Below are 56,084 nucleotides of genomic sequence, written 5' to 3'. Positions count from 1 at the left end.
GAAATCATGTCAGGGTTTTCAAGCACTTTTTTATGATTATCAGATGAACCGATTGTAGAAACGATTCCCTCACCTACACGAGCTACAATGGTTTCTTCCCCTGCTCCCCCGACGAGGCGCTCGATATTCGCTCTTACTGTGATTCTCGCTTTCGCTTTCACTTCAATCCCGTCCATTGCGACGCCGGCAATGAACGGTGTTTCAATCACCTTAGGATTAACGCTCATTTGAACAGCTTCCAACACGTCCCGGCCTGCAAGATCAATGGCAGCACAGCGCTCGAATGTGAGTTCAATGTTAGCTCGCTGAGCAGCGATAAGCGCGTTGACGACTCTGTCAACATTACCTCCAGCCAGGTAGTGGCTTTCAAGCTGGTTTGTTCCAACATTAAGTCCCGCTTTATGGGCTTTAATCAGCGGGTTAACAACCCGATTCGGAATGACACGGCGAAGCCTCATCCCAACTAGAGTGAAAATGCTGATTTTCACTCCGGCTGCCAAAGCTGAAATCCAAAGCATTGCAGGCACAAATGTAAAAAATACTGCCAAAACAATGATCGCTACTGCGACAATTGCCAGAATCATAAGTGTTGACGGATCCATATAACTTCTCCTCGTTTCTATTTAAATTTCTCTCACGACAATGCGTGAGCCTTCTACTTTTATCACTTTTACTTTTTTATCTTTTTCTGTAAACGATCCCTCCGATACAACGTCAAGGCGTTCATCATCAATAATGACGGTACCGGAAGGGCGCAGCGGTGTAAAGGTTATACCCACTTTTCCCATTAAGTCCGTGCGCGTTTGATTTGAAACGTAGCCGCTCTCCGTGTTTGTAGAATCATTTAATATCAATTTCTTAAAGAATTTCATACGCTTTCCCAACACCCTTGTCAGTAAAATAAAAGCTGTAATCGAAACAGCTGAGGCGATCAAGAGAGAAACCGCCATGACAGTGAAGCTCCCCGCGGCTAAAAACAGGCTCGCAATAATCGCTCCCAAGCCCAGTAATCCAATGATTCCTCCGGGAAGAAAAACCTCAAGCAGAATGAGAATCACCCCTGCTATAAAGAGGAGAACCGTCTCATACCCGGCAAGGCCGGCTGCAAGATGCCCGTAAAAGAACAGCAATAACGCAATGAGTCCAGCCGTTCCAGGGAGGCCGACACCCGGGGAAAAAAGCTCCACCGTCAGACCTAAAAAAGCGATTGTCAGCAGAATAGGGACAATGACCGGATTCGTCAGCCATCTTGCTGTCTTTTCCGCAAAGCTCTCCTTTGCATAGCTGATCTGCGCCTTTTCGAACCCAAGCTTCTTTACGAGCGTGGACAAATTGTCAGCAGTGCCTTCTGAATAGCCTACCTCAATTGCCTTGTCTGCGTTAAGTGTCAGCAGATCTCCCTTAGGCGCGCCGACTTCCTTGGCATCTATATCCGGATCAGCCATTGCGAGCGCATATTTTGGATCGCGGTTATTTTTCACTGCGGCATCTTCCATCTCTGCCAGCCAAAGTGATTGAGCTTTTTGGTCAGCGGCATTGCCTTGGCCATCAACAATCGCGGCGGCTCCCATTTTTCCGCCAGGCGCCATATAAATGTGATCTGCTTGAAGTGCAATATATGCACCAGCAGACAACGCGCGTTTGTTGACATATGCAGTTACGGGGATCTCGCTTTCGGTTATCAAATCGGCCATATCTATAGCAGATTTGACCAATCCCCCGGGGTATTGATATCGAGAATAATATGGTCTGCATGTGCATCCTTTGCATCTTGTAACGAACGGGACAAAAACGAGGCGAGACCCTGTTCGACATTTTTTTCAACCGGAATCACATAAACAGTTTGTTTTTCTGCTTTTGCGTTCAGTTGTACGCCTAATAAAGAAAGCAAAAATATACTCAAAAGAGCAGCACGGAATCCTTTGATTTGAAGCAAGGGCGGTGTATCCCTCCTTCCTTTTATAATAAGTGCCTTCTCTTCATACGTAACAAATGTATCAAAGGTTTCATTTTTTTATGTATAAAAAAAGACATCTCTCTTAGAAAGATGTCCTTTTCTTTGCCATTTAAGACAGTTGACTGCTCACAAGCTTATTAATTAAACTTCCGTCAGCTTTACCTTTTACTTTAGGCATAATTGCCCCCATCACTTTGCCCATGTCCGCTTTTGAGCTCGCACCGACCTCCGCGATGGTTTCATTTACGATTGTACGCAGCTCTTCTTCTGACAGCTGCTCAGGTAAATAAACTTCTAAAATGTCCAGCTCTTTTTGAACTTTATCTACTAAATCTAAACGATTAGCGTTTGAAAATTCCTGGAGGGAGTCTTTACGTTGCTTAAGTTCACGAGAAAGGACAGTGAGTTCCTCATCCTCGGTCAAACTGTCTTTCTTAAGCTTAATTGCTTCATTTTGAAGTGAAGCCTTAACCATTCGAACGACAGTCAGTTTGTCTTTCTCACGGTTTTTCATATACAGCTTCATATCCTGGTTGAGACGCTCAAGAAGACTCATAAATCCACCCTCTTTTAGAATTTGCGTTTTCTAGCAGCTTCAGACTTTTTCTTGCGCTTTACGCTAGGTTTTTCATAAAATTCACGCTTTCTTGCTTCTTGCAAAGTACCTGTCTTTGATACACTGCGTTTGAAGCGACGAAGAGCATCTTCAAGCGATTCGTTTTTTCTAACGACCGTTTTTGACATTCTCTTTCCCTCCCTCCGAATACACCAATCGACTACCTTTAAGTTACACATATAAACATGTACTTTGACATTATAATATAAGCCATCAGTCAGGTCAACTAAGTGAGTTCACTTTTCCGTCATGAGTGCGACTGCCTGTCTATATAATGAAAGAAAGGGGTTGGTGAATAGGATGTTAATTCTGATTAGCTTTACTGCTCTTATATTATTCTTTCTCGCAGGCATGAACATGCTTCGAAAGGGCTTAATTTCAATGGCGTACTCAAAAATTGAAGAACGTTTGCTTTTATTTACAGACCATCCGTTAAAAGCGTTTCTTATCAGTATTGTATTTACGGGGATACTTCAGAGCAGCTCAGCCTTTATGGTCATTGTCATCGGCTTTGTAAGTGCGGGCGTTCTTTCTTTTAAGCGGACGATCCCGATGATTCTGGGGACAAATGTTGGCTCTACTTTTACAACTGAATTTATTGCTATCAAAATGGATATTGTGATTTGGGTTCTTTTAATAGGAGGTTTATTGTTTTTTCTGACTGGCAGGTATCCTTTGAAACAGCTGGGAACAAGCTTCCTTGGACTGGGCATCATCTTCTTTTGCATCAGCGGATTCAGCCATCTTGCCGGGCCGCTGACAAAGCTGAAAACGGGCGCCGACGTTCTATACCATGTTAACGATTCAAACTGGTCCGCTTTGCTCATCGGCATGGTGTTAACTGCCATCATTCACTCCAGTTCTGTCTGTATCGGCATTTTGATGAGTTTTATGAATGAAGGGATTATCGGACTGACACAGGCGATGAGCGTCGTACTCGGATCAAATATCGGGACATGCATTACAGCTGTCATGGCTGCTGTATCCGGCGGATATGCGGCGAAACAGACAGCATATGCCCATGTGGTATTTAACGTGCTAGGGGTGGCTCTAGTATTGCCTTTTCTGACCGCAGCGACCGGCTTTGTAGAGCAGTTATCACCTGATCCCGCACAAAAGATCGCGCATTTCAGCCTTTTATTTAATGTGGTGACAGCTCTTTTATTTCTTCCGCTTACAAACTTGTTTTACCGATTGATTCACCTTCTTATCCCGGCTAAATAAAAAAATCGGTACATTTTAATGCACCGATTTTTTAGGTTAAGAAGACAAACGCATGTGTTCAGTTATTTCATCCTCAACCACACGGACAAACTGTCCTTCGTTGTAAGGATAACCTGCTTTTAGGATTTTGACTTTTACGATTTTGCCGATCATATCTTCCGTACCTTTGAAAACAACCTTCATATAATTGTCTGTGTAACCGACAAACATATTTTCTTCTTCTGTTTCCTTAAACGCTTCCTCAGGGATAATCTCAAGCACTTCATTTTCATACTGAGAAGCGTATTCTTTTGCAAGCTGGTCAGAAAGAGCAATCAGGCGGTGCACACGTTCGTTTTTCACGTTTTCATCCACTTGGTCTTCCATTCGTGCAGCTGGTGTTCCTGTACGCTTACTGTAAGGGAAAACATGCAGCTCAGAGAATTTATGTTCTTTAATAAAGTTATAGGTTTCCATAAATTCTTCTTCTGTTTCTCCAGGGAACCCGACGATGACATCAGAAGTAACAGCTAAGCCTGGCAGTGCTTTTTTCAATTTATTTAAACGGTCTGCAAAGAATTCCATTGTATATTTGCGTCTCATCCGTTTAAGCACTGTGTTTGATCCGGATTGGATAGGAATATGCAAATGATTCACTATCTTATCTGAGCGGTCTAAGACCTCGATCACTTCGTCAGTGATTTGGCTGGCTTCGATTGAAGAAATTCTGATCCGTTTCACGCCTTCCACACGGGTGTCTAATTCGCTCAAAAGCTTCGCGAAGTTGTAATCTTTCATATCTTCGCCGTAGCCGCCTGTATGAATACCCGTAAGAACAATTTCCTTATATCCGGCATCGACAAGCTGCTGCGCTTGTTTAATGACTTCTTCAGGGTCGCGGGAGCGGAGCAGGCCTCTCGCCCACGGAATGATACAGAATGTGCAGAAATTATTGCAGCCCTCCTGTATTTTCAATGACGCTCTTGTGCGGTCCGTGAAAGCAGGCACATCAAGCTCTTCATATACTCTTGCTTTCATGATGTTGCTGACGCCATTAATCGGCTGGCGTTCTTCTCGGTATTGGTCAATGTAGCCAAGCATTTTTTCACGGTCCTGTGTTCCGACTACAATGTCGACACCGGGGATCGCCATAATCTCAGCAGGTGAGGTTTGCGCGTAGCAGCCTGTGACACAGATGACACCGTCAGGATTTTGACGAATGGCGCGTCTGATCACTTGGCGGCTTTTTTTATCTCCCGTATTTGTAACCGTACATGTATTAATGACATATACATCAGCTGTTTGTTCAAAGTCTCTTCTTTCATAGCCCGCTTCTTTGAAAAGCTGCCAGATTGCTTCTGTTTCATAATGGTTGACTTTACAGCCAAGCGTATGGAAAGCAACAGTTGCCATTACTGATCACCTCTTAATAACTCTGTTTGATAAGAAATCGCACTCAACGCGTATAGCGGAGCGGTTTCTGTCCTTAAAATTCTCGGTCCAAGGCCGCACGTCACACCGTCTTGCTCTGTGAGCCGTTCAACCTCCGCTTCTGTTAAACCGCCTTCGGGACCAAATACGATCAATAGAGATGATCCTTTCGGAAGGCTGCTTACAATCGCGCTGAATGCGCTTATTTCCCCTTGCTTCGATGACTCCTCGTATGCAACGACACATTTATCGAAATCCTGCATCCTTTGAAGAAGCTGCTGAAAAGAATGGACATCCATCACTCGCGGCACTTCGTTACGGTACGATTGCTCAGCCGCTTCCTTCGCAATTTTCGTCCATCTTTCCCGCTTTTTCTTTGCCTTTTTGTCATCCAGCTTGACAACAGAACGCGCGGCTTGGAAAGGAATAAAGGCATGAGCTCCGAGCTCAGTCCCCTTTTGGATAATCCATTCAAGCTTATCTCCTTTCGGAAGGCCGCTCGCAATATAGACCTTTATCGGAAGCTCTCTGTTTTCATTCGTCCATTCTATCACAAGGCAGGACACTTTATCTTTGGAAACAGATTGAAGTTCACATTTTGCCTCGAAGCCGTCTTGAGAGCAGCAGATAATCTGATCTCCCTCATTCATTCTCATCACGTTCACAATATGATGAACTTCTTCGCCGGTAATCGAAAAAGTCGGCGCTTCCTCTATTTGCTGCTTCGTGAGCTCGATAAAATATCGTTGCATACGCTGTGACACCTACTAACTGTTATTTTTTCGCAATAATGCTGACCCAATCTTCCATTGAAAGGATTTCTACAATGGTAAAGCCAGCTTGTTCCAGTGCTTCTTTTACTTCTTGTTTTTTATGACCGATGATTCCTGACGTAATAAAGTGACCGCCTTCTTTTAACAGGCTGTACGCTTGTGAAGTAAAGCGAAGAATGACTTCAGCCAAAATGTTGGCCACAATCACATCATGTTCCCCTTCAATCCCGTCTAACAAATTGTTTTGCTTCACTTGAGCAATATCGCTGACTTTGTTCAGCTTGAGATTGAGGCGTGCACTTTCTACAGCCACGGGATCAAGATCGTAGGCATGAACCGATTCAGCCTCAAGCATTGCAGCCGCAATACTTAAAATTCCCGAACCAGTGCCGACATCAATCACCTTATCACCCTTTTGCACAAAGCGTTCAAGCGCCTGAATGCAGAGTACGGTTGTCGGATGTGTCCCTGTGCCGAAAGCCATTCCCGGGTCCATTTCAATAATCAGTTCATCAGTATGGACCGGCGTATATTCCTCCCACGTCGGCACAATTGTAAACTTTTCAGAAATTTTCACAGGATGATAATACTTTTTCCAGGCAGTCGCCCACTCTTCTTCATTTACTTCAGAAATAGTGATGTGGTTTCTGCCCAAATCAATATTGTAAAGAAGGAGATTATTAATCGTTTCTTTGATGCCGTCTACAGTTTCGCCCAGAAAACTGTTAACCGGCAGATATGCTTTGACAATGACACCCTCATCTGGGTAATCATTGGGGTCGAGCTGGTAGATTTCCCCGTACACATTCTCACGTTCTTTAATTAAATCAAGCGGGTCCTCTATCACAACCCCACTTGCACCAGCTTCATGCAATATATTTGAGATAGGTTCGACCGCTTCATGTGTTGTGTGAATGCTTAATTCGGACCATTTCAAAACTACCAACTCCTCATCCAATAATTAATCGCCTTTAAACGCGCGTTTTACCTTGTCAAAGAAACTCATTTCCTGTTCGTCAGGCAGGTTTCCGCTGACTTCGGCAAATTCGCGGATAATGTCTTTTTGTTTATCAGTCAGATTTGTCGGCGTAACGACGCGGACGACGATATGCTGGTCACCCTGTCCATAGCCTCTGACATTTTGAACGCCTTTGCCTCTTAATCTGAATTTCGTTCCTGTTTGTGTACCGGCCGGAATTTTCAATTTCACTTTTCCATGCAGCGTCGGCACTTCTACCTCATCTCCAAGAGCAGCCTGAGCAAACGTTAACGGCATTTCACAGTAAATATCATCGCCGTCACGCTCGAAGAACTCGTGTGCGCGTACATGGAACACGACAAATAAATCCCCGGCAGGGCCGCCGTTTATTCCTGGTTCACCCTGTCCCGAGAGACGAAGCTGCTGCCCGTCATCTACACCGGCTGGAATTGTCACATTGATTTTCTTGCGTTTTTTGATTTTTCCTTTGCCGCCGCAGTCCGCACATTTGTTTTTAATGATTTTGCCTGTACCTTCACAGTGGTGGCAGACCCGTCTGTTAACGACTTTTCCAAACGGTGTATTTTGCTCCACGTTTAACTGGCCGGAGCCTCCGCAGTGGGAGCATGTTTCTGGATTTGTTCCAGGTTTCGCACCTGAGCCTTTACATGTTTCGCACGTTTCCTCGCGGGGAATTTCGATGGTTGTTTCTTTACCGAAAGCCGCATCCTCAAACGACAGGGTCATCGTATACTGTAAATCAGCACCCTGGCGCGGAGCGTTTGGATCTCTTCGTCTTGTGCCTCCGCCGAATATACTTGAGAAAATATCATCGAAACCAAAACCGCCGAAATCGCCGCCGCCAAAACCTCCGCCGCCGAAGCCTTGGTTAGGGTCAGTGTGACCAAATTGATCGTAATGCGCACGTTTTTGGTCATCTGACAGCGTTTCGTATGCTTCTTTTACCTCTTTAAATTTTTCATCTGATCCGGCTTCTTTGTTAATATCAGGATGATATTTTTTTGACAGCTTCCGATAAGCTTTTTTAATTTCATCCTTTGAAGCGCTCTTACTTACTCCCAGCACTTCATAGTAATCACGCTTACTCATCTCGCTTCACTCTCCCGAATTTCTCACATAAATTAGATTGTATCATTTTGAATTATGATTTTTCAATTCCTTTTATCCCGGGCAAGAAAAAAAGTCAAAGCCAAGAGATGCCTGACTTTGACTTTCTAATCATTGAATCAGATTATGAAATGTGTTCTTTTCGGTCAGCTCCGGAAGCGGGGCTGACACTAAAAAGAACTTATTTTTTGTTTTGGTCGTCGTTTACTTCTTCGTATTCAGCGTCGACAACGTTGTCATCCGCTTTGCCTTCAGCGTTTGCTCCGCCTTGAGCTTGCTGTGCTTTAGCAGCTTCTTCATAAAGCTTCATAGAAAGCTCTTGAACGATTGTTTGAAGCTCATCTTTTTTCGCTTTGATCTCTTCAAATTCGTTTTTCTCAATCGCTGCTTTTAAAGCGTCTTTGGCATCGTTGGCTTTTTTCACTTGTTCTTCGTCCACTTTGCCTTCAAGATCTTTTAATGTTTTCTCAGTTTGGAAAACAAGCTGATCTGCTTCGTTGCGGACTTCGATTTCTTCTTTTTTCTTCGCATCAGCGTCAGCATTTTCTTCCGCTTCTTTTACCATGCGTTCGATCTCTTCATCTGAGAGACCTGAAGAAGATTTGATTGTAATGTTTTGTTCTTTTCCTGTGCCTAAGTCTTTTGCTCTTACGTTTACGATACCGTTTTTGTCAATATCGAAAGAAACTTCGATTTGAGGCACGCCGCGCGGTGCTGGCGGGATATCAGTAAGCTGGAAGCGGCCGAGTGTTTTGTTGTCGGCAGACATTGGGCGCTCACCTTGAAGAACATGGATATCAACAGCTGTTTGGTTATCAGCAGCAGTTGAGAACACTTGAGATTTGCTTGTTGGGATCGTCGTGTTGCGGTCGATCAGTTTTGTAAACACACCGCCCATTGTTTCGATACCGAGAGAAAGCGGTGTAACGTCAAGAAGAACAACATCTTTTACGTCACCTGTGATAACGCCGCCCTGAATCGCAGCACCAAGCGCTACAACTTCATCCGGGTTTACGCCTTTATGCGCTTCTTTTCCAGTTTCTTTTTTGATTGCTTCTTGTACGGCAGGGATACGAGTTGATCCGCCGACAAGGATGACTTTGTCGATTTCGCTTGCAGAAAGTCCTGCATCTTGAAGCGCTTGACGGACAGGACCCATTGTGCGCTCTACTAAATGAGAAGAAAGCTCTTCGAATTTAGCGCGAGTTAATGTAAGTTCAAGGTGAAGCGGTCCTGCTTCTCCAGCTGTGATAAACGGTAAAGAAATTTGCGTAGAAGATACGCCGGAAAGATCTTTTTTCGCTTTTTCAGCTGCGTCTTTCAAACGCTGAAGCGCCATTTTGTCTTTTGACAAATCAATGCCGTTTTCTTTTTTGAATTCAGACACCAGATGATCGATGATAACTTGGTCAAAATCGTCCCCACCCAGACGGTTGTCGCCGGCAGTTGAACGAACTTCGAATACACCGTCGCCAAGCTCAAGGATGGAAACGTCGAATGTACCGCCGCCAAGGTCGTATACTAGGATCGTTTGATCTTCATCTGTTTTATCAAGTCCGTATGCAAGCGCTGCTGCAGTCGGCTCGTTGATGATACGTTCTACTTCAAGACCTGCAATTTTACCAGCGTCTTTTGTTGCTTGACGCTCAGCATCGTTAAAGTATGCAGGAACTGTGATAACTGCTTTTGATACTGTTTCGCCAAGATAGCTTTCAGCGTATGATTTAAGGTGTTGAAGGATGATAGCAGACACTTCTTGTGGAGTGTAATCCTTTCCTTCAATTTCAACTTTATAATCAGTACCCATATGACGTTTGATAGACATAATTGTGTTAGGGTTTGTAATAGATTGGCGTTTAGCCACTTCCCCTACTTGACGTTCGCCGTTTTTAAATGCAACAACTGATGGCGTTGTGCGGTTTCCTTCAGCGTTAGCAATAACTTTAGGCTCGCCGCCTTCAAGCACTGCCACACATGAGTTTGTTGTTCCTAAGTCGATTCCGATAACTTTACTCACTTGAATAACCTCCTGCTATGTAATTATTGATTCACTTTGACCATGGAAGGGCGAATGACGCGATCCTTCAGCTTATAGCCTTTTTGCATTTCCTCAACAACAATGTTGGAGCCGTAGTTTTCGTCTTCAGCCTGCATAACAGCTTGGTGCAGATTAGGATCAAATTCCTGCCCTACAGCTTCGATGGCTTCGACGCCTTCTTTTTTCAAGGCTTCTACGAGCTGACGGTGGACCATTTCCATTCCCTGGAGCAAACTTTTCGTCTGTTCATTGTCGGCTTCAACCTGAAGCGCTCGTTCAAAGCTGTCAAGAGCCGGCAGTAAATCAGTCACGATATTTTGAGAACGGTATTTTTGGGACGCTTCCATCTCTAAACGGCTGCGTCGTTTATAGTTTTCAAAGTCTGCTTGAACACGCAAAAGTTTGTTTTCTTTTTCCTCAAGCAAACCTTGCAATTCGTTAATTTGGTTTTGAAGAAGTTCGCTTTCATTTGTTTCTTCCTGCTGTTCATCAGCGGCAGCTTGTTCTTCAATGATTTCTTGCTCTTCTGTTTCGTTTTGTTCAACGGTTTGTTTTTCTTCTGACATTGTGTTCACCTCCCTCAAAGTGTAAGGAGAAGGACAGGTGCTGCCCTTCGATAAAATTTGCCAAAATTCCCTTATTCATCATACAGACTTGTTAATGCTTTTGACAAGTCCGAAGTCACATGCTGAAGCAGGCTGACAACCCTGGAATAATTCATGCGGGTCGGGCCGATAATCGCAATTGAGCCGATCTGCTTCTGGTCTACGGAATAAGAAGCCGTAATCAGACTGCAATTTTCCATCTCTTCATAGTCGTTTTCTTTTCCGATTTTAATCGAAATTCCCGTGTGCGGGGATTGAACCAGCTTTAAAACATCCTGTTCTTTCTCAATTAATGAAAGCAGCGACCGAACTCGGGTGATATCATGGAACTCAGGCTGGTTCAGCATATTGATTTTCCCGCCAAAAAACAACTTTTCAACGTGATTTGTGGAATGAAAGGTTGAACGAAGCGCGTCGAGTATATTGTCATAGTTCTTAATGTGCTGTCTTAGGTACATGACAACTTCCTTAAATATGCGCTCATTCAGTTCATCCATTGGAACGCCGCTTAATCGGTCGTTCAGTATATTGACCAGTTTTTCAATATCAGACAGATCCATTTTGGTCGGAAAGTTAATCGTTTTGTTTTCCACATGCCCCGTATTGGTAACGAGAATCGCTACCGCCATATCAGGCTGAATCGGAATGATTTGAATCTGTTTAAGGTAATTCTCACTCAGCTTCGGCCCGAGTACGATGGATGTGTAATTCGTCAGATCGGACAAAATTTGCGCTGATTTTTGAACTGTCTTCTCCAGCTCGAAAATTTTCTCTTTGAAGATCGAGTGGATTTGGTCCAGGTCGCTTTTCGTCAGTTTGACGGGTGACAGCAAATGGTCAACATAGTACCGATACCCTTTTTCTGACGGAACACGTCCTGAGGATGAATGGGTTTTTTCAATAAAGCCCAATTCCTCCAAGTCAGCCATCTCGTTTCTTATTGTTGCAGAGCTAAATGTGATTTCATCTTTTTTCGAAAGAGTTCTTGATCCCACCGGCTGTGCCGATTTAATAAAATCGTTGATTATAACCTGTAGGATCAGCAGCTGACGATTTGTTAACATCATCATCACCTCTGTTAGCACTCTCAATAAGCGAGTGCTAATTCTATAACAAAAGTATCAAACCACAAGAAAAATGTCAATTATAACTCACCCAAAAAAGCGCCAAAAACTTCATTGCCTAATAATTTCCCTTGATGAGTCAAATAAACGGCAGACTCCGAATTGTGAATCAGCCCTTTTTCAGCGAGGTCTTTTAACACGCTTGGGAAAAGTCCATCCAGGGAGCGGCCGTATTTTTCTGCGAATCGTTTTTTGCTGACACCGGCTGTTTTTCTCAAACCTAAAAACATTTCTTCCTCAATCTGTTCTTCTGTTGTCACTTCATGTGTATCTCTGTACGGAAAACCCTTTTCAGCTATCAGGTCAATGTAATGCTTAACAGGTCCGACGTTCACTGTTCGTGTGCCGCCAATATATCCGTGAGCGCCAGCTCCGAAACCGAAATATTGTTCGTTGCTCCAATACGTTAGATTGTGCTTAGATTCCATGCCTGCCTTAGCAAAGTTGCTGATTTCATATTGATGAATGCCGTGAGCTTCCATCTTGCTCATCACTATTTCATACATTTCAGCTTCCTGCTCCTGCGGCGGAAGATGAAGCCGCCCTTTTTGCATCAAATTATAAAATACCGTTTTCGGTTCTACAATAAGGGAGTAAACGGAATAATGCTCAGCGTCCAATGATAAAGCAGTGTTTATGGAATGTTCCAGATGCTTGAGGGTTTGCCCCGGAAGCCCGAACATGAGATCAAGACTGATATTCTCAAAACCGATTTCCCGCGCTCTTTCAAAAGAGGTGAATACATCTTTTTGCTTGTGCACTCGGCCGATTTTTTCTAACAGATCGTCTTCGAACGTTTGCACACCAAAGCTAAGGCGATTTACGCCTGCTTCTTTTAATATTTTTAATTTCTCTGCGGACAAATCGTCCGGATTCGCTTCAACCGCAAATTCCGATAAGTCGCTTGAGGGCTTTAGCACGCGGTTGATCATATCCATCAGCTTTTTAAGCTGTTCCTCAGACAGGGAGGTCGGCGTGCCTCCTCCGATAAAGATTGTTTTGAGATCAGGCTGCCCGGTTTTTGCTATTGTATTTATCATTTCCTGTTCGAGTGCGTTTAAATACTCGTCGACTGGCTGACTTTGAATAAAATATTTATTGAAATCGCAGTAGTGGCAAATATGCTCACAAAATGGGATATGGATATAAGCTGATTTCAACGGATTCACCTTCTTTACAGAAAGAAGCCGCAGTACAAGACTGCGGCGGCTTCTATTGTTTTTTCGGACTGTCGTCCATTTTCAGAACTGCCATAAATGCTTCTTGCGGCACTTCAACTGAGCCGACCTGCTTCATACGGCGCTTTCCTTCTTTTTGTTTTTCAAGAAGTTTCCGTTTACGCGAGATGTCCCCTCCGTAACATTTAGCCAATACGTTTTTACGCATTGCTTTTATGGTGGAGCGGGCCACGATTTTCTGGCCGATTGCGGCTTGTACCGGAACTTCAAACTGCTGGCGCGGAATGAGTTCTTTCAGTTTTTCAACGATCACTTTTCCCCGTTCATATGCGTAATCACGATGCACGATAAAGGAAAGGGCATCGATTTTTTCACCATTCAGCATAATGTCCATTTTCACAAGCTTGGACGGTTTGTAGCCGATCAGTTCATAATCAAAGGACGCATAGCCTTTAGTGCTTGATTTCAGCTGATCAAAAAACTCATATACGATTTCCGCTAATGGCATATCATAAATGATGCTGACACGGTTTGCGTCTAAATACTGCATATCAATGAAATTGCCGCGTTTTCCTTGGCAAAGCTCCATTACAGCGCCGACATAGTCATTCGGCACCATCATCGTCGCTTTTACGTATGGCTCCTCAACCCTTTCGATCTTTTGAGGATCCGGCATGTTGGACGGGTTGTCGACAACGACCTTTTCGCCGTCTGTCATATACACGTCATAGATAACGCTTGGCGCTGTCGTAATCAGGTCGATGTTGAACTCACGCTCAATTCGCTCCTGAATGATCTCCATGTGAAGCATGCCTAAAAATCCGCAGCGGAACCCGAATCCAAGCGCTTGCGAAGTTTCCGCTTCATATTGAAGGGAGGAATCATTCAGCTCAAGCTTTTCAAGAGCTTCCCTTAAATCATTATACTTCGCTGTATCAATCGGATACAAACCACAGTACACCATCGGGTTTAGCTTGCGGTATCCCGGCAGCGCTTCTTCTGCAGGATTGGCAGCGCTCGTTATTGTATCACCGACACGTGTGTCACCAACATTTTTGATTGAGGCAGTCAGGAAGCCTACATCACCGACCGTCAGTTCATTTGTCGGAGTTGCTTTCGGCGTGAACACGCCCACCTCTGTTACTTCGAATTCTTTGCCGGTTGCCATCATTTTGATTTTTTGTCCCGGCTTTACCGTTCCTTCAACGACTCTGATATAAGCCACGACACCGCGGTAGGCGTCATAAAGCGAGTCGAAGATCAGCGCTTTGAGCGGCGCCTCCGGATCTCCGGTCGGAGCTGGCACCTTTTCTACGATTTGTTCTAAAATCTCCTCAATCCCGATACCGGCTTTTGCTGAAGCAAGCACGGCTTCTGATGCGTCAAGGCCGATAACGTCTTCTACCTCTTGGCGCACACGTTCGGGCTCGGCGCTCGGAAGGTCGATTTTATTGATGACCGGAAGGATTTCAAGATCGTTGTCAAGCGCTAAGTAGACATTGGCGAGCGTCTGCGCTTCAATCCCCTGGGCTGCATCCACGACAAGAATCGCTCCCTCGCAGGCAGCAAGGCTTCGGGATACTTCATACGTGAAGTCGACGTGTCCCGGCGTATCGATTAGATGAAAGATATATTCTTCTCCGTCTTTTGCTTTATATTTAAGCTGAACAGAGTTTAATTTAATGGTTATGCCCCGCTCACGTTCAAGATCCATAGAATCGAGCAATTGTTCTTTCATTTCTCGTTGAGTGATTGCCGACGTTTTTTCTAAAATACGATCCGCTAAGGTCGATTTTCCGTGGTCAATATGGGCAATGATAGAGAAATTCCGTATTCTCGATTGCCTCTCTAAACGCTTTTCTTTATCTGTCACAATCTATCACTCCTACTATTAAACGCAAAATACACTAGCTTAGATTATATCAATAGGATTGTAAAGATTCAATGTAAAACAAGAAAGAGAAAAGTTCCCTATCATATCTGGGTTGCTTTTCTCTTTCACGTACTTATTGATTCATATCCCGTATCCATTCATACATTGACTGGGCAGTATTGGTTACGGTGTCCGAAAGCGCTTTTCCGGCTTTTGAAAACATATTGAATGTCTCCACCTTTTCCAGCTCTTTTTGTTTTTCTACTAAATCTTTTGCCGTGACTGTTTCTCCTAGGATTGAGGCTTCTTTTTCATTATCTTTTCCGTCGGTGAGCGTAAACGCCCCCTTCAGTGAAGGGTCATGATAGCCTTTCATACTCAGCATCCCGTGGTTTGCCTGCTGCATGCCGAACAGAACGCCTAAAAACATGATCGTGACAAGCAGTAAGCACTTTCCAAAGTATGCAATCAAATCAACCACCTATTTCTTATTGTTTTTTCGTCTCCCCGCTCGCTGCGTTGACCTTTTCAGCATCCCAGTACATTTCGCTGAATACGTCCGCGGCCGCGTTAGCCGCACGCTGCAGCTCTTCGAGATTATTATCCACTCCGCCAAACTCGAGCAAAAGCGCTCTATCGGTTAAATCCTGATTGTAAACACCATTATCGCCTGGCGAGCCTTTGGAAAAGACACCTGTGCTAAGTCCGGGGTATTTTTTCTCCATCAGTTTATGAAGCTCACTCGCAATTTTATAGTTTTCTTCGAAGTTTTTGCTTTTTTTCCCGACGACAAAGGCTACCCTGGCATAGCTTTTCCCTTTAATCGTTGCGGTTGTGTCTTTTTTGCGCCGAGAGTCTCTGTGGATGTCAATGATATATTGCAGATTTTTGTTTGAAGCGAGGGCGTCTTTCACGACCGGCCTTGATTCATCATAGGACCTGGCATAGTTTAAGCCTTTTTTATTCAATTTTGACTGTATATCGGTTTTATTCACTGTGGCTCCGATTCCCTGGGATTCAAGCGCTTGTCCGAACATATCTCCTACAAGCGTGACATTGGCTTTAGAATGGCGCGCCATGTCAGGATCGGTCTCGCCTTTTAATAGAGGGAGATATGATTCCGTATTGTGCGTGTGATAGATAAACACGACCTTTTTATCACCTGTTGTTTGTTTCGGCGGATCTTTTTGCGCATTATCTGATTGCGTTTGCTGTTTTTCAATCTCTGCCAAATTCGCTTCTCTTTCTTCCTCCATCACCTTAGACGGCGGCGGCGATTCCGCAGGCATATTCGTATAATCCGTTCCTTGTCCAGCTAACAAAATCTCGGTATCAAATTGTGCAAATCCTGGCAGCTCCCGACCGAGAAAGCTCCGCGGATCTTCGAGGTTAATGCTCGTCGCCAGCTTTAAAGAAAGACGAGAAAGATGAAATGAGCTGTCTGTTTGAGAGAGGTCAGAAGCGAAATAATGGTTTTCCATCTGCAGCAAATGTGCAAATACGTCACCCGGCAATTCTTCAGCAATCCCATAAAAAGAGTCAGACGACGGCCTAAGTTCCGGCCGGAGAGACGTCAGCACACCGGATAGAACAAAAATCACGATAAGGCTTACGATAAATAGAAAGATGGCTTTTACCGCTTTCCCTCCATTTACCGCAACAACAATCTGTCTGTTTCTGCGTTTATTTCTCATTGAATCCCTCCAGCGCTTGTCTAGTAATTACTCTATGAACAAGCTAGAGGAAGTAGAACTGTTTAGTGATTGTAGGAGCCTTTGTTTTCTTGTGACACTTTTTCATGAAGCGCTGTGTTTAATCCGTTCGCTAAAACATTTGCCATATCGTCGATAAATGAATCGACTTCCTTCGGTGTAACCATTAAGTTGTGCCCTAAAGGCGAAAGCACCTCGTGAATGAGCTGCCGTTTTTCATCTTCTTGAAGGGTTCCGACAATACCTAGGAACGATTGGCGCTGCTTTTGATCGGGAAGATCGTCTTCAGTGAGCACTTTCTTTTTCCCAAACGTCATGCCTGCCGGAACAAGCGATCTTGATGGCCTGTTATCCTTCATTTCTCTGCCAAAATGTTTTAATATGTAGTCCACCGTGTCGCTGGCAATTGTCACGGCATCAACTACTGTCGGAACACCGATAGCAATCACCGGAACACCAAGCGTGTCTTTGCTTAAATCTTTTCGTTTATTCCCCACTCCAGACCCCGGGTGAATGCCTGTATCCGATATTTGAATGGTTGTGTTGACCCTTTCCACCGCCCGCGCCGCCAACGCATCAATGGCGATGACAAAATCAGGCTTCGATTGCTCAATCACACCTTTAATAATGTCACTTGTTTCGATTCCTGTTATCCCCATTACACCCGGTGCAAAAGCACTGACAGGCCTGTAACCCTCCTGTACGTTTTCCGGCTGAAGCTTAAACAAGTGCCTTGTTACCAACAGATTTTCTACTGCCATCGGTCCAAGCGCATCAGGTGTCACGTTCCAGTTGCCGAGCCCAACGATCAAACAGCTCGCATCTTTTGAGATATTAAGGTTTTCAAGAAAAGCTGAGAATTCCTCCGCAAAGACAGCAGAGACCTTCTCCTGCATTTCCGAATCATTCTCCCTGATTCCCTGTGCTTCAAGCGTTAAATAGCGCCCTTCTTTTTTTCCCGAAAGCTCTGCGCCTTCCTTTGTAACATCAACTGTGCGGATTTTAATGCCGCCGTGATCACGCTCTTTTTCAATAAAGCCTTTAATTTCTTTTGTCGGCACAGCCTGCTGATTGGCCATTGCTTCCTTCGTTTCCACTGCCAAATCGGTCCGTATCAAATACTGATTCACATCCAGCTCACTCTTTTTCATACAGGGGCCTCCTTCACATTAAGTACCTATATTGTTGCCATTTGCTGAATAAATCATGCTAAAAAGAGAACCTTCAATGAAAAATACTTTACATTTATATTGCAATCTAAAGGTGTGTTTGATAGAATACAATTTGTTCTATTGTGAAGAAGATTTAACCTTAAGACACTGTGCTACAGGTTGTATCTTAGGAGGTGAAACACATGCCAAACATTAAATCAGCGATTAAACGTACAAAAACAAACAACGAACGCCGCGTTCATAACGCGACAATCAAATCTGCTATGCGTACTGCAATCAAACAAGTTGAAGCTTCTGTTGCCAACAACGAAGCTGACAAAGCGAAAACTGCTCTTACTGAAGCAGCTAAACGTATTGATAAAGCAGTGAAAACAGGTCTTGTACACAAAAATACCGCAGCTCGATACAAATCAAGACTAGCGAAAAAAGTGAACGGACTTTCTGCATAATATAAAAACGATCCTCAATAATGGGGATCGTTTTTTTCATTTCTTTTTAACAGCTGTAAAAGGAACAGTTCGAGCAGGAGCTGCTTGTCCTTTTTCCCGGTTTTCATCTCATAGTCCATGACGGCAAGCTGTTCAATAATTAAACGGAGCTCCTCCTCTGAAAAAAGCCTTGCTTGATCCATCGCCAGCTTTACCCGAAATGGGTGAACTTTTAGATTAGAAGCGATTTGTTTTTGTCCGTATCCCTGTTCCGCGAAGTACTTCGTCTGCAGAATCAGCCGGAACTGATTCGAAATAAGCGCCATAATTTTGATCGGTTCTTCATTTTGTTTTAGCAAATCATAAAAAATTTGCAGACTCTCTGTTCGTTTTCGGTTGACGATTTTATTGATCAGCTCAAAAATATTTTGTTCAAGGCTTCTAGCAACAAGCATTTTTACATCATCCAGCGTAATTTCTTCACGATCTCCAATAAACGTGCAGAGCTTTTGAATCTCCTGAAAAATCGATGACAGATGACCGTTCACAAGCAGAACCAAATGCTCCGCCGCTTCCGTGCCGATTGTTTTCTGCTCTGTTTTTGCAAGGTTGACAGTAAAGTCTGTCGTTTCCTTTGCATTTAATTCCTTCGCCTCCATCATAAACGCGTGCTTCTTTAACGCTTTCGTCAGCTTTTTTCGCTCATCAAGCTTTTCATACGGAGCAAGCAGGACAAAGACTGTGTAAGGCGCAGGTGATTGTATATATGATTCAAGCGCACTGACGTTGTGCTCAATTTTTTCTTTTTTCTTTTCACCTGTTAAAAAATATGGATTTTTCACAATGACAAGACGCCGCTCCCCCATAAACGGAAACGTTTCAGCATCTGCAATCGCTTGATCCAGCGGGTCCTCTTCCAGATCAAAAACGGACAGATTGAAATCCTTTGTCTCCTGATCAACGACCGTCTGTCTGATCCTGCTGACGGTTTCTTGCAGCAGATATGTCTCTTTTCCGTATAAACAATAAACCGGATGGACCTCTCCTTTTTTCAGGCTTTTCCACACATCAAATACCATTGTTGTACGACTTCCTCTCTTTCATCATCCCCTTCTATCCTAAATTGAGTTTGCAAAATAGTAAAGAGGAAGCCTGACTGCTGCTTCCCCATTTATATTAAACGCCTGTTCGCAAGCCCCCGGGACAGCTTGTAAAAAGGCGATAATCACCAGAACAGAAAACGTTACCTTAGCTTCTAGATTTTTCAAAACAATTCCATTATACTTAAGTCAGTCAGGAGGGATAAAGTTGAATGATTTTGAAAAAAACGTTCAAAGCAAACGAAATGATGCTGTAGATTCAGCTGTTGGTTTTGTTGTGTCCTTCGGATTTTTCGCCTTCTTGTTTGTCATGGCAACGGTTATTCACCTAGTTGGTTCATAACAGCGACTGCCCGGGCTGCTGATTTCTCGGCAGTCTTTTTTAGTTCGTCTCTGTTATATCTGATGTATCATATGGAGGATAGACAGAAAAGGTTCCAACTCTGTTTTTGTATCTATATTGGATCGTTCCGTTTTGATCTGTTCGCAGCACGCGGATAGAATGTCTCTGTAATAGTTGCAGAACTTTTTGATGAGGATGATGGTACCGATTGTTTTTCCCGGCTGAGATAATGGCCGTTTTCGGCTGAAGCTGTTGGATGAAGTCTTCACCGGTAGAGCCTTTGCTCCCATGGTGCCCCACCTTTAAGACATCTGCTTTAATATTTGGAAACACGTCCATCACCTCCTGTTCCCCTTCTTTCTCCAGATCACCCGTCAAAATCCAGCTCAGAACGCCCGTCTCCATCCACAGAACGAGAGAGGAATTATTTTTGCTTGCCGGATCAGGTGTTTCAGGTGACAGTACATGGAACTGCAAATCCTTTATTTGCAACACATCGCCTCGCTTCACCTCTTCAATTGTCACTCCCTCTTTTCTGGCTGTCTGCAGCACTTTCTCATCTTTAGGTTCAGAAACGAACCCTTTCGGAATCACGAGGCGCTTTACTTTATGATGCTTCAGCAGAGTCTCCGCCTCTCCGATATGATCTTGGTCAGCGTGCGTCAGGATTAAAGCGTCAAGCTGTTTGATTCCCTTAGCAGTTAAAAACGGAATCAGCACCTTTTCCCCCAGTGAAAACGGATGCTGTTTTTCGCGCCAAGGCTCTGACGAGTAAGACAAAGTGCCGCCGGTATCAATTAAGACACGACCCCGCTGATGCGGAGCACCTACAAACATGCTGTCACCCTGTCCAATATCTATCATATCCACTTCTCCTTCGGAACTAAGACACGGATATATAAAGAGCAGAAACAGCACCGTGCAGCAAATGCCTCCGGTTACCATCAACTGCGACAAGGAGCGTTTTTCAATCGCCATAAGCAATAGGATGATCGCAACCGTGAATAAAAAAAGCAAAACAGGGGCAGGATGTGCGATCATAATCGTGAACACATCAACATCTGCAATGTTTGTGATTAGCCTATTGGTCCAGCTTATCAATAAATCAAACCAGCTGAAAAACAATCTCCCAAACGAAGCGGAAAGACTTAATAGAAGAACACCTGCTACAGCTCCCGGCAAAATACAGAAGGTATAAAATGGTACCATCAACATATTCATCGGTACGCTGATGATAGAAAACTGATGAAAATGATATAGAAGAATCGGAAGCGAGCCCAGCTGAGCGATGAGTGATACAATTGTCAGCTGTCCCAAGGAGGTTTTAACCTGCTGAAAAATAGAAGAGGATAGAATTAAAGAAAAACTGACGGCGAACGATAGCTGAAAACCGGCTTCAAAGAGATGATAAGGATTGAAGAGCAGAAGGACGATGTATGAAAGGCAAATTGCAGTTGCAGAGTGGACACGCCATTTGACAAGGCTTCCAGCTAAGTAAACACCCGACATGAGAGCGGCGCGTAGCACTGAAGGAGCAGCGCCGGTCAACATCACATAGAGTGGCAGAAATAACAGCAACAGAATTGACGCCTTTTCTCTAGTTATACCAAGGCGAATCATGATATAAAACAAACCTGCTGTCAAAATCCCCACGTGGAGTCCTGATATTGCCAAGAGATGGACAACACCAAGCTTTTGATACGCGGTAAGCACTTCGTCCTCCACATAAAATCTGTCACCGACTGTAAGTGCCTGTACAATTCCTGCCGAATCAGGAGGCAGAAGGCTGTTTGTGAATGATATGATATGTTTTCTCAAGCTGAGCACCTTGTACTTAAAATTTTCAGGTTCACTGCAGTTTTGGATAGACGTGACAGAGTAGTTCCAATGAATATGCTGCCGATAAAGATACTCGTTATAATCAAATGCACCCGGCACAGTTGCGTGATTCGGTTCTTCCAATGTACCAGTCAACTCACATGACATTCCTGGTTCTATGTATAACAGCTGTTCTTTTTCACCAGCAGACTGAATGCGATACGCAGCAGCCCATTTTTCCTTATCAGGTGTCTTAACCATCATAGACATACGGTCGCCGTCAATTTTGGGAATAGTGTCAATCACTGCCTTGAATTGATAGGTTCCCTGCCGATAGGAAGAGACATTCTGAGAATCTGTGACTGCATACAGTACAAAAAACAATATAAAAGAGAAGAAACAAACAATAATGAGAAAAGCGTGCCTCGTTTTGATTAAAATGATGAGGAGAAAGAGAATGAAAAGAAAAATAGCGGGGAAATAAGCGGCGGCAGTAATTCCAGCCGTTGCCGAAGCTGCCGCCATAGGCAATAACAAACGCGAATTACGCATTCATCACACGTAGCTCGTGAAAAGTGTATTCGCCTGTTCATGTATCTTTTTCAATTCTTCCTCCGCTAAACCGGCATCGGCCAATTTCCCTATTAGACCCGCTACAAATGAAAGCTTTTCTCTGTTTTTCAGATCAACGATCATTTCATCGAGTTCAACCTGTTCAACAGTTACACCCGCCTGTTCAAATAATTCCTGCGCATACGGATGTGTTTTGTAATCCTCAGCATAATAAACCGTTTTGATACCAGCTTGAATAATAGATTTGCAGCATTGAATACACGGATAATGCGTCACATAAATCTCAGCTCCATCAGTCGGCACCCCAAACTTAGAGCATTGAAGAATCGCATTCATTTCAGCGTGAATGGTTCTTGCGCAATGATCATCTATCATTAAGCATCCTTCATCTGCACAATGTACGCCGCCCGCGATTGACCCATTGTAGCCTCCTGCTATCATGCGTTTGTCTCTGACTATAGTAGCGCCGACAGATAATCTCGGACATGTGCTGCGCAGCGCCAATAAATGGCTTTGAGCCATAAAGTATTGATTCCATGAAATTCGTTCCACGTTGTTCCCTCCAAATGTTGTGTTGCCTGACCTTTAGTTTACCTATCATAATGCATGACCGTCAAATCACTTTACTGTAATGGAAGACTTTATTTTCTCAAATGACTTTTCACCTATTCCTGAAACCTTAGTGATATCTTCAATTGTTTGGAAACGCCCGTTTTCTTCCCGGTATGCAATAATAGCTTCAGCTTTGGATGGCCCCACCCCTGAGATGCCTTGTAACTCCTCTAAAGTTGCTGTATTGATATTCACCAGCGCTCCCTTCCCTCCATCGCTTTGGACAGACCCTCCGCCACCTTGCTGCACTGCTGTTTCCTCTCCCTTTTTCGGGATGTACACCACTGTCCCGTCCTGCAGAATCTCCGCCAAATTTACTTGCGCTTCGTCTGCTTGTTCTTTGGTCCCGCCTGCTTTCTCAATTGCCTGAGATACTCTGTCCCCTGTACGCATTTCATAAACGCCTGGATGCTTAACAGCACCTTTGATGTCTATCACAATTGTTTCACTTGACTCGTCGTTGTTTGCTTCCTGCTTTACCACTGTATTTTCTGTCTCTGTTGGTACAGCTTGCTTCATCGGCTCTTTATTTTTCCCTGTGGCCAGAAAGATCATAATCGCTGTGAAAACAGCCGCAGAAGCCGCTAAAATAATTGCTTTCTTATGCTGATTCAACCAATTCATCGTGCATGTTCCCCGCTTTCGTCATATTTTATTTTCATAACACATATGGTTTAGAGGATAATAGCTCAAAGGAGGGGAAACCATTGAAGATAGGCTTTATCGGCACAGGAAATATGGGTACGATCCTTATCGAATCATTTATTGAATCAAAAGCAGCCGATCCCTCAAACATGACAATCACAAACCGCACAATTGAAAAAGCGTTGCACATAAAAAACCGCTACAACAGCATAAACGTTACCGAAAGTCTCGAAAAGCTCGTTTCTGAAAACGAGATGATTTTTATTTGTGTTAAGCCGCTTGATATATATCCTTTACTGGCAAGAGCGTTACCTTATTTAAGAAAAGATCATATTCTCATCTCAATTACAAGCCCCGTTCAAACCGAACAGCTCGAACAATATGTGCCGTGTCAAGTGGCTCGAGTGATCCCAAGTATTACGAACAGAGCGCTGGCAGGTGTTTCTCTCGTCACGTTTGGCACAAGCTGCGGCGAATCTGCAAAAACGAAAATCAATGAGCTGATGCAGCATATCTCTCATCCGCTGCAAATTGAAAGTGACATCACAAGGGTTGCATCAGACATCGTAAGCTGCGGCCCCGCTTTTATGAGCTATCTGATTCAGCGGTTTATAGATGCAGCTGTCACGGAAACATCAGTATCTAAACAGGACGCGATTTTGATGTGTAAGGAAATGCTTGTCGGAATGGGAAAACTGTTAGAAACCGAATTGTATACCCTGCCTGCATTACAGGAAAAGGTTTGCGTTAAAGGCGGTGTAACAGGAGAAGGCATTAAAGCGCTGGAAAGCGGTGTGCAGGATATGTTTCACCGGGTATTTCAAAATACTCATATGAAGTACGAGGAGGATATTTCCGCAGTGAAAAAGCAGTTTCATGTGTAGACGAGTATGTCATACGTTCGTCTGTACTGCAAAAGCATAAAAAAGCATTTTAAAAAACCATCGTTTTAGGAAACGATGGTTTTTGATTTCTGCGCCTTGAAAAAGAGGCGTTCTGATTGTGCTGATGGCTCGGTATCCGTAAAATCAGCTGTCACGCGATGGAGCTGAAAGCCGCAGTTCTTAAGCATTTCTTCGTATTCTTCCACCGGGAACGTTCTTTGCTCGTGTGTCTCATCAAAACGATCATACGCTTCTCCGTTCCACACAAAAAACGACATATCATGAATGACAGAAAGCTCGCCACTTCCGGCAAAGCTCTGCCAAATATAGCTGATATCTTCGTCCTGGTCAGCAAATGTGCTATCCGGAAAGACTTCCGCAATTTTAAAAGATGAATGAACATCAAACAGCAGAATGCCTTCAGGCTTTAATACCCGAAAAACACTTTTAAAGGTTTCGATCACATCATTTTTTGTTTTTAAATAATTTAATGAGTCACAGCATATCACAACAGCGTCAAATTGACCGTCAAAGCCGGTAATCTCTCTCATATCCTGCTGAAGAAATAAAATAGGCTGGCTACTCGATACCTTTTGCTGGGCGAAAGAAAGCATCTCTTCGCTGAGATCGATGCCTGTAACCTCGAAGCCTTTTTCGGCAAGCCGGATGGAGATTTCCCCCGTGCCGCATGCCAGATCGAGAATACGGCCTTTTTCCGGGAGAGATGCTTCAATCCATTTTGTCCATTGATCGTAAGGCGCGTGTGACATTAACTCGTCATACACGCTTGCAAAGCCTTGATAAATCATTGATTCATTCCAAGATCAAGATCTGCGAGCGGAGCGTCTCCCCACAGCTTTTCAAGGTTGTAGTAGCTTCTTTCGTCCTTGTGGAAGACATGGACAATCACATCGCCTAGGTCAACGAGAACCCATCTTGCTTCATCAAAGCCTTCCATCTTTTTGACTTGAATGCCGTTTTCATCAGCTTGATCCTTGATTTCACGGGCAATCGCCTGTACCTGTTTATCTGAATTTCCGTGGCAGATCAGAAAATAATCAGCAACCAGAGAAATACCTTCCATATCCAGTGCTAAAATATCCTCTGCCCGTTTATCATCGCAAGCCGCAGCTGCGATCTTTAAAATGGACTTATGGTTCATTCACAAATTCCTCCTGTTCAGCTGCCAGACACAAGCCAGTTATACGTTAAAAATGTGTCTGGAAAAACCGGTTGATTTTTTTTCATAAGAAAAACCATTGTATTTTTAATGGACTGAATCAGCGCTTGATTCAAATCTGTCTCAGCAAGCTTACGCACCTCATCGACACCGGGAAATGCCCGGTTTGGCTCAATGTAATCGGCAACGTAAATGACTTTTTCTAAAAGTGTCATGCCGGGGCGGCCTGAGGTATGATACCTAATGGCGTCAAGAATGTCTTCATCTTGAACCCCTGCCTCTCTTTGGACCAAATAAGCGCCGACCGGAGCGTGCCAGAGCTCCGGATTATGATCCAATAAATGCGCAGGCATTTTTTCACGCGCAATAATTTGTTTCATTTCTTCTTTCGGGCGGAATTTGGCGTAATCATGAAAGATTGCCGCTGTTTCCGCTTTTTTAGAATCGGCTCCAAAACGCTCCGCAAGTTCGATCGCCGTGTTCATCACGCCAACCGTATGGATATATCGGTGTTCGGTCAATTGCTGCTTCACGCATGCAAGTGCCTCCTCACGATTCATATAAACCATTCTCCTCTACATACTTCTTCACTTTATCAGGGATTAAGTAGTCAGTGGGCTTCTTGCTTTTAAACCGTTCCCTTATCATAGTTGATGATACCTCAAATTCCGGAACGTCTGCAAAGAGAAGCGGATAAGGGGTTTCAACATGAAAACCGGGGCGCTTTACTCCAATAAATTGAATGAGGTTCAGCAGCTCGTCCAGCTTATACCATTTCGGCAAATATTCAATCATATCAGCGCCGATAATAAAGAACAGCTGATCATTTGGATAACGCTGCTTCAGTAAAGAAACGGTATCAAAGGTATATGATGGCCCTTCTCTTTCCATTTCAACAAGCTCCAGCTTAAAGGACGGATTAGATTGAATTGCAAGCTTTAGCATTTCCACGCGATGAAAGCTGTCGGTATAGTCTTCGTTCTGTTTATGCGGCGGAATTTGATTAGGCATAAACCAAATTTCATCAAGCCCCGCCTGGTACAGCACCTCATTAGCCATTAAGAGGTGACCATTATGCGGAGGGTCAAACGTGCCTCCGAAAATTCCGATTTTCTTCATTTCAACCACCTTTAAGGAAGCTCGATTTGTTTATTTTCCTTTGATTCCTTATATAACACAATCGTATTGCCGATTGTCTGCACCAATTGAGAGCGGCTTCCTTTTACAAGAGCTTCCGCTACATCGTTTTTATCCTCTTCGCAATTCTGAAGCACGCTGACTTTAATCAGCTCTCTCGCTTCAAGCGCCTCAGCAATTTGTTTAATCATGTTGTCGTTTACTCCGCCTTTACCTACTTGAAAAATCGGCGTTAAATGATGCGCTTTTGAACGCAAAAAACGTTTTTGTTTACCTGTTAACATTCTGTTCCTCCTAATTTTCCTATTACAATAGATCTCATTTTTTCAATATCAGGCTCTTGTCCAGTCCACAATTGGAAAGACAATGCTGCCTGTTCAACAAACATGCCCACACCATCGAGTGTTTTCAAGCCTTTTTGGCTTGCTTCTTTTAAAAGGGCCGTCTGTATTGGATTATACACGATATCACATACGACGGCACTGCTCGCGGCACGCTGTAATGAAAGCGGCACATCGTCCACGTTCGGATACATGCCCACAGACGTTGTATGGATGATAACATCATACTGCTCAAGACGTTCTTCTGCTTCTTTTATGCTTAATACTTCTTTATTGTGAAACGAGGGAGTAGCTTCTGTAAGCCGCTTTGCTTTTTCTAACGTCCGGTTGCAAATGTCAAATTTTTTCGGGGTATTTCGGACAATTGTTGTAAAAATGGCTCTCGCCGCTCCGCCAGCGCCGATCATTAAGAATGACAGTTCAGAGATGGGCTTGTCTAATACCTTCATTAATGACTTCACGAAGCCTTCCCCATCGGTATTGTATCCGACAAGCTTATCTCCCTCTCTTCTGACCGTGTTTACGGCACCGATCACTTTTGCACTCTCATCAATATGATCCAAATAATCCATAATGGAAACCTTGTGCGGAACAGTCACATTGATTCCTTGTACGCCTAGAGCTCTTATTCCTTTTACCGCATCCTCCAGATCATTCTCTTCTACCTTGAAGGCATGATAATGTCCGTCAAGCCCGAGGTCTTTCAATGATGCGTTATGAATATCAGGTGACATAGAATGGCCAATAGGATTTCCGATAACCCCGTACAGCTTTTTCATACACCTCTCCCCTTTTCTTAAATTAATGAACGCCGAACAAATACATGAACGCCTTTTGGCGCGTATGCAGTTACCTTTTTATCAGCGTCATGGACAGTAACCCAGCCTAACCCAGAGAAAACGATATCTGTCTTTTTGTCTTTTATCGTAAACGTATGGGCGACCAATTCAGGAAACTCATCCATTTCATCTTTACCCGGAGGTGTGAGCAATTCCCCTGCATGCTTTTCATAAAGCGCGTCTGCATTTTCAAGTTTTGTTCTATGAATCATCAGCTCATTCGGCATATAGCAAATAAAAGGAGATCTTTCCCCAGACACATAATCAAACCTTGCAAGTCCGCCAAAATACAGTGTTTGCTGATCATTAAGCTGGAATGTGCGAGGCTTCAGCTCCTTTTTAGGAGATAATATTTTCAGGTCCTTTTTATTGACATAATGCGCCATTTGATGGTTGTTGATAATTCCCGGTGTATCATAAAGCGATGAACCGTCATCCAGCGGGATTTCAATCGCATCAAGGGTTGTGCCAGGAAATTGGGATGTTGTAATAATATCTTCTTCACCTGACACTTCTTTAATAATCCGGTTAATAAAGGTTGACTTTCCTACATTTGTACATCCGACAACATAGACGTCTTTTCCGTTGCGGTAATGCTCAATCGCGTCAATTACTTCTCTGATTCCCTGGCCGCGACCCGCACTGACCAAAAATACGTCAACCGGTTTTAAGCCAAGCTCTTTCGCTTCACGCTTCATCCATTGGATCAGACGCTCTCTTTTCAGTGACTTAGGCAAAATATCCGCTTTATTGCCAACTAATAAGATAGGGTTTCCCCCCACCAAGCGCTGCAGCCCATTAATCCAGCTGCCGTTAAAATCAAAAATATCAACAATTTTTACGACCAGAGAGTCCGTTTCTCCAATACCGTGAAGAATGTTCAAAAAATCATCATCAGTTAAGGAGACATCTTGTATTTCATTATAGTTTTTCAGTCTGAAGCAACGCTGGCAAATCACATTTTCTTTCGTAAGCGATGCAGGCGGCGCGTACCCCAAACCTGTTTTGTCCTCGGTTTGGATCGTAACTCCGCACCCGATACAAACAACCTTTTCCATTTCTTACTCCTCCCACTGAATGTGCCCTTTTCGTTTGAGAGCACTCAGTATTCTGCGTTCGACCTGGCGGTTAAAGCGCGTAATGAATCCGTCAGAGGAAGCGACTGGCACGACCAAAATCGTATGGTAGCCGTTTCGGTTTCCCCCGAGTACATCGGTCAGCAGCTGGTCTCCGATGACAACGCAGTCCTCTTTTTTCAGCTCCATATTGCGCACCGCTCTATTAAAGGCTTTACCCATCGGTTTTCTTGCTTTATAGATGAATGGGATTCCAAGCGGTTCTGAGAAAAGTTTCACTCTTCTTTCGTTATTATTAGAGACAATTGTCACTTTAATGCCGTGTTCCTTCATTTCTTCAAACCACTCGATCAATCGCGGCGTCGCGTTCGGCCTGTCCCATTCAACAAGCGTATTATCCAGGTCAGTAATAATTCCTTTTACATTTCGTTCCTTTAATTTCTCAGGTGTAATATGAAAAATATTTTTTACAAACTCGTCAGGTAAAAAAAACTTTTTTAACAAAACCCGCACCCTTCCCTTTTTCTTTCTTTCAAAATGATTGTCGAAAAAAATCGAACTTGCGCCTAAAGAAAAACTGAGCAAAAAAATTTCGACAAAAATTGGGTTTCTTCACCAGGTGTGGATAAATTTACACACACTATCCACTCTTATTACATCACTCTTTAGACAAATTATAAACACGATACTCACAAGTTATCCACTTTTTGGTGTGGATAACAGAACGATTGTTCTTATATGCATTTCATGGTAGATTAAAGATAACTTCAACCTCAGATGAATGCAACTTATCATTGTATGCGTTAAAATCATGAATGATTCCAACTTTTAAGGAGGTGCCTCTCCCATTAATTGGGTTCCTAGCATGAGAAAACTGTCTGATGAATTACTAATAGAATCTTATTTCAAAGCCACCGAAATGAATTTAAACCGTGACTTTATTGAGTTAATTGAAAACGAAATAAAAAGAAGATCGCTCGGACATATTATTTCCGTATCTTCTTAATAGGAATTTGTCTATTTTTTCCGGGCGTATTTCCTTTTTTTACTCAGATGACTGATATTATATCACTTTGGCTGCGCGCTTTACTACTATTTTCAGCAAAAAACACCCCTAAAAAGAGGTGTTTTAAAGGGCCGGTTATTATGCTAACCAGTATATGCCGCCCACAACCAGGAGAACAACAACTAAAACAACAATAAAAGCGTATCCATATGCTCTGCCTGCGCCATACATGTGAAGCGCCTCCTTAATAAGGTTTTATAACAGCCTATGTAGGAGAAATAAATCGGACTAGGCGGTTGTCCGGCTCAACGCTGCAGGATCTGCCCATCTTGTATTCCTTCATATACGATCCTTGCCCCTTTAGGTGTCATATGATTTCCAGAAGGATCTATTAAACCAGATTGGATAAGCGCTTCATCAGTTGCTTTTCCGCCGTCTGCTTTTATAAAATGCTTCCAGTTATCTACAAGAGGGACATCCAGGCGCTTCGACACATCTCTTGTAATATCGTTATATGAGTTGTGCCATTTCCTTGCTCCGCCTTTTGGTTCAAAAGCAGCTGCTTGATATCTGGAATAGTAAAACAAATGATGCTTCCCATTACCTTCTATAATTGGGATACACGTCATTAAGATTGGCTTGATCCCGTGTTTTCTGCTTTCTTCAATAAAATAAACCAGATTTTCTCTAAAACGCTGCTTCGACACTCTCGGTTTCCCCTCAGTCAGTATGGCAGCGTCATTGGTGCCGAACATAATAAACAAATACTTCGGTTTTTGATCCAGCACATCTGTCTGAAATCGGAGACGGGCATCCTCTGTCGTCTGTCCGCCGATTCCCGCATTGAGTATATCAAGGTTACCGCGCTCAGCTGTTTTTAATATATTGACCCACTGCTGTGCTTTTGGATAATCGCGATAATCCCAATTAGAGCCACGCGTATTGCTGTCACCAAATGCTACAACGTCTTCGTATCCCCTTCCCTCGCATCCTGCTGTAACAAACAGCAGAAGGAAAAGGATGATAAAATGTTTCATCTTTACACCCCCAAAAGCCTCACCTTAATGTTATACCTCTGTTTCTCTTCGTTCAATGAAGAGTTTTTCGCTATCACTGTTTTTTCCTATAGTTAACGTGTCCCCCTCAGTGAATATCATTCTGCTTTCATTGCGGCGCAGCTGATGATTTTTTAAAATTCCCTTCTTTCCAATCTGAAAAACACACAAACCAAAGAAAAGAAAATAACCTGAATCTGCACTGGAAACAGGTTATCCGTTAAATCCTGCATTTACTTTAACTTCGATTTAAGCTTGGCCTTTGTTTTTGGCCCATAAATCCCGTCTGCAGTTAATCCGTTCATGAGCTGAAAACGCTTGACGGCATTCGCTGTTTTCGGTCCGTAAACTCCATCTATGCCATTGTTTTTGGCTCCCTTATCAGGGTAAAAGTGAAGTGCAGCTAAAGCCTTTTGCAGCTGGAGAATGTTTGTGCCCTTTCGATAAGGCGAAGTGAGCTTTATAACCCCAGACGGCAGAGGATATGATGGTGAAGGTTCTTTTGGAGGTGTATCCGAGGAAGAAATTCCGTTTATAAAAGAGTTCCAGTGGTTCAAGAGTTTCCGCGGACATTCTTTCCCAGACCATTTTTTGTGGGGAACAACACGATGTAACGGAATATTGTTTTCCTTCATCAGCTTTCTGATCAGCCACTGGGCATTTGATGTTGCTTTTTCAAAATCGCCATCAGCATTTTCGCAGATTTCAATCCCGATCGATTTGCGGTTTCCTGTCCCGTTTGTACCGTCTCCCGCATGCCAGCCGTTTTCATCTATCGGGAGATGCTGATAAATGACTGAATCGTCAACTGTAAAATGCCAGCTTTCGGATGTGCTCGGGTTTTTCACAAAATTGGCGTGCATTTTCGCATCAGCGCCTTTTGCTGTATTCGCTGTATTATGCACCGTAATATAAGCAGGCGTCATCGAATAGCCAGGACGATTATTATTTGATAGCGGTATAAAATCCTTTTTTATGGTTACCATTTCTATCCCTCCCTATTATTAAGAATGCAGAAAACAGAGAGATGGACAGCCTTTTTTATAAGGTTAAAAAGAATTGTGTTCTCAACCTGGTTTTCAGTTGAACCGCTGAAATGGCACCAGTTATACTAATTTAGATGACGGAGGTTTTGACTCCTGACATCACCTAAGTTGGGAGTGACCATAGACATGTTAAAAAAAGTAATAGGTATACTTGTGATTATCGCTATCATTGCAGTCGGTTTTTTTCAGAAAGAAGCTTGGCTTGATGCAATCAAAGCAGGAGGGATGTTTTCCGTTTTATTTAGTATGCTGCTGATTGCTGCCGATGTTTTTTTCCCAATAGTGCCGTTTGCTTTGGTTGCTGCTTTAAATGGCGCAGTGTTCGGGACTGCAAATGGAATTTGGATTACACTGACCGGCTCAATGCTTGGTACAATATTGCTGTTTTTTCTCGCCAGGTACAGTTTTAGAGATTGGGCCAGAAAAAAAGTTCAGGCCTATCCTGCCATACAAAGCTACGAGGCTTCCTTCAACAAAAACGCTTTTACCGCTGTTTTATTAGGAAGGCTGATACCTGTCATACCTTCACTTGTAATGAACGTGATCTGCGGGCTGAGCCAGGTTCGCTGGCATGTTTTTTTCTTTGCGTCTTTAATAGGGAAAATCCCCAATATTGTTGTTGTCACTATTGCAGGTGCCAATTTCACCAGCAATAAATTATTGTCTATCAGCATTTACGGTGCATATATTCTGATCATCATGCTGGTCATTTATAAAAAGTTCCCTCATCTTCTGAAGGTGCCAAAAAAATAAGGAGGCTTGTTGGCCCCCTTACTTTTTTTCTGTCGCATGGCCTCCAAATTCATTTCGAAGCGCAGCGACCACCTTTCCTGTAAACGTATCGTCTGTTAAAGAACGGTATCTCATCATTAGTGACATGGCGATGACCGGCGTTGCCGTCTGCAGATCAAGCGCGGTTTCCACCGTCCATTTTCCTTGACCTGATCCAGTTTCGCATCCTTAGCGAAAGCTCGCTCAGTCAGTCCCATAAGCCAAGAACGAATGACAGAACCATGATTCCACACTCTGGCAACCTTCTCGTAGTCAAAATCAAATTGGCTGTTTTCAAGCACTTCGAATCCTTCACCAATCGCGGCCATCATTCCATACTCAATTCCATTATGGATCATTTTTAAAAAATGTCCGCTTCCCGCTTCACCAGCGTATAGATAACCATTTTCGACGGCAGTATCACGAAAAAGCGGTTCCACAATCTCCCATGCTTCATGATCGCCCCCCACCATAAAACAGGCTCCATGCCGTGCGCCTTCCATTCCGCCCGACGTTCCGGCATCGAGATAATGGATACCCGCTTCTTTCATTTGATTGTAGCGGCGAATTGATTCTTTATAATGAGAGTTTCCAGCTTCGATAATCATATCGCCTTTACTTAATAAAGGTGATACATCACGCAAAACAGCATCGACAATGCCATGCGGTACCATAACCCATAGGATACGCGGCGGGTCTAATAAAGAAATGAACTCTTTAAGATTCGTTGTCCCCTCAGCCCCGTATGCTTTCAGTTCATCAACAGCCGCTTGATTTACATCATATCCAACCGCTTGATGATTGCGGTCAATGAATTGCTTTCCTATGTTTATGCCCATTTTCCCTAAGCCGATTAATCCAATTTTCATATCTGTTCCTCCTGATTGTCTAAAAAGCCTTTACTCTTTATGTTCCCTTTGGATTGTATTGTGATACGCAGAAAACAAATGGGGCTTACATCGTCTGCGCATGTAAATTTTATTTTTCATGACTGACTGTGCCTGCCAGTTCTATTACTGAATCTCTTTATATCCATAATTATCACTTTATCCTTGATTTACCATCAGTTTAAGTTAAAATATGGGAAGGTATTCGATTTTTTTAGTAAAAAGAAGGTGACATGTTGCAGAATCAATCTCATACTCTTATCGGAGTTACGAAAACCGCTGTATTCTTTTTATACGCTGCACTTGCAATCATCGGTTTTGCAATCGGGTATTTTATTCCGCAGATTGCGAAATGGGCATTATCCCTCCCCTGGATCCCTCTTGAAGGACCACTTCGGCTCATTACCTCTTTTCAGGGATCTACAGCTTCATTTATCACTGCTCTTCTCGGTATGTGTGCGGGGATTTGGTTCGCTCATTCTGTTATTGCAATGCTGCTGTCTGTCAAAATTACAGATCACACAGTGGAATTCATCAAAGGAAAAAAAGTGCAAACAATTCATTCCGATGACATCGCTCTTGTATTTATGGATCACAAACGGCTTGTCCTCCTGGGAACAGCCGGATATGAATTGGTACGGGAAGAAATTGATGAAAAACCAGTAAACGTTGAGAAGGCCTTTAGACAGCATCATTACGAATGGGCAACAGATGGTGATCCGTTTAAAGATCAATTTCGCCGATGGATTCCTGATGCACCAGACCTATCGCAAGGCGCCCATGCCTTATTAAAAGCTCGTCACAAAGCGCTGCAGGACGAAGAAAAAGACGATATTGAAGAATTCCGTCTCGAACTGGCACAGCTGGGCATCGTTGTACGGGACGAAGGCACACGCCAATATTGGCGAAAAGCAGAAACCTATCCCCCGAAAATTCAGCTCGGCGAAGGATTGTAACAACAGAGGCTCAAGAAAGAGCCTCTTCTTTATTACTGCACAATAAACAGCACTCTGGTGCCGTCAGGATAGCTGCTCATTTGATTCCCTACCCACGAGCCGGCGCCGCGATTATCAGAAGGCGTCACATATCGGACATCAGCCCCTGCGCCGCCTTCCTCGCAGACAGCCATCGGCCACTCATCCCGGTCATAGCCCGGCTTCGTCGGGATTCCCTTTAAAGATTCCTCCCGCCTTTTGTCTGCTCCATCTCTATCAATGGTACAAATATCTGGATGTCCCTCTGCAATCGCATCCCTAATATGACTGCCGGTTTCCGGATAACGAGACAGCGGAAAATATAACACTTTGTCATACGAAGATGCGCCTTGGATCTGCTGCGGAACCATTAAACAAAGAAGAACTGCTGCAGCAAGAAACAGGCCTGCCATCCATTTTTTCATTCCCATCCCCCCATACCTTTGTTCATTTCAATGTATGGGCGCTTGATAAAGATTATTTTTAACATTTGAAGTTAGTATGCTGCTTACAAAAGCCGGACTCCCCCGCGAGAAATTTCCCGGTACAGACACAGACAGCCTCCCGGTCACATACATTTACATATAGGCTTTTGCCTACATACTTTTGTGGAGGTGACGATGGTGACAGGTGTTTTCGCAGCGCTCGGCTTTGTTGTTAAAGAGCTTGTCTTTTTAGTATCTTACGTGAAAAACAATGCCTTTCCACAACCGCTCTCAAGCAGCGAGGAAAAAAAATACTTAGAGCTCATGGCTAAAGGGGATGAACATGCCAGAAACATGCTGATTGAGCATAATCTTCGCTTGGTCGCCCATATTGTGAAAAAATTTGAAAATACAGGTGAGGATGCAGAGGACTTAATCTCCATCGGAACGATCGGGCTGATAAAAGGAATTGAAAGCTATTCCGCTGGTAAAGGGACAAAGCTGGCGACGTATGCTGCGAGGTGTATTGAAAATGAGATTGTAATTACAAAAGGGGGGTGCATACACCCCTCTTTAATACGTTTCAATATATATGGTGTCAGAATCCACAATGGTAACTTCTTTCACGATAAAGTTAACAATTGTTTTTTTATCTTCAAGAGTTAAGTTATCTGCACCGATTGATTGAAAATAGTCGATGGCTCTTTTTAGAGCATTTTCACTTGAGCTCGTATCATCTAGGACTTTCATTTTTGACTGGATTTCGTTACACTTTTCAGTAAGCTGATTTTGCTTTTTTTGCAGTTCAATAATTTGTGCTTTGATTTCATCTATGTCTAAATCATCGTCATCGCTTAGGCTGATTAGCGTTAAAAGACGCTTGCGGCCTTTTTTTGTTTTCTCTATCTCTTTTTCAATAAGTTCTAATTCATCAGACAGGTGATTTGATTGTTCAGCCTCTTTAAAAGAAACATACTTTTGAGGATTTGTGATGAATTTAAAAATTTCACCCCATACATGCCGGTTCAATTTATTCTCAGACATTTCTTTTCCGCAGCCGCGGTCCTTTGCGCCAGAATAATTTTTCCGGCAAGTATATACATAGTAGTCTTTACCATGTGATTTTCTTTTCTTCCCTGTCATGGTATTTCCGCATTTTCCGCATCTAACCAAACCCGATAACAAGTAATTGTGAGGGCTGATACTCAAGTGTTTTCTTTTACTTTGACCTAAGAGTTCTTGAGCATAATCCCATTGTTCAGCTGGAACAATTGCTGGAATTGTCACAGTGATTTGTTCTTCTTCAGGCCTTATTTTAATTATAGATTTGTTCCCTGCCTGCTTTGAAACATAGGAACCCTCTGTATCATATTTATACTGTCTATGTTCACCCTTATAGGAAGAGTTCATTAATATTTGCCGAACAACCTGCCTGTGCCATACTTTGGCGCCTTTTTTTGTTTTAACCCCCATCTGAGTTAAATGTAGAGCAATACCATTTACTCTGCCGAAAAAAGGGCTTTTATGATCGGTGAAATAGTTAAAAATCATCCGAATGATTTTTGCTTCCTCTTCTAATATCTCAAGAGTTCTTTTCTCTTTAACAAATTTATAGCCATATAGTTTAGAATCTTTAATGATCATGCCTTTTTTCATTTTTTGAAGTCGGCCGCTTGATGTCCGTTCTTTGATTTTGGCTTTTTCAAATTCTGAGATTGCCCCGCGCATTGCGAAAAACAATTGACCTTCTGGAGAATTGGCGTATTCACCATTTACAAAAATCAAAGGTATGTTTCGCTTTCGCAATTCGTCATCAATGATTAGCTGATTCATTAATTTCCGAGAAAGACGGTCAGGATCGTAACAAATGACTTGACTTATAAGTCCCTTGCTTGCATCCTCCCTCAAGCGATTCAAAGCCGGACGTTCTAAAAGCTCTCCTGAAAATCCTTCATCTGCATACTTCAGCACATCTTTAGTCCCTGCTTTCTTTATACAGGCCTCGATTTGGCTGTCGATGCTCGATCCCTTGATCGCTTGTTCCTCGGTCGATACCCTTACATATATTGCTATCACCCTGAATCTCCTTCCTATAAAGTTTTATTAAATAATGATAGCAATCGTTAATGCATTTGTCAGCTTGCGGTCCCTCGATGATTATCACTTTCATAAAATGCATCACCCCTTGGGTAATGCTATGTAACAGCTGTTTGTCCAAATGAGGAGATTTTAAATTAAACTATAGTGTTATTAAACGTTTCAATGAATATGCAAAAAATTTAAAAAAAGTTGTTGTGACTTTTCTACACTCCTTTAGGTCCTCAATAGAAAAGATTTTATTTTCTATGCCTCAACATTCGCTTATTATAGTTTTCAATGATTTATTATTATTTGAGAGTACAATGGAGTAGTGTTTTTCATTGTTAGATAGTTAATGACATTTCACTGGTGTCAAGTTCGTATAGCTAGACATTAATAAAAAAAGGACACATATAAATATGCATCCTTTAACAAAAGAGTTTATTTATTTCCCTGTTTCAGCAAATTCCTTCAACCTATTCCCTATTTCATCACGAACTCTTTGGAAAAACGCCCATTTTTCTTCTTCTGTCCCTTGTGCTCTTGCCGGATCATCAAAACCCCAATGCTCACGTTTTACATGTGGAGGCGTCATCGGGCATTTATCAGCAGCATCTCCACAAAGCGTAACAACTAAATCAGCATTGTTCAGAATATCAGAATCGATTATATCTGACGTTTGATTAGAGATATCTATACCAACTTCCTTCATCGCTTTAACAGCATTCGGATTTAATCCATGTGCTTCTATCCCCGCGCTATACACTTTCCACTCATCACCTAAATATTGTTTAGCCCATCCTTCAGCCATTTGGCTCCGGCAAGAGTTCCCTGTACATAAAAAGTAAATGATTTTATTCTCCATATATTCCACCTCTACATCGAGTGACTTCCAAAGTATTTTCGTTGAAACCATAAAGCAACCTTAACAAGTGCTATCATGACTGGCACTTCTACAAGCGGACCAATTACGGCGGCAAATGCTGCACCCGAATGAATTCCAAATACACCAACAGCTACAGCAATCGCTAATTCAAAGTTATTGCTTCCTGCTGTAAAAGCTAAAGTAGTAGTTACAGCATAGTTTGCCCCGATTTTCTTCCCTAAAAAGAAGGAAACAAAGAACATTAAAACAAAGTAAATCAATAATGGAATCGCAACTCGGACAACATCTAACGGCAAGCTAACAATTACATCACCTTTTAAGGAAAACATGACGATAATTGTAAATAGCAAAGCAATTAACGTAATTGGACTAATCTTAGGAATGAACACTTTTTCATACCATTCTTTGCCCTTCACTTTTACAAAAATATAACGTGTCACCATTCCTGCAATAAAAGGAACTCCAAGGTAAATGAATACTGATTTTGCGACTTCTGCCATCGTAATATTCACTACTGCTCCTTCCATCCCTAACCATTGCGGAATAACTGTTACAAAAATGTAAGCATAAACTGAGAAAAAAAGCATTTGGAAAATTGAGTTGAAAGCAACTAATCCTGCCGCGTATTCCGTATCACCTTTTGATAAGTCATTCCAAACAATAACCATCGCAATACAGCGAGCTAATCCAATCATAATAAGCCCAATCATATACTCCGGTTTATCTGGCAAAAAGATGATAGCCAAAATAAACATGAGAGTCGGTCCGATGATCCAGTTTTGCACTAAAGATAAAATTAACACTTTAATATCTTTAAATACCCGTCCAATTTCTTCATATCGAACCTTTGCTAGTGGTGGATACATCATTAATACTAATCCAATAGCTAAAGGGATAGATGTAGTTCCTACTTGTAATTTGTTTAATCCACCAACAAAACTCGGAAATATAAAACCTAATCCTATCCCCAATGCCATCGCAAGAAAAATCCAGATGGTTAAATAACGGTCTAAAAAAGATAAACGTTTCATTACTTTATCCTCACCTTTTTTACTAACAGCAAGAGTTCGTTGTAATATCACTTGGCGGTGTTACACAACAAGAGGAGGAATCTTGTTTTTGAACCTCGCTGTTCGATTTGGTATAGAAAAATTCCCACTCGTTCCCATCTGGATCAGTAATCCAAAATTTATCTTGGACTGCATAACAACAAGTCGTATCCATTTCTTCACGTGCAAAAAACCCTTCTTTTTCAAGCCTTTTCTTGTGTTTCAAAACTTCTTCCAAACTATCTACTTGGAATCCAAAATGATTCACTTGATTTCCCTTCACCTCATCTGCGACATTTAAAGTGAAATTCAGTCCAGGAGTCTCTAATAGAAACTTTGCATAGTCTGTTTTTACTTTTACAGCCTTTACTCCAAAAACTTTTTCATAAAAATTGATCGATTTCTCTAAACTGACAACGTTAACCCCTACATGAACATATTTCATTTTAATTCCCCCTCTTATATATTAATCAAAAAAATTTGATATAATACCTAAAAAATTTTTTTAGCAGCAATCTCCTTCACCTTTTTTTCTAAATATACAACAAAGCTCTTCTGATAATAAACCATTTACTTCCTCATCATTTAGATCATAATAACTCCATGTTCCCTTTGTCTCTTTCGTTATTAAGTTGGCATCCAATAAAATTTTTAGATGATAAGAAAGTTTAGATTGCGTCACCTCAAAAATCTCAGTCAGATCACAAACACAGGTTTTTCCCCTTTGACAAAGTTCATACATGATCTCTAATCGTTTCTGATCAGCAAGAGCCTTAAATTTTTGTTCATATTTCCGTAGCAGTTCTGATTTCGTCTCATCCATTCATATCGCCTTCTTTAATCAATTTTTTTTGATGTATTTATTATACTCATGATTTTTAAATTAATGCAAGCAAATAAATCAATTTATTTTGATTAATTGTAAAACCCGCTAAAAGCTTGTGTAACCAGATAGAGGTTTTCCATTTTTATTATTTCCTCCATCGCTACTTTGCTACTACAGCAACGGAGATCATAAACGCTAATTTCTAATTTCAAGAAAAAAACATTAAATAATTTTTGTGAATATGTAGAATCGATAATAATTCGAGATAATACGTATTTAGTCAGAGCACACAGATTTATCATCAATTAAAACCTTATGTGAAGATATAAGCCATTCAATCCATCCTTCCACATAAGGTTTTAAACAATTTAATCAGACCTTTTCTTTTTGAATAAGTTCTTCATTTTCATAAAAGGGCATTGTGACACTTGATTTTCATCATCTCGCAAGAAGTACTGTTTCCACTCCAGATTGTCTTTTTTTCCATACCATCCTAAATGCGGATGGATAGGTACTTCATCATATGCCTCAAGCCTTTTTCGAATTTGCTTACTCATATTTCGTCCAAATGCAGTAGTATCATTTAGATCCTCAAAAACCCATCTAGGCTGAAACGTCAACATAAAATAAGGAAAACTTCTGCTTTTTCTTTTGCTGTGAGCCGGTGTAGCACACAGAACAAAATATGGTTCTCCATTAAAACAGTATTCCCATTGAAAGTTATCTGGATTTTCTGGTATATCATCTGGCCAATCAGCTGGATCTTCCATACTCAATGAATTGAGCAACTGCCAAAACAACGATTCGTAATCCTCAATTTTGTAATCAGTCAGTAATTCTTCTGGTGTATGAAATATTACAGTTAATGATGCATACTTTCCTGTCTCTCGTGAAATAGTTCCATACCGAGTAAGCAATGGCGCTAATTCCTTCGCAGTCTCGGGATTCCTAGGATCACCGACAAAAGCAATTCGCAGCTGGTCGCTTAAAAATGCTTGCCTTCCCGGTATACAAGGAAATTTATTTTCTTTATCACCTATTTTTTCATTCAAATAGTTAAACGAATCTAATTGCCAACCAGGTAGCGTTTCTTTAATTTTTTCAAGATCACTTTTAGCATATAACTCAGTCAATAAATCCACCTCCGAAGGCATTTATCATAATGTATTGCGGGAGCACGAAGGAGGTGAATGTCTAATTACTTTTTCATAAATCCGAATGAATATTAATTAAATGGTTAATGCTTTAATGGGTAAGTAGTATTTGCTTATCACAAAAAACAAAAATCCAGGTTTAAGTCTGCGTTTAGACGTTCATGCACACTCAGCCCTCAAAACGTATAACGCCGGACTTTCTGGATTTTTTTATTTTAACACCAACAAACGATCTTTAATTGAGTAAAAAGTAAACATATTGGTATTATCTCTAAAACAGTATGCACTTAGATTAGTGATGATTTTGATGCTCTTGATGCTTTTTGTTATCAGGTTTAAAAACGTTCTTGTCCTCTTCAAGTAGCTTACCGACTATAACCTGTCTGGTGGGCATTACATGTGCGTCTCTTGTTTTTACATCTGCTTTAATATTATATAAGCCATCATCAGTAAATGTCTTTGTAGCAACGTATATCCCATTGTTTTCATACTCAGCTTCTACCACTTCTAAATGCTCTTTATGATTTTCTTTCCATATCTCAAACTTTACATTCGTTGCATACTCTACTTTTTTTCCTTCTTGCGTCAGTTTCATTTTTAAATTTTGTTCTTTATTCTTTGATAGGCTAGAAGGTAAAATTATCTCTACATCAAGTTGTTTTGATTGTACATACTGGTCAGCAGCATTAGGATCAACAGTGCATGAAGTTAATAGGAGCATTAATATGATTAGGAAAAAGAAAGACAATCCTCTACTATTCAAATCGACCTCACTAATCAATCAATTTTTATTAATTTATTATGGTTTTCAACTTTGAAATCCTTTTAATGAGGAGATTATCAATTATCCAGACTAGCACAAGAGATATTCCTACCAAAGGGAATAGGACACCAAACATTATGATGATAAGTATTAGGAGTTTCATGGTTTTGAGTTCGGGAGATTTTGGTGCCCCTAACTTTCCGGCAGGTTTACGTTTCCACCAAAGAATAAATCCACTTATCCCAACTGCTACAATTCCAATACAGATCATTAAACCGATCAATTGGTTAACCAGTCCAAACTGTGTCCCTTTGTGAAGAGTTATTCCAAGAGCAATTATTTTTCCCATAGTGCCGTAGTTGTCATAACGATAATCTGCTAGGACAGCCCCCGTGTATTGATCTATATGCATCGTTGCCTCATCTTGTGCTTTGGGCGGAAAAACGGACATTGTATAAACTCCGTCAGTTTTTTGAGGAATGTAAATATCATAACCAGGCGTAATGTTTTGTTCTTCTGCAATCGTTACAACATCATCAATAGAAAGTTACTTGAAACAGGAACTTCTAGATTCTCAGCTGCCCAAGGGACATCGGCAACTTCTTTTGTTTGAGTTGATGTCGGAGCTTCTCCAACCCAAATAGATGGAGGATATCCGAATCCTGAATTTGTAGTTAATTGCTGAAATGTGTTTCCCCATAAACCAGACCATGGTAATCCCGTTAAAACCAAAAATAACATGCCTGCAGAAATCCAGAATGCAGGTACTGCATGTAAATCCCTAGTCAATATTTTCTTTCCTTTTGTAACTCTGGGAATCATGACACCCCGTACCTTCATTCTATTTCTGGGCCACCATAAATAAATATCGGTCACGATAAGTATTAGCGCCCAACAAGCTGTTAATTCCACAATTCTGTCCCCTGCTGTTCCTGCCATTAATTCACCGTGAAATTCTTCGATTTTATCCATTATTCGATTATCATCAGCAAGTTGCCCTATAATTTGCCCATTATGTGGATTAACAAACACAATATAGGAACTGTCTTTGGAAACAATACCCACTTCGGCAGATCGTTCTGGATGATCACTGGGTCTATATTTTATTATTTCAGCGTCAGGATACCTTTCTTTTATTGCTTCAAATTGTACTGATGGAGAGACTGTTTTTGATTCTGCCTGAACCTCGTATAGATCTTTGTATAAATGATTTTCGATTTGAGGCTTAAACAAGTACACACCACCTGTGACAGCCAATATAAGTAAGAAAGGCAAAAAGATCAAACCCGCATAAAAATGCCATCGCCAAACTGTCTGATAAAGTGAAGTTCTCGCTGTTTTTCTCTTAGAATATTCCTTCTTTTCAATTGCAGAATAATCTGATTTTAACATTTGTTTTCTCCTTTTTATTTTCTAAAACAAATTATTGTCTTATCACAAAGTCAATATTTAATGTTGTTACAAAAAGAAATGTGCAAGACAAATTACATAGCCCCTTCCTCATTCTCTCTTTTTAAAAAAATACTAAAGAGACCTTATAACAACAATACGATCATGTTAATATTTGTTAATTTTTGTTGAATTATGTTATTTCATAACAAAAAAAGACTCTTTTAAGGTCTTTTAAGATTTTACGCATAGGTTTTGTTTAGATTCCATTTTTTCAAACAAGAATAACCTTACTTTGGTGCAAGTCATGAAATCCTAAAGAAGATTTAATAAAACTCCAAAACAAAAAAGATACCAATATAGTTTGGTATCTTAAATAAAGTGAATGCTTATGAAGTAGTGAAGTCATTCATTATATGGTTTTAAGGCTAGCACTATAATCCTTGCTTACCTCAACGCTTGTTATACTTCAGGCCTCATTTCTGTTTTTATATTCGCTATATCTTTTTCTGTTACGTAAAGAGTAGAGATTGAACCAATAGAATTAAGTGAGCTTTAGAAGACTTAAAAAGCTCTGATAACAAATCTCTTTATAATATTCATGTGAATTTATATCTTCACTCATTAGCCATTGAATGAGCAATCCATCTACAATAGATCGCATTGTTTTTGAAGCTTTTTCAACATCTATACTTTGGTCAAATACTCCTGTTTCCTGTCCAAAAATAATAATGTTAGATGTGATGCCCCAGCACTGTTGATAAAAGCTATGGTTAATTTTCCTGTACGTTTCATTTCGGGTTGCCTGAGACAAGAAATCTAAATAAACCTTGTAAAACTTTTCATTTTCCTCGGGAGAGACAAATATTGAATTTACATAAGCTTTCAACTTATCCAGTGGCGTAGATTCCGAATCCACTGCTTTCAATTCATGTTTATAAATTTTATTTGTAATCCACTCAAGTAGTTGAGAAAGGGTATCTTCCTTATTATCAAAGTAATAATGCACGACGCCCTTACTAACTCCTGCGTGATCAGCAATACTTTGTAGTGTAACTGAATTATAACCTTGTGTTGACACAGCTTGGAAAGCTGCCCTTAATATTTGATTCTTTCTTTCTTCTGCTTTTTTCTTCATAATAAACCTCCAGAAAGCTAACCTTCAATTAGTATACAACAGTTCATGAAATCCACACAAAATTATTCTGACCAGACAAAATAGTTTGACCGGTCAGAATAATTGTGTATACTTAAAGTGGTTTCACATCAAGATAGCATATTGGAGGATTTATAAAATGAAAGACGAATTCAAGGCTCTAGTTGTAAACAAAGTTGATGATGAATTTTCAATTAAAGTAAAGAATGTTTCTCCAGCGTTTTTACCAGAAAGTGATGTCCACATCCAAGTACACTACTCTGGAATTAACTACAAAGATGGACTTGCAGGGAACCCCAATGGGAAAATCGTAAGAAAATACCCATTTATACCGGGTATAGATTTAGCAGGTGTAGTCATTTCTTCTAATGATCCTCGCTTTAAAGAGGGAGATAAGGTGATTGCCACAAGTTATGATATAGGTGTTTCTCATTTTGGCGGTTTTAGCGAATATGCAAGTCTCCCTGGAGACTGGATTGTACCTTTACCTGATAATTTGACCCTCAAAGAAGCAATGATAGTAGGAACAGCTGGCTTCACAGCGGCACTATCTATTCAACGTCTAGAAGAAAATAACCTATCTCCTGAAAAAGGAAAAGTTCTGGTAACAGGAGCAACAGGTGGCGTTGGTAGTTTTGCTGTTTCATTCCTTAACTCTCTCGGTTATCAAGTAGAAGCTAGTACAGGTAAAGAATCAGAATATGATTACTTACGAAAACTTGGAGCTAGTACAATTATTTCACGGGATATGACCTATGGAGGGAAGGTCAAAGCCTTAGGATCACAAAAATGGGCGGCAGCTGTTGATCCTGTAGGCGGGGAACCTCTTGCCTCTATCTTAAGCCAAATTCAATATGGAGGTTCCGTTGCTGTTAGTGGATTAACAGCTGGAACAAAACTGCCAACTACTGTTTTTCCATTCATCTTAAGAGGTGTTAATTTACTTGGGATTGATTCTGTATCTTGTCCAATGGAAACACGGTTAAAAACATGGCATCGTGTAGCAACTGATTTTAAACCATCTAGTTTAGAGGAATTTATTTCACAAGAAATTACTTTAGATCAACTTCCTAACGTTCTTCCTGAAATATTGGAAGGACAAGTAAGAGGGAGAACGATTGTAAATATCGTATGATTATTCATCAGAACTCATCCAGTTGCTAAAGATGAAACAATGTCTTAAAGGGCTAGTAAAGGGATTCTCAACAGGAATTCCTTTACTTATTATAGCTTACTTTATGTAAATGCAAAAATATAAGGAGTGATCCTCCCCATTCAGCTTACACAGTCTTAATGATATGAAAACGCTTATTCATCGTACATTATAAATGTGGCTCCTAGTCTAGAGTTTCGTTTATGGGCAAACAAAGCTCAAATAAATAGGAACCCACCTTGTCACAATAAACTCAATAGACTAATGCTGAGAAGTCTCCATATTTACTACAATACACCCACACCCCTGTTTGACTGGTTCCCTTGGAGAGAAGAAGACTTTGAAAAAGCCAAATGCGAAAACAAGCCGTTTCTGGTCAGCATCGGTTATTCGAACTTTCATTAGTGACAAGTTCGTGTATCTACACATATCCCTTAAGATGTACATAACTTTGAAATTGTAATTAAAGACAAATAAAAAAGGAACTCATTTGAATTCCTTTTTATAACTTATTAGTTTAATCGAATGATAGTCAAGGCTGCTCCGGTTGATCCCCCTCCTAAAAGAATAACTGTAGCTACTACTCCGAATAATTGAAGTGATATTCTGTCTCCTGCATCCAAAGTAGCGAACACATCATCATTGTAACTAGAAGTTGATACTGCTGGAGAAATGATTGAACCTGGTATTGGATCACCATTACGCATTAATCTAGAACCAGCAAGTAATGAAAGAGTGGTATTGATTTGATATGAGAGATAATAACGTCCTGCCACTGGCACAGTAAACATATTATTACCTCCATTTACTGTAAAACCGTCTAAGCTTTGATTGTTCGGTAAGGGTACTGGGGAACCACCCAGTACCACTGCAATTGTACTACCAACTGTATTAGATGCATACATAGAGTTTCCTGTTACACTTCCGCCTGTTCCTGTTGGTCCGGTTATTCCTGTTGCTCCCGTTACTCCCGTTGGTCCCGTTGCTCCCGTTATTCCTGTTGCTCCCGTTATTCCGGTTGCTCCTGTTGCTCCCGTTGCTCCTGTTGCTCCCGTTGCTCCGGTTGGTCCTGTTGCACCCGTTGGTCCGGTTATTCCTGTTGCTCCCGTTACTCCCGTTGGTCCGGTTGCTCCTGTTATTCCGGTTGCACCCGTTGGTCCGGTTGGTCCCGTTATTCCTGTTGCTCCCGTTACTCCCGTTGGTCCGGTTGCTCCTGTTATTCCGGTTGCACCCGTTGGTCCGGTTGCTCCTGTTATTCCGGTTGCACCCGTTGGTCCGGTTGCTCCCGTTGCTCCGGTCGGTCCTGTTGGTCCTCTACTACTACCTCCACATGCGTTAAGTTGAGCGCACATTTCTGTCACTACTTTCAGCAAAAGTTTGTGGAATCAAAGATACAAACTGATTAATATTGATAATTTAATGAAAAAGAAACGGTCACATTTGCTGTTCCAGTTCCCCCTGCCCCAACAATACCTATTGAGTTGATATCATTCAAAGTGATTGATCTACTTTCTCCTGGTGCTACTGTAAATCCCGCAACTGCTGTTCCATTAACTGTAAGAGAAGCTGTGGGGCCTACTCCTACAATCCCATTGTTTTCTACCATTATTGTTCCATTTATAACAAAAGAAGTTGCGTCTTCCCAAACTGGTGTAGCTACAGCTCCAGTATCCCCCAAATCAATCGTGAAACATACAGCATCGTTTACAAAACCCGTTTGCTCGTTACTACAACCGCCCAAAATAGCCATAATTATCCTCCTCATTCATATTATCTTTATAAAAATATGTTATTAAAAACAATTTCGATTGGATAATCAACCAAACTTAAAAATATTTAATAGATTTAATAATGTGATTCAGCTGAACATCTATTTGTCCTTTCGATTTTCTTTTTGATGATTCGATCTTAAGACACTCAAGATCTTTAACCGTAATAGAGCAACTTTCTCCTTTATTCACACCTAATGAATATATATTTTCTTTAGTCTGAAGAATAATTTTAATCGAAGAATTCTTGGTATCTTTATGATGAAGAGTGACTGTAGCAGTATTAGCAAAGTTAGATTCGTTGTTCCATAGAACTCCTGTTTTATTTTCATTTGTTAAAAAACAAATTTCAAATTTATCTTTTATACTTGGTTTTAAAATCAGATAATCATATACAGGAATTTTAACTTCACCAATACCACAAAAAAATGAAATATCAATCAAAATACGTGAATCTGAACGATACAAAACCTTATTGGCACATAATGTTTTCATACAACAAGGAACGAGTAATTCTAGCACAACACATTTTCGCAGTTCATTAACCGAAATAACTTTAAAATAACACGTCTGAAATAGTTCTCCATTCGATATGCCAGATGCAATAAAATGTTCTCCTTCTTGATTAATTAAAAAAACTGGTGTTACAGCAAAACATTCATCAACTTTTATTTGTTTTTCACTTTGAATTCGTTTAAGTTTTTCAATGATGCAGCATGTCAAGTTAAACCAACTCAATTCATTGCTTTAAAGTTAAAGTGGCTTTTTATAACTTATAATATGTGACGTGAGATTAATTGTGCATTTGGTGAGGTACACCTTCATTGACTTGTATTTGATGCTATGTAATTGGTGATCTTCTAGACAAATTGACTAACTAAAACAAGAAGATGAGAGGCCAACAAGTGTAATAAAAAAGTTATTGCGGTCTCACCGAAAATTTAAATTGCGGTGCCCTATTGCCTTTTTCTGCGAACAAAAACTTGTTAATATTTACATTACTAGTAGAGTTAAGGGAAGGGTGAATATCTTGATATCAATCACATCAGCTGAAGTGGGAATGAAGATTAATGAATGGCATAGGCATATTCAAAAATTCAACGTTACTGATGCTGAAATGTTAAAAGCTGAAATCGAACGTGATATAGAGGTTATGGAAGAAGATCAAGATTTGCTTATTTATTATCAATTAATGGCCTTCCGCCATAAAATCATGTTGGAATACACGATGCCATCCGATGAAAACCGAATGGAACTTTCAGAATATTTAAAGAAAATCGAAGGGCATAAGAAGAAGCTAGACAATATGCGGGCATATTATTATAACTTCTTCCGCGGGATGTATGAGTTTAGAAACGGTGAATACACAAAGGCCATTACATATTACAAAAAAGCTGAACGCAAAATTCCTACAATCTCCGACAAGATTGAAAAAGCTGAGTTTTATTTTAAACTGTCTGAAGTCTATTATCATATGAAAATGACACACATTTCGATGCATTACGCTGAGCTTTCATATAACATCTATAAAAAACACGAGCTTTATTCTGTTCGGCGTATACAGTGCCATTTTGTCATTGCCGGTAACTATGATGACCTTGAAAATCATGAGAAAGCTCTCCCCCACCTTCAAGAAGCTTTAAAAGGTGCTGAGCTGCTTAAAAGTAAAAATACTCATATCTATGCCACTGCGTTTTTCAATCTCGGCAATTGTTATCACAAAATGGACAACTTAAATAAGGCTGCTCGTTACATCGAACAAGCCTTGGTTCAATACAGAAAAATTAACTCTGACGTACTTCCGCAAGCTTATCATGACCTAGCATTGATTTATTTTAAACAAGGCAAAAAAGAACAAGCAATGGATTGCTTCCGCAAAGGAATTAGAAGTGCTGTAGATTTTAAAGACGAACTTTTTATGAACTTATTTGAAGCATTAGACGTTCTTTATATAAGAAATGGCGATACACCTAAACTCCTCAACATTTTTTCTCGTTTAGAGAACGGCAAAGGATACCCTTATCTGGAAGAGCTGGCATTGTTAGGAGGCAACCTTTTCGATTATAATGGAAAAATAGAGGATAGTATCATCTGTTTCAAGAAGATGGTATATGCTCAAAAGCAAATATCGAAAGGGGAATGCATGTATGAAATCTAAATTGTTTATCAGTTTATCCGCCGTTTTAATTGGACTTGCCTTTTTCGGATCTATGTCTAATGGCGAAATGAAGGAAGCATCCCGGAATGTAACTCTAGCACCTACTCATGAATTCCTTGTTTGATTCGATAAACAACATTAGTTCTGATTCCCTTTAGCCGTTTCATAACGGCTTTTTCTTATTTCTGATACTGAAAAAATCCATCATACATAAAGCTTTTGAGGTGAACATTTTGGACTTATTTGATGAATGCTTAGAAGCTCTAGGGAAAAACAAAGAAATCTTATCAGAAGAATTAACGGCAAATTATTATGAACTGCTTTCAAACAGTTTTCCCTTTACATCTTGGGGACAAATCAAGTGGAAAGAAGTTTGTTGTCATCAATCTATAGTTTACGAGGACGAGATTTACGATTGGCTAGCTAAACACCATTTTAAAGATAGGAACATTATTATTCTTTGGGGTTACGGAGAACAGCCAGCATTAAAAACCAGTCTTGAGCATGCATTAAACGTAATTGATGATGTAACTGCCGTTGGATCAGATACTTTTATGTTTAGTGAATTTGGCTACGTTATCGAATTTTTTCATGATGGCGATGTTACAATTGGAAAGTCCCCTTTCATTGAAAGGATTAACAAATAGGTAAAATGACACAGATCGAATGATTCATTTCCACCATTTGATCCACATAACAGTTAGTTTCATCATTCTTCCATGGTAATATTTTGTTATGACGATTAAATGAAAGGATATGATCATGAAAGTATTTGAAGCCAAAACCTTGCTCACCGAGGCTGAAAAGCGAGCAAAGGAATACAAAGATTTAAAAAGTAAAATGGTCAAATTAAAGAAAGCGTTCAAAGCTGTTGCAGATTTAGATGATAGCGAGTTTTCAGGCAAAGGTGCTAATAACATCAAATCATTTTATGAAGATCAAGCTGGCATTGCTGACCAATGGATTGATTTAATTGAGATGAAAATTTCTTTCTTAACGAGTATTCCTGGTTTCTTAGAAGACGCCAACTTATCAGATGCCTACATAGAAGAAACCTTTTTAGCGCATGAGCTTGCTAACGCCTCCACCAAATCAAAATCCATCATGTCTGAACAGAAAAAAGCCATGCAAGATATATTAAATGATATCAACGATATACTGCCTTTGGATCTGTTCTCGACAGAAACTTTTAAAAATGAACTTTCGTCTGCCGAAAAGAAACGAAAAGAAGCCATTGAGAAAATGGATGAAGTTGACGAAAACTTAACATCAGAATACGGACTATCAGAAGCAAATGAACAAATGATTCAAGCTGATTATCAAGCTTTAATGAATGCGACAGCAAAAGGCAAAAGCGCCTCTCCTATTCACTATAATGCGATGGCTTATAGAGACAGTGAGATTCACAAGATGACTGAGGATGTAAAGAAACAATCAACAGACTACATCTCTTTTAAGGACCAACAGGCGGAACAAAGAAGAATAGCAAAAGAACAAGAAGAACTGGCGAACAGACCATGGTATGAAAAGTCTTGGGATGCTGTTTGTAATTTTACAGGAGAGGTCTCTGGATATTATGATTATAAAAGAGCCGCTGATGGGGTTGATCCTGTTACCGGCGAAAAGCTAACTGCTGGACAACGGGTCGCTGCCGGTGCAATGGCTGCGGCAGGATACATCCCTATCGTAGGATGGGCAGGTAAATTAGCTAAAGGCGGAAAAGCTGTTTATTCAACAAGTAAGGCATTGTATAGAGCAGACAAAGCTCTCGATGTATACAAAACACCTAAGACATTCCATGCTCTTCAAAACTCCAGCAAAGGACTTTATGGACTTGCTTCTGCAAATGGTTTTAGCGAGGCCATAACAGGACGCGATATGTTCGGGAATAAAGTCTCTAAAGAGAGGCAAGAACAGAGCCTTAGTGGAGCAATGGCAATGTTGGTTCCTTTCGGAGCTCGTGGAATTAACAAAAAGCTTAATGCAAAATCGAGTTCCCGAGTTAGCGAAACATCTACTAACACCAGCAAAAAACCTAAAGTTCCTAAAACGTACAAAAGACCAACTTATTTCCGTAAAGGCGTTAGAGATAAGGTTTGGGAAAATGCTAAGGATTCAACCGGATCTGTTAAAGACCCGTTAACAAAACAGGTAATGAAAAAAGATGAACCATGGGATATGGGTCATAAACCAGGTTATGAATTTAGAAAACATCAACAAAGTGCAATGGAAAGAAATATTAGTCGAAAGCAATTTTTAGATGAACATAATAATCCAGACCATTATCAACCTGAATTACCTTCCTCCAATAGGAGTCATAAAGGGGAAGATATGACGGATGATTACTTTGGAGATTAAGGAGAGATTGTCTAATGGGCGTTACACAAGAAAATAAAGTAATTGCTAGAACAGTTTTAGGAGCTTTTGGAGGTAAACCGAAGGTTACGAAATATTGGGATGATAACAAGAGTAGCAGCATTGATATTTTATCGGTCAGTGACCAGCCTCAGGAAGGTATCACGTCATATTCAACTCTAGGTTTGTCGGATCATTCTATTAATTATGAGGTGAATGGCACTCCGTTGCGGATAGAAATCGTAGCTGCAATGGAGTCAGCTTCAGACATATATGCTAATGTTTTATCAACTTGTGCCTTTAATATAATCAACTCAAATTTCACTTGTGCACCAGGTGTTATTTTTAAAAATGTGATTAGTATGTATGATCAGGAAACCGATATGAAACATATTATGTTCGTTCCCCCATTTTTATGGGAGGAAGATTTAGAACTACTTGAATTTAGTAACAAAAATGTTACTTGGCTAATGGCTTTACCTATATCCGAAGGAGAATTGCAAGTAGCTGAAAAACACGGCTCAGATTATTTACAAGATCTTCTGGAATCAAAACAGATTGATATTTTTGATATAAAGAGAGAATCTGTTGTTTAATGACTTTAATAAAGAAGAGTCACTTTATAAGCCCCTCTCAATGAGAAGGGCTTATTTTATTTAATTTGAAATCAGCTGCAAATAATAGAAGAAAATGACTGAGGTAAGGAGAATTCTATGATTAATGAAGAAAAACACACAAACCCTCAAGCTAATAACAATATATTTGGAAGGATAGATACCTGGTATTCTGTTCATAGGAGTTCGAACTTGAGGGAAAATAAAGAAAGACCAGCTTATTATGTGGCTGGTCCTTATCTTTAATTAAAGAAATGGTTATGTAAAGCTTTAGAAAATCCAAAACCTTCTTCTGGTCCCTTTAACCAGAGAGAAATAAACTTTTCGAAATCCACTTCTTTTTCAATATCTTTCAAAATTCTTTTAAATTCTTCAGTAAAGTTATGAAGAGAGACCTCTTCGCCATTTTTAATCTTATCAGTGTACTGGCTCGTTAACTCTCTTAATTCTTGATACTGTTTTTCACTTAAATCATAGGCCAAAACTTGATCAAATAAGCCAAACCGATCATAATCAGCTGCTAATTGTTGGACTAACCTTAGTTGAAAAGCCTGCTTCTCGACTTTTTTTTCTAGGTTGTCAAGCCTTTCTTCTACTGTTACCAATTCAAATCACCTCAATTAAAAAGCTAAGAAAGTAAATACACTTGCAATAGTTCTAGCTGTAGAAGATTTTACACCAGCATCAATTAGATATGAGGAAACCGTGTCAATAATTGCGTCCTCCACAACGTCACCTCGTTTAACTAACTCGTCCAAAGCATCTGCTACATCATCAGTATGTTTTGCGAATGTTTTTCCTGCTGATCCACCTAACTCATCGACTACCTCACCAACAATTCTCCCACCATGTCGAAGCGCACTGGCTGTTGCCTTCATTGCTTCTTTAGCAATCCATTTTTTAATACCATTTGTGTGAAATTAACCAGATTGTTCAGTTGTATTAGTTGGTAATTCGGATAGTTTAACGGGAGTTTGATAAGTGACTTCCTGCTGTGCCTGTAATGTTACCTCTTGAGCTTTGGCATGTCCATCCAACGGAAGAACTAATGATAAAGAGAATGTTAATGCAGATGTTGCTAAAAGTAATTTCTTAAACATGAAATCAATCCCTTTCTTTTAAATTATTTACATGTAAATGATAACATTATGTTCAGACTAGAAAAATAATACTTTTTACTCAAATATTAGAATAATTTTGAACTATCTGTAACAAAATAAACATAAGTATCTCCTTGAGAAAGATACTCAAGGAGACTATTTATTTACTTCAAGAGAGCTTCAAGTTTCGCTTTCGTTTTTGGTCCGTAAATACCGTCTTGAGTAAGCCCGTACATAGACTGGAATCGTCTAATTGCATCTGCTGTTTTCGGACCATACACGCCGTCAATGCCGTTGTTTTTTGCTCCTTTATCCGGGTAAAAGTATAGTGCAGCCAGTGCTTTTTGAATTTGTGTTACCTTTTCCCCTCTCATCATTGGGCTCTTCACTTTAAAAATACCGGATGGTAGCGCATATGACGTTTTTTTGCTGCTTGTGTTTGTTGTTTTCTTTTTAGCTACACTTGCTTTGCTTGAGTTTGTTTTTCCGCCCAACTTTTTCAATTCTGCTTCAATTGCAGTCTTAACTTGAATCCATCTTCCCTCTGACAAAATGCGGTGCGGGCAATACTTACCATTCCAGTCTTGATGTTTGCGGACTCGATCAATACCCCATCCACGTTCTTTAAGTAGCTGAGCCACAAACTTAATAGCAAGCTTTTCCGCTGCCTTATATCGTACCCCTCCTGACTTGCTATAACAAATTTCGACACCAATAGACTTGCGATTCCCTGTACCGTTTGTTCCATCTCCTGTGTGCCAAGCGTTACGATTCGTTGGAATACCTTGAATGACTTGTTTATCGTCTACTGCAAAGTGAAAACTTGTTGAGCTAGAGTTATTCTTCATGTAAGAAATCTCATTGGCTGCTGAAGCATCATTCGCAGTGTTATGAATAGTGATATATTCAGCTTTCATTGGATTAGGACATTTCAATCCATACTTTGATTTAGAGACTAGATTCTTTACAACTTTAATGGCCATATACCCTCTCTCCTTCTGTCAGTAAGATAAAAAAAGCCACTGGCTTAGCCAGCAGCTTTGTCTGCGTTATTCTTACTCTGTTCTTTTTCGTTCTCAATTGTTTGTAATCGATCTGTTATTGATGATGGTATTTTAACACCAATCTGTGCTAAGTTTTCAGTTATTGACAAACCTTCATTAGCGATATAAAAAAGAACGGTACCAAAGGTTAAGACACCGTTCAAATTGAGTACTGTATCAATCACGTTTGCTAAAATGACCGCAAAGAAATTGAGTAGCTTGCGGACATAGCCAAACCATGCGCTTCGACTTCGCAGTTTTTTGAATTTCCATGCCTTGATTACTCCTGTTAAAACGTCAATTATGCTAAGTACTAGAAGTAAATCAAGGTACTTCACCCCTCCAAATAAATATACTCTTGCTAAATCTAATGTTTCAAAATTGATAAACAAACTTGTCTCCTCCATTCTAATCACCTCCTCCGAGGCAAATAAAAAAGGACAGCCGGATCTTATGAGACGGCCGTCCCTCTAACTGAAAAGTTTCCATTTGTTAAAGCTGTAAGCTCCATAACAATTTCTTTAAAGCCAGTAATGCTAAAAGACCAAGCTTCTGATTTTCCTTTTGTGCTAGTGGCAAACGTTCCGTCATCCACTTTCTGCCCTCTAAGGGCTCTTTTTGTTCCCGATAAGGATTTACCCCAGAACTTCAATTCACTTGTCTCAGCCGTCCCATAAACCTCAATGAGCAACGTTTTGAATGATCCAACGGTGAATGGGTTACCCTCACCTATGGTTTCTGTTTTATCGTGAAAGACAATATCCATTGTTTTTGATTGAGTGTCTAATGAGCTAAGATTCAAGCCTTCAGTTTGAACTTTTAAACGACCATCATTAGTTAACCCGCTTTTATCTAACTGGACTGAGAACGGAGCAACTGCTGTAATAGGAACAGTATGGTTAATGTTTATATCCTCTTCACCTGCGCCCAATGACTGGTAAAGTAAGAATTCAGATTGCTGCAGGTTACCATTTGCGTATCTGAAACGGAAATATCGTTTAGTTAAATGAATCCACTCAGTCTCGCCAAGCGTATTTGCTTTAACAACCAATGAAGAGATTGTGGTCCATGAATTCATATCGTTACTTTCTTCAATGAATAAGGTACCTTCACGATCAGAATAAGCGTGACCTTTTACTTTTGAAATTAAAACCTGACCTAATCGATCTTGTCCATATTGCGTGTAGACTTCAGTGGCTTTTAAAACTGCGTTCGTCAGCAGCTCTGAATTACCGGAGATTGAAGCTACCGGCACAACAAAATCTCTGTTTCCTTCTCTGTATGGCTTGGCTGCCCCCGGCTTACCAGTTGCATCTGTTGAAAATTGAAAACTATATGATGCCATTATAAATCCTCCTTGCTATTGTAGATCATTAGTGGTGAGCATGGGTTTACAACGGAACCACCTCCTTTAAGGAAAAATAAAAAAGCCCTAAATGGCTTCTCCTGTGATCTCTTTATACTGTTCAGCTGTAATGAGTTTTTTCTCTATTCCTTCCTGTAAATCTTCGGGCGAACAATCTTTGAGATGAATTGCCTGTTTCACCATTTCAGAAGAAGCCCAGTTATAATGCAAAGCCAGCACCCAATAATTCATGAACCTTGCCCTCCTTGTAGAGTAAGCAGTTGCAACTTTATTTTTGAAAGCTCGCTTCCCAAAG

The 56,084-nt window shown here is 40.9% G+C and carries 63 protein-coding genes and 7 pseudogenes (2 of these 70 only partly in view); 17 read left to right on the top strand and 53 right to left on the bottom strand.

Going from position 1 to position 56,084, the window contains the following annotated elements:
• The 4 genes and pseudogenes from floA to rpsU all read right to left on the bottom strand — a co-directional run.
• Positions 1–602, bottom strand: partial view of a flotillin-like protein FloA gene (gene floA / locus BGM23_RS09385; RefSeq protein ID WP_029726705.1) — the 5' portion only. Its footprint begins 394 nt before the window's first position; only the first 602 of its 996 coding nucleotides appear in the window; the start codon lies at positions 600–602; the stop codon falls past the left edge of the window.
• A gap of 21 nt (positions 603–623) precedes the next feature.
• Positions 624–1,936: pseudogene (locus tag BGM23_RS09380) on the bottom strand (NfeD family protein).
• A 130-nt stretch (positions 1,937–2,066) separates the two neighbouring features.
• Positions 2,067–2,513 carry a GatB/YqeY domain-containing protein gene (locus BGM23_RS09375; RefSeq protein ID WP_003230022.1) on the bottom strand — a complete coding sequence of 149 codons (447 nt, stop codon included), beginning with the start codon at positions 2,511–2,513 and terminating at the stop codon, positions 2,067–2,069.
• A 14-nt stretch (positions 2,514–2,527) separates the two neighbouring features.
• On the bottom strand, positions 2,528–2,701 hold the full coding sequence (gene rpsU / locus BGM23_RS09370; protein WP_003152957.1) for a 30S ribosomal protein S21: 174 nt from the start codon (positions 2,699–2,701) through the stop codon (positions 2,528–2,530).
• Positions 2,702–2,873: 172 nt separating this feature from the next.
• Between rpsU and BGM23_RS09365 the strand changes: the two genes are divergently transcribed.
• Positions 2,874–3,797 (top strand): Na/Pi symporter, encoded by a 924-nt coding sequence (locus BGM23_RS09365; RefSeq protein WP_003230019.1) that lies wholly within the window; start codon positions 2,874–2,876, stop codon positions 3,795–3,797.
• 36 nt (positions 3,798–3,833) lie between these two features.
• Here BGM23_RS09365 and mtaB read toward each other — a convergent pair whose 3' ends face one another.
• The 12 genes from mtaB to gpr form a co-directional block, all read right to left on the bottom strand.
• Positions 3,834–5,189 carry a tRNA (N(6)-L-threonylcarbamoyladenosine(37)-C(2))-methylthiotransferase MtaB gene (gene mtaB, locus BGM23_RS09360; protein ID WP_003230017.1) on the bottom strand — a complete coding sequence of 452 codons (1,356 nt, stop codon included), beginning with the start codon at positions 5,187–5,189 and terminating at the stop codon, positions 3,834–3,836.
• On the bottom strand, positions 5,189–5,959 hold the full coding sequence (locus BGM23_RS09355) for a 16S rRNA (uracil(1498)-N(3))-methyltransferase (RefSeq protein ID WP_003230015.1): 771 nt from the start codon (positions 5,957–5,959) through the stop codon (positions 5,189–5,191). The genes mtaB and BGM23_RS09355 overlap by 1 nt, the downstream gene beginning before the upstream one ends.
• Before the next feature lie 22 nt (positions 5,960–5,981).
• Positions 5,982–6,917 carry a 50S ribosomal protein L11 methyltransferase gene (gene prmA, locus BGM23_RS09350; protein ID WP_004398884.1) on the bottom strand — a complete coding sequence of 312 codons (936 nt, stop codon included), beginning with the start codon at positions 6,915–6,917 and terminating at the stop codon, positions 5,982–5,984.
• A 24-nt stretch (positions 6,918–6,941) separates the two neighbouring features.
• Positions 6,942–8,069: a molecular chaperone DnaJ gene (dnaJ, locus tag BGM23_RS09345; RefSeq protein ID WP_003230010.1), complete on the bottom strand. Its 1,128-nt coding sequence runs from the start codon at positions 8,067–8,069 to the stop codon at positions 6,942–6,944.
• Between the two features lie 199 nt (positions 8,070–8,268).
• Entirely contained in the window at positions 8,269–10,104 is a 1,836-nt protein-coding gene (dnaK, locus tag BGM23_RS09340) for a molecular chaperone DnaK (protein WP_004398786.1), read from the bottom strand.
• 23 nt (positions 10,105–10,127) lie between these two features.
• Positions 10,128–10,691 (bottom strand): nucleotide exchange factor GrpE, encoded by a 564-nt coding sequence (grpE, locus tag BGM23_RS09335; protein ID WP_003230005.1) that lies wholly within the window; start codon positions 10,689–10,691, stop codon positions 10,128–10,130.
• Between the two features lie 71 nt (positions 10,692–10,762).
• The gene (hrcA, locus tag BGM23_RS09330; RefSeq protein WP_003246126.1) at positions 10,763–11,794 is read right to left on the bottom strand and encodes a heat-inducible transcriptional repressor HrcA; all 1,032 of its coding nucleotides are present in this window, start codon (positions 11,792–11,794) and stop codon (positions 10,763–10,765) included.
• A gap of 80 nt (positions 11,795–11,874) precedes the next feature.
• Complete coding sequence (hemW, locus tag BGM23_RS09325; protein WP_004398764.1) at positions 11,875–13,014, bottom strand: radical SAM family heme chaperone HemW; 1,140 nt, start codon at positions 13,012–13,014, stop codon at positions 11,875–11,877.
• 52 nt (positions 13,015–13,066) lie between these two features.
• Complete coding sequence (lepA, locus tag BGM23_RS09320) at positions 13,067–14,905, bottom strand: translation elongation factor 4 (RefSeq protein ID WP_003229999.1); 1,839 nt, start codon at positions 14,903–14,905, stop codon at positions 13,067–13,069.
• A gap of 133 nt (positions 14,906–15,038) precedes the next feature.
• Positions 15,039–15,377, bottom strand: coding sequence for a YqxA family protein (locus BGM23_RS09315; RefSeq protein ID WP_004399162.1), 339 nt, complete (start codon positions 15,375–15,377; stop codon positions 15,039–15,041).
• A gap of 16 nt (positions 15,378–15,393) precedes the next feature.
• Positions 15,394–16,599 carry a spore autolysin SpoIIP gene (spoIIP, locus tag BGM23_RS09310; RefSeq protein ID WP_003229993.1) on the bottom strand — a complete coding sequence of 402 codons (1,206 nt, stop codon included), beginning with the start codon at positions 16,597–16,599 and terminating at the stop codon, positions 15,394–15,396.
• A gap of 62 nt (positions 16,600–16,661) precedes the next feature.
• Positions 16,662–17,768: a GPR endopeptidase gene (gene gpr, locus BGM23_RS09305; protein ID WP_003229991.1), complete on the bottom strand. Its 1,107-nt coding sequence runs from the start codon at positions 17,766–17,768 to the stop codon at positions 16,662–16,664.
• A gap of 203 nt (positions 17,769–17,971) precedes the next feature.
• Between gpr and rpsT the strand changes: the two genes are divergently transcribed.
• Entirely contained in the window at positions 17,972–18,238 is a 267-nt protein-coding gene (rpsT, locus tag BGM23_RS09300; protein WP_003229989.1) for a 30S ribosomal protein S20, read from the top strand.
• Positions 18,239–18,252: 14 nt separating this feature from the next.
• Here rpsT and holA read toward each other — a convergent pair whose 3' ends face one another.
• Both holA and BGM23_RS21850 read right to left on the bottom strand, forming a co-directional pair.
• Positions 18,253–19,296 (bottom strand): DNA polymerase III subunit delta, encoded by a 1,044-nt coding sequence (holA, locus tag BGM23_RS09295; protein WP_003229987.1) that lies wholly within the window; start codon positions 19,294–19,296, stop codon positions 18,253–18,255.
• 39 nt (positions 19,297–19,335) lie between these two features.
• A complete protein-coding gene (locus tag BGM23_RS21850; protein ID WP_003229985.1) occupies positions 19,336–19,485 on the bottom strand; it encodes a hypothetical protein in 150 nt (49 codons plus the stop codon).
• 40 nt (positions 19,486–19,525) lie between these two features.
• Between BGM23_RS21850 and BGM23_RS09290 the strand changes: the two genes are divergently transcribed.
• A complete protein-coding gene (locus BGM23_RS09290) occupies positions 19,526–19,660 on the top strand; it encodes a YqzM family protein (protein ID WP_003229983.1) in 135 nt (44 codons plus the stop codon).
• Positions 19,661–19,699: 39 nt separating this feature from the next.
• Here BGM23_RS09290 and BGM23_RS09285 read toward each other — a convergent pair whose 3' ends face one another.
• From BGM23_RS09285 to comEA, 3 genes are all read right to left on the bottom strand, one after another.
• Entirely contained in the window at positions 19,700–22,030 is a 2,331-nt protein-coding gene (locus BGM23_RS09285; protein ID WP_046663619.1) for a DNA internalization-related competence protein ComEC/Rec2, read from the bottom strand.
• Positions 22,031–22,033: 3 nt separating this feature from the next.
• Positions 22,034–22,603, bottom strand: a complete 570-nt coding sequence (locus BGM23_RS09280) for a ComE operon protein 2 (protein ID WP_003229978.1) — start codon at positions 22,601–22,603, stop codon at positions 22,034–22,036.
• 66 nt (positions 22,604–22,669) lie between these two features.
• The gene (gene comEA, locus BGM23_RS09275; protein WP_046663622.1) at positions 22,670–23,287 is read right to left on the bottom strand and encodes a competence protein ComEA; all 618 of its coding nucleotides are present in this window, start codon (positions 23,285–23,287) and stop codon (positions 22,670–22,672) included.
• Between the two features lie 83 nt (positions 23,288–23,370).
• Between comEA and comER the strand changes: the two genes are divergently transcribed.
• Entirely contained in the window at positions 23,371–24,192 is an 822-nt protein-coding gene (comER, locus tag BGM23_RS09270; RefSeq protein ID WP_032726195.1) for a late competence protein ComER, read from the top strand.
• Positions 24,193–24,257: 65 nt separating this feature from the next.
• Here comER and BGM23_RS09265 read toward each other — a convergent pair whose 3' ends face one another.
• From BGM23_RS09265 to BGM23_RS09230, 8 genes are read right to left on the bottom strand one after another with little or no spacing between them, the layout of a single operon-like run.
• The gene (locus BGM23_RS09265; protein WP_033884459.1) at positions 24,258–25,001 is read right to left on the bottom strand and encodes a class I SAM-dependent DNA methyltransferase; all 744 of its coding nucleotides are present in this window, start codon (positions 24,999–25,001) and stop codon (positions 24,258–24,260) included.
• Positions 24,998–25,354, bottom strand: a complete 357-nt coding sequence (rsfS, locus tag BGM23_RS09260; protein ID WP_041333759.1) for a ribosome silencing factor — start codon at positions 25,352–25,354, stop codon at positions 24,998–25,000. Before rsfS ends, BGM23_RS09265 begins: the two co-directional genes overlap by 4 nt.
• Positions 25,355–25,371: 17 nt before the next feature.
• Positions 25,372–25,932 (bottom strand): bis(5'-nucleosyl)-tetraphosphatase (symmetrical) YqeK, encoded by a 561-nt coding sequence (gene yqeK / locus BGM23_RS09255; RefSeq protein WP_014480316.1) that lies wholly within the window; start codon positions 25,930–25,932, stop codon positions 25,372–25,374.
• Positions 25,922–26,491, bottom strand: a complete 570-nt coding sequence (locus BGM23_RS09250; RefSeq protein WP_004398676.1) for a nicotinate-nucleotide adenylyltransferase — start codon at positions 26,489–26,491, stop codon at positions 25,922–25,924. The genes yqeK and BGM23_RS09250 overlap by 11 nt, the downstream gene beginning before the upstream one ends.
• A gap of 11 nt (positions 26,492–26,502) precedes the next feature.
• Entirely contained in the window at positions 26,503–26,793 is a 291-nt protein-coding gene (gene yhbY, locus BGM23_RS09245; RefSeq protein ID WP_003226133.1) for a ribosome assembly RNA-binding protein YhbY, read from the bottom strand.
• Entirely contained in the window at positions 26,787–27,629 is an 843-nt protein-coding gene (gene aroE, locus BGM23_RS09240; protein ID WP_041850031.1) for a shikimate dehydrogenase, read from the bottom strand. Before aroE ends, yhbY begins: the two co-directional genes overlap by 7 nt.
• A gap of 17 nt (positions 27,630–27,646) precedes the next feature.
• On the bottom strand, positions 27,647–28,747 hold the full coding sequence (gene yqeH / locus BGM23_RS09235; protein ID WP_003229966.1) for a ribosome biogenesis GTPase YqeH: 1,101 nt from the start codon (positions 28,745–28,747) through the stop codon (positions 27,647–27,649).
• A gap of 3 nt (positions 28,748–28,750) precedes the next feature.
• Positions 28,751–29,269: a YqeG family HAD IIIA-type phosphatase gene (locus BGM23_RS09230; protein WP_003226126.1), complete on the bottom strand. Its 519-nt coding sequence runs from the start codon at positions 29,267–29,269 to the stop codon at positions 28,751–28,753.
• 361 nt (positions 29,270–29,630) lie between these two features.
• On the opposite strand from BGM23_RS09230, the gene BGM23_RS09225 reads away from it, so the two are divergent.
• Entirely contained in the window at positions 29,631–29,771 is a 141-nt protein-coding gene (locus BGM23_RS09225) for a sporulation histidine kinase inhibitor Sda (RefSeq protein ID WP_003226124.1), read from the top strand.
• Positions 29,772–30,076: 305 nt separating this feature from the next.
• Here the strand turns inward: BGM23_RS09225 and BGM23_RS09215 are convergent, their stop codons facing one another.
• Both BGM23_RS09215 and cwlH read right to left on the bottom strand, forming a co-directional pair.
• Positions 30,077–30,808, bottom strand: a complete 732-nt coding sequence (locus BGM23_RS09215; protein ID WP_029726702.1) for an SGNH/GDSL hydrolase family protein — start codon at positions 30,806–30,808, stop codon at positions 30,077–30,079.
• Between the two features lie 251 nt (positions 30,809–31,059).
• Positions 31,060–31,812: an N-acetylmuramoyl-L-alanine amidase CwlH gene (gene cwlH, locus BGM23_RS09210; protein ID WP_029726701.1), complete on the bottom strand. Its 753-nt coding sequence runs from the start codon at positions 31,810–31,812 to the stop codon at positions 31,060–31,062.
• Positions 31,813–31,998: 186 nt separating this feature from the next.
• On the opposite strand from cwlH, the gene BGM23_RS09205 reads away from it, so the two are divergent.
• Complete coding sequence (locus tag BGM23_RS09205; RefSeq protein WP_038427798.1) at positions 31,999–32,625, top strand: TVP38/TMEM64 family protein; 627 nt, start codon at positions 31,999–32,001, stop codon at positions 32,623–32,625.
• An 18-nt stretch (positions 32,626–32,643) separates the two neighbouring features.
• On the opposite strand, the pseudogene gnd reads toward BGM23_RS09205, so the two are convergent.
• Positions 32,644–33,512, bottom strand: a pseudogene (gnd, locus tag BGM23_RS09200) (phosphogluconate dehydrogenase (NAD(+)-dependent, decarboxylating)).
• A gap of 251 nt (positions 33,513–33,763) precedes the next feature.
• Between gnd and BGM23_RS09195 the strand changes: the two are divergent.
• On the top strand, positions 33,764–34,486 hold the full coding sequence (locus BGM23_RS09195) for a YqeB family protein (RefSeq protein WP_010886572.1): 723 nt from the start codon (positions 33,764–33,766) through the stop codon (positions 34,484–34,486).
• A gap of 32 nt (positions 34,487–34,518) precedes the next feature.
• Here the strand turns inward: BGM23_RS09195 and nucB are convergent, their stop codons facing one another.
• Positions 34,519–34,929: a sporulation-specific Dnase NucB gene (nucB, locus tag BGM23_RS09190; protein ID WP_009967785.1), complete on the bottom strand. Its 411-nt coding sequence runs from the start codon at positions 34,927–34,929 to the stop codon at positions 34,519–34,521.
• Positions 34,930–35,124: 195 nt separating this feature from the next.
• Between nucB and BGM23_RS09185 the strand changes: the two are divergent.
• Positions 35,125–35,475: pseudogene (locus BGM23_RS09185) on the top strand (sigma-70 family RNA polymerase sigma factor); the annotation flags it as partial.
• A gap of 27 nt (positions 35,476–35,502) precedes the next feature.
• On the opposite strand, the gene spoIVCA reads toward BGM23_RS09185, so the two are convergent.
• The 10 genes and pseudogenes from spoIVCA to BGM23_RS09140 all read right to left on the bottom strand — a co-directional run bounded on the left by spoIVCA (position 35,503) and on the right by BGM23_RS09140 (position 44,213).
• Complete coding sequence (gene spoIVCA, locus BGM23_RS09180) at positions 35,503–36,963, bottom strand: site-specific DNA recombinase SpoIVCA (protein WP_223257626.1); 1,461 nt, start codon at positions 36,961–36,963, stop codon at positions 35,503–35,505.
• A pseudogene (locus BGM23_RS22135) lies at positions 36,921–37,099 on the bottom strand (hypothetical protein). The gene spoIVCA and the pseudogene BGM23_RS22135 overlap by 43 nt, the downstream one beginning before the upstream one ends.
• A 354-nt stretch (positions 37,100–37,453) precedes the next feature.
• Positions 37,454–37,873: a thioredoxin-dependent arsenate reductase gene (locus tag BGM23_RS09175; protein ID WP_004398596.1), complete on the bottom strand. Its 420-nt coding sequence runs from the start codon at positions 37,871–37,873 to the stop codon at positions 37,454–37,456.
• 11 nt (positions 37,874–37,884) lie between these two features.
• Positions 37,885–38,925, bottom strand: a complete 1,041-nt coding sequence (gene acr3, locus BGM23_RS09170) for an arsenite efflux transporter Acr3 (RefSeq protein ID WP_004398718.1) — start codon at positions 38,923–38,925, stop codon at positions 37,885–37,887.
• Positions 38,926–38,947: 22 nt separating this feature from the next.
• Positions 38,948–39,388, bottom strand: a complete 441-nt coding sequence (locus BGM23_RS09165; protein ID WP_003229954.1) for an ArsI/CadI family heavy metal resistance metalloenzyme — start codon at positions 39,386–39,388, stop codon at positions 38,948–38,950.
• Between the two features lie 60 nt (positions 39,389–39,448).
• Positions 39,449–39,766, bottom strand: coding sequence for an arsenical resistance operon transcriptional regulator ArsR (gene arsR, locus BGM23_RS09160; RefSeq protein WP_004399122.1), 318 nt, complete (start codon positions 39,764–39,766; stop codon positions 39,449–39,451).
• Positions 39,767–40,137: 371 nt separating this feature from the next.
• The gene (locus BGM23_RS09155; RefSeq protein WP_004398670.1) at positions 40,138–40,902 is read right to left on the bottom strand and encodes a YqcI/YcgG family protein; all 765 of its coding nucleotides are present in this window, start codon (positions 40,900–40,902) and stop codon (positions 40,138–40,140) included.
• Positions 40,903–41,215: 313 nt separating this feature from the next.
• Entirely contained in the window at positions 41,216–41,686 is a 471-nt protein-coding gene (locus BGM23_RS09150; RefSeq protein WP_015714301.1) for a FixH family protein, read from the bottom strand.
• 28 nt (positions 41,687–41,714) lie between these two features.
• A pseudogene (locus tag BGM23_RS09145) lies at positions 41,715–43,078 on the bottom strand (PepSY-associated TM helix domain-containing protein).
• A 541-nt stretch (positions 43,079–43,619) separates the two neighbouring features.
• The gene (locus BGM23_RS09140) at positions 43,620–44,213 is read right to left on the bottom strand and encodes a TetR/AcrR family transcriptional regulator (protein WP_015714302.1); all 594 of its coding nucleotides are present in this window, start codon (positions 44,211–44,213) and stop codon (positions 43,620–43,622) included.
• Between the two features lie 157 nt (positions 44,214–44,370).
• On the opposite strand from BGM23_RS09140, the gene BGM23_RS09135 reads away from it, so the two are divergent.
• On the top strand, positions 44,371–45,366 hold the full coding sequence (locus tag BGM23_RS09135) for an NADPH:quinone oxidoreductase family protein (protein WP_015714303.1): 996 nt from the start codon (positions 44,371–44,373) through the stop codon (positions 45,364–45,366).
• A gap of 287 nt (positions 45,367–45,653) precedes the next feature.
• Positions 45,654–45,786: pseudogene (locus tag BGM23_RS22395) on the top strand (DUF255 domain-containing protein); the annotation flags it as partial.
• A 110-nt stretch (positions 45,787–45,896) separates the two neighbouring features.
• Here the strand turns inward: BGM23_RS22395 and BGM23_RS22130 are convergent.
• Positions 45,897–46,289 carry a BclA C-terminal domain-containing protein gene (locus BGM23_RS22130; protein ID WP_230488262.1) on the bottom strand — a complete coding sequence of 131 codons (393 nt, stop codon included), beginning with the start codon at positions 46,287–46,289 and terminating at the stop codon, positions 45,897–45,899.
• Between BGM23_RS22130 and BGM23_RS22125 the strand changes: the two genes are divergently transcribed.
• A complete protein-coding gene (locus tag BGM23_RS22125; protein WP_231940259.1) occupies positions 46,216–46,728 on the top strand; it encodes a hypothetical protein in 513 nt (170 codons plus the stop codon). The two genes, BGM23_RS22130 and BGM23_RS22125, sit on opposite strands and share 74 nt — an antisense overlap.
• Positions 46,729–46,786: 58 nt before the next feature.
• On the opposite strand, the gene BGM23_RS09125 is transcribed toward BGM23_RS22125, so the two are convergent.
• Both BGM23_RS09125 and BGM23_RS09120 read right to left on the bottom strand, forming a co-directional pair.
• Entirely contained in the window at positions 46,787–47,134 is a 348-nt protein-coding gene (locus BGM23_RS09125) for a DUF3992 domain-containing protein (RefSeq protein WP_015714305.1), read from the bottom strand.
• A gap of 76 nt (positions 47,135–47,210) precedes the next feature.
• Positions 47,211–47,876: a CotZ-related putative spore coat protein gene (locus tag BGM23_RS09120; RefSeq protein ID WP_015714306.1), complete on the bottom strand. Its 666-nt coding sequence runs from the start codon at positions 47,874–47,876 to the stop codon at positions 47,211–47,213.
• Positions 47,877–48,183: 307 nt separating this feature from the next.
• Between BGM23_RS09120 and rapE the strand changes: the two genes are divergently transcribed.
• From rapE to BGM23_RS21845, 6 genes are all read left to right on the top strand, one after another.
• Positions 48,184–49,311: a response regulator aspartate phosphatase RapE gene (gene rapE / locus BGM23_RS09115; RefSeq protein ID WP_015714307.1), complete on the top strand. Its 1,128-nt coding sequence runs from the start codon at positions 48,184–48,186 to the stop codon at positions 49,309–49,311.
• Entirely contained in the window at positions 49,301–49,435 is a 135-nt protein-coding gene (gene phrE, locus BGM23_RS09110) for a phosphatase RapE inhibitor PhrE (protein WP_014114495.1), read from the top strand. Before rapE ends, phrE begins: the two co-directional genes overlap by 11 nt.
• Positions 49,436–49,544: 109 nt before the next feature.
• The gene (locus tag BGM23_RS22390) at positions 49,545–49,958 is read left to right on the top strand and encodes a CDI toxin immunity protein (protein ID WP_015714308.1); all 414 of its coding nucleotides are present in this window, start codon (positions 49,545–49,547) and stop codon (positions 49,956–49,958) included.
• Between the two features lie 115 nt (positions 49,959–50,073).
• Entirely contained in the window at positions 50,074–51,669 is a 1,596-nt protein-coding gene (gene yqcG / locus BGM23_RS09100) for an LXG family T7SS effector endonuclease toxin YqcG (RefSeq protein ID WP_015714309.1), read from the top strand.
• Between the two features lie 14 nt (positions 51,670–51,683).
• Positions 51,684–52,262: a type VII secretion system immunity protein YqcF gene (gene yqcF, locus BGM23_RS09095; RefSeq protein ID WP_015714310.1), complete on the top strand. Its 579-nt coding sequence runs from the start codon at positions 51,684–51,686 to the stop codon at positions 52,260–52,262.
• 117 nt (positions 52,263–52,379) lie between these two features.
• Positions 52,380–52,526, top strand: a complete 147-nt coding sequence (locus BGM23_RS21845; RefSeq protein ID WP_009967791.1) for a hypothetical protein — start codon at positions 52,380–52,382, stop codon at positions 52,524–52,526.
• On the opposite strand, the gene BGM23_RS09085 is transcribed toward BGM23_RS21845, so the two are convergent.
• The 7 genes and pseudogenes from BGM23_RS09085 to BGM23_RS09055 all read right to left on the bottom strand — a co-directional run.
• Positions 52,523–52,885, bottom strand: a complete 363-nt coding sequence (locus BGM23_RS09085; RefSeq protein ID WP_003229947.1) for a hypothetical protein — start codon at positions 52,883–52,885, stop codon at positions 52,523–52,525. The two genes, BGM23_RS21845 and BGM23_RS09085, sit on opposite strands and share 4 nt — an antisense overlap.
• Positions 52,886–52,900: 15 nt before the next feature.
• Positions 52,901–53,380 (bottom strand): annotated as a pseudogene (locus BGM23_RS09080) (hypothetical protein).
• A gap of 164 nt (positions 53,381–53,544) precedes the next feature.
• Entirely contained in the window at positions 53,545–54,363 is an 819-nt protein-coding gene (gene cwlA / locus BGM23_RS09075; protein WP_003229946.1) for an N-acetylmuramoyl-L-alanine amidase CwlA, read from the bottom strand.
• Between the two features lie 44 nt (positions 54,364–54,407).
• Positions 54,408–54,830, bottom strand: coding sequence for a phage holin family protein (locus tag BGM23_RS09070; RefSeq protein ID WP_003246208.1), 423 nt, complete (start codon positions 54,828–54,830; stop codon positions 54,408–54,410).
• A gap of 44 nt (positions 54,831–54,874) precedes the next feature.
• Positions 54,875–55,768, bottom strand: coding sequence for a phage-like element PBSX protein XepA (gene xepA, locus BGM23_RS09065; RefSeq protein WP_003246010.1), 894 nt, complete (start codon positions 55,766–55,768; stop codon positions 54,875–54,877).
• 87 nt (positions 55,769–55,855) lie between these two features.
• Entirely contained in the window at positions 55,856–56,020 is a 165-nt protein-coding gene (locus BGM23_RS09060; RefSeq protein WP_003229944.1) for an XkdX family protein, read from the bottom strand.
• Positions 56,017–56,084, bottom strand: the final stretch of a protein-coding gene (locus tag BGM23_RS09055) for an XkdW family protein (RefSeq protein WP_009967793.1). It continues 268 nt past the right edge of the window; only the last 68 of its 336 coding nucleotides appear in the window; its start codon lies beyond the right edge, outside the window; the stop codon is at positions 56,017–56,019. The genes BGM23_RS09060 and BGM23_RS09055 overlap by 4 nt, the downstream gene beginning before the upstream one ends.

Origin of the sequence: Bacillus sp. FJAT-14266 (assembly GCF_001719225.1) — a bacterium.
Taxonomy (GTDB): Bacteria; Bacillota; Bacilli; order Bacillales; family Bacillaceae; genus Bacillus; species Bacillus subtilis.
This window is presented reverse-complemented; position numbering and strand designations above follow the sequence as displayed.

Coding starts and splice junctions, on each gene's coding strand:
- BGM23_RS09375 (WP_003230022.1), bottom strand. CDS start 2,513: ATGAGTCTTCTTGAGCGTCTCAACCAGGATATGAAGCTGTATATGAAA.
- rpsU (WP_003152957.1), bottom strand. CDS start 2,701: ATGTCAAAAACGGTCGTTAGAAAAAACGAATCGCTTGAAGATGCTCTT.
- BGM23_RS09365 (WP_003230019.1), top strand. CDS start 2,874: ATGTTAATTCTGATTAGCTTTACTGCTCTTATATTATTCTTTCTCGCA.
- mtaB (WP_003230017.1), bottom strand. CDS start 5,189: ATGGCAACTGTTGCTTTCCATACGCTTGGCTGTAAAGTCAACCATTAT.
- BGM23_RS09355 (WP_003230015.1), bottom strand. CDS start 5,959: ATGCAACGATATTTTATCGAGCTCACGAAGCAGCAAATAGAGGAAGCG.
- dnaJ (WP_003230010.1), bottom strand. CDS start 8,069: ATGAGTAAGCGTGATTACTATGAAGTGCTGGGAGTAAGTAAGAGCGCT.
- grpE (WP_003230005.1), bottom strand. CDS start 10,691: ATGTCAGAAGAAAAACAAACCGTTGAACAAAACGAAACAGAAGAGCAA.
- hrcA (WP_003246126.1), bottom strand. CDS start 11,794: ATGTTAACAAATCGTCAGCTGCTGATCCTACAGGTTATAATCAACGAT.
- spoIIP (WP_003229993.1), bottom strand. CDS start 16,599: ATGAGAAATAAACGCAGAAACAGACAGATTGTTGTTGCGGTAAATGGA.
- gpr (WP_003229991.1), bottom strand. CDS start 17,768: ATGAAAAAGAGTGAGCTGGATGTGAATCAGTATTTGATACGGACCGAT.
- rpsT (WP_003229989.1), top strand. CDS start 17,972: ATGCCAAACATTAAATCAGCGATTAAACGTACAAAAACAAACAACGAA.
- holA (WP_003229987.1), bottom strand. CDS start 19,296: ATGGTATTTGATGTGTGGAAAAGCCTGAAAAAAGGAGAGGTCCATCCG.
- BGM23_RS09285 (WP_046663619.1), bottom strand. CDS start 22,030: ATGCGTAATTCGCGTTTGTTATTGCCTATGGCGGCAGCTTCGGCAACG.
- comEA (WP_046663622.1), bottom strand. CDS start 23,287: ATGAATTGGTTGAATCAGCATAAGAAAGCAATTATTTTAGCGGCTTCT.
- BGM23_RS09265 (WP_033884459.1), bottom strand. CDS start 25,001: ATGATTTATCAAGGCTTTGCAAGCGTGTATGACGAGTTAATGTCACAC.
- rsfS (WP_041333759.1), bottom strand. CDS start 25,354: ATGAACCATAAGTCCATTTTAAAGATCGCAGCTGCGGCTTGCGATGAT.
- yqeK (WP_014480316.1), bottom strand. CDS start 25,932: ATGAATCGTGAGGAGGCACTTGCATGCGTGAAGCAGCAATTGACCGAA.
- BGM23_RS09250 (WP_004398676.1), bottom strand. CDS start 26,491: ATGAAGAAAATCGGAATTTTCGGAGGCACGTTTGACCCTCCGCATAAT.
- yhbY (WP_003226133.1), bottom strand. CDS start 26,793: ATGTTAACAGGTAAACAAAAACGTTTTTTGCGTTCAAAAGCGCATCAT.
- aroE (WP_041850031.1), bottom strand. CDS start 27,629: ATGAAAAAGCTGTACGGGGTTATCGGAAATCCTATTGGCCATTCTATG.
- yqeH (WP_003229966.1), bottom strand. CDS start 28,747: ATGGAAAAGGTTGTTTGTATCGGGTGCGGAGTTACGATCCAAACCGAG.
- BGM23_RS09225 (WP_003226124.1), top strand. CDS start 29,631: ATGAGAAAACTGTCTGATGAATTACTAATAGAATCTTATTTCAAAGCC.
- BGM23_RS09215 (WP_029726702.1), bottom strand. CDS start 30,808: ATGAAACATTTTATCATCCTTTTCCTTCTGCTGTTTGTTACAGCAGGA.
- cwlH (WP_029726701.1), bottom strand. CDS start 31,812: ATGGTAACCATAAAAAAGGATTTTATACCGCTATCAAATAATAATCGT.
- BGM23_RS09205 (WP_038427798.1), top strand. CDS start 31,999: ATGTTAAAAAAAGTAATAGGTATACTTGTGATTATCGCTATCATTGCA.
- BGM23_RS09195 (WP_010886572.1), top strand. CDS start 33,764: ATGTTGCAGAATCAATCTCATACTCTTATCGGAGTTACGAAAACCGCT.
- nucB (WP_009967785.1), bottom strand. CDS start 34,929: ATGAAAAAATGGATGGCAGGCCTGTTTCTTGCTGCAGCAGTTCTTCTT.
- BGM23_RS09175 (WP_004398596.1), bottom strand. CDS start 37,873: ATGGAGAATAAAATCATTTACTTTTTATGTACAGGGAACTCTTGCCGG.
- acr3 (WP_004398718.1), bottom strand. CDS start 38,925: ATGAAACGTTTATCTTTTTTAGACCGTTATTTAACCATCTGGATTTTT.
- BGM23_RS09165 (WP_003229954.1), bottom strand. CDS start 39,388: ATGAAATATGTTCATGTAGGGGTTAACGTTGTCAGTTTAGAGAAATCG.
- arsR (WP_004399122.1), bottom strand. CDS start 39,766: ATGGATGAGACGAAATCAGAACTGCTACGGAAATATGAACAAAAATTT.
- BGM23_RS09140 (WP_015714302.1), bottom strand. CDS start 44,213: ATGAAGAAAAAAGCAGAAGAAAGAAAGAATCAAATATTAAGGGCAGCT.
- BGM23_RS09135 (WP_015714303.1), top strand. CDS start 44,371: ATGAAAGACGAATTCAAGGCTCTAGTTGTAAACAAAGTTGATGATGAA.
- BGM23_RS22130 (WP_230488262.1), bottom strand. CDS start 46,289: ATGTATGCATCTAATACAGTTGGTAGTACAATTGCAGTGGTACTGGGT.
- BGM23_RS09125 (WP_015714305.1), bottom strand. CDS start 47,134: ATGGCTATTTTGGGCGGTTGTAGTAACGAGCAAACGGGTTTTGTAAAC.
- phrE (WP_014114495.1), top strand. CDS start 49,301: ATGAAATCTAAATTGTTTATCAGTTTATCCGCCGTTTTAATTGGACTT.
- yqcG (WP_015714309.1), top strand. CDS start 50,074: ATGAAAGTATTTGAAGCCAAAACCTTGCTCACCGAGGCTGAAAAGCGA.
- yqcF (WP_015714310.1), top strand. CDS start 51,684: ATGGGCGTTACACAAGAAAATAAAGTAATTGCTAGAACAGTTTTAGGA.
- BGM23_RS21845 (WP_009967791.1), top strand. CDS start 52,380: ATGATTAATGAAGAAAAACACACAAACCCTCAAGCTAATAACAATATA.
- cwlA (WP_003229946.1), bottom strand. CDS start 54,363: ATGGCCATTAAAGTTGTAAAGAATCTAGTCTCTAAATCAAAGTATGGA.
- BGM23_RS09070 (WP_003246208.1), bottom strand. CDS start 54,830: ATGGAGGAGACAAGTTTGTTTATCAATTTTGAAACATTAGATTTAGCA.
- xepA (WP_003246010.1), bottom strand. CDS start 55,768: ATGGCATCATATAGTTTTCAATTTTCAACAGATGCAACTGGTAAGCCG.
- BGM23_RS09060 (WP_003229944.1), bottom strand. CDS start 56,020: ATGAATTATTGGGTGCTGGCTTTGCATTATAACTGGGCTTCTTCTGAA.